Origin of the sequence: Methylobacterium aquaticum (assembly GCF_016804325.1) — a bacterium.
GTDB classification, from domain to species: domain Bacteria; phylum Pseudomonadota; class Alphaproteobacteria; order Rhizobiales; family Beijerinckiaceae; genus Methylobacterium; species Methylobacterium aquaticum_C.
Genome location: NZ_CP043627.1, coordinates 1738410 through 1795272, shown reverse-complemented (window position 1 = coordinate 1795272; position 56863 = coordinate 1738410). Strand labels below are relative to the sequence as shown.

50 protein-coding genes and 2 pseudogenes (2 of these 52 only partly in view) are annotated in these 56863 nt (G+C 69.2%); 29 read left to right on the top strand and 23 right to left on the bottom strand.

Going from position 1 to position 56863, the window contains the following annotated elements; translation table 11 throughout:
* From F1D61_RS07970 to F1D61_RS07960, 3 genes are all read right to left on the bottom strand, one after another.
* Window positions 1–700, bottom strand: partial view of a mandelate racemase/muconate lactonizing enzyme family protein gene (locus F1D61_RS07970; protein WP_203157394.1) — the 5' portion only. It extends 389 nt beyond the left edge of the window; the window shows 700 of its 1089 coding nt (coding positions 1–700); the start codon lies at window positions 698–700; the stop codon falls past the left edge of the window.
* 30 nt (window positions 701–730) lie between these two features.
* Window positions 731–1840 carry a mandelate racemase/muconate lactonizing enzyme family protein gene (locus F1D61_RS07965; protein WP_203157393.1) on the bottom strand — a complete coding sequence of 370 codons (1110 nt, stop codon included), beginning with the start codon at window positions 1838–1840 and terminating at the stop codon, window positions 731–733.
* A 507-nt stretch (window positions 1841–2347) separates the two neighbouring features.
* Entirely contained in the window at window positions 2348–2617 is a 270-nt protein-coding gene (locus tag F1D61_RS07960) for a hypothetical protein (protein WP_048434918.1), read from the bottom strand.
* A 163-nt stretch (window positions 2618–2780) separates the two neighbouring features.
* On the opposite strand from F1D61_RS07960, the gene F1D61_RS07955 reads away from it, so the two are divergent.
* The 5 genes from F1D61_RS07955 (at window position 2781) to F1D61_RS34790 (ending at window position 8252) form a co-directional block, all read left to right on the top strand.
* Window positions 2781–3287 (top strand): (2Fe-2S)-binding protein, encoded by a 507-nt coding sequence (locus F1D61_RS07955; RefSeq protein ID WP_203157392.1) that lies wholly within the window; start codon window positions 2781–2783, stop codon window positions 3285–3287.
* The gene (locus tag F1D61_RS07950; RefSeq protein WP_203157391.1) at window positions 3284–4339 is read left to right on the top strand and encodes an FAD binding domain-containing protein; all 1056 of its coding nucleotides are present in this window, start codon (window positions 3284–3286) and stop codon (window positions 4337–4339) included. The genes F1D61_RS07955 and F1D61_RS07950 overlap by 4 nt, the downstream gene beginning before the upstream one ends.
* Complete coding sequence (locus F1D61_RS07945) at window positions 4332–6557, top strand: xanthine dehydrogenase family protein molybdopterin-binding subunit (RefSeq protein ID WP_203157390.1); 2226 nt, start codon at window positions 4332–4334, stop codon at window positions 6555–6557. Before F1D61_RS07950 ends, F1D61_RS07945 begins: the two co-directional genes overlap by 8 nt.
* A gap of 736 nt (window positions 6558–7293) precedes the next feature.
* Entirely contained in the window at window positions 7294–8133 is an 840-nt protein-coding gene (locus F1D61_RS07940) for a D-2-hydroxyacid dehydrogenase (RefSeq protein ID WP_246775774.1), read from the top strand.
* A complete protein-coding gene (locus F1D61_RS34790; RefSeq protein WP_281437039.1) occupies window positions 8121–8252 on the top strand; it encodes a hypothetical protein in 132 nt (43 codons plus the stop codon). The genes F1D61_RS07940 and F1D61_RS34790 overlap by 13 nt, the downstream gene beginning before the upstream one ends.
* 150 nt (window positions 8253–8402) lie before the next feature.
* On the opposite strand, the gene F1D61_RS07935 is transcribed toward F1D61_RS34790, so the two are convergent.
* The 5 genes from F1D61_RS07935 to F1D61_RS07915 form a co-directional block, all read right to left on the bottom strand.
* Window positions 8403–10016 carry an ABC transporter ATP-binding protein gene (locus tag F1D61_RS07935; protein ID WP_203157389.1) on the bottom strand — a complete coding sequence of 538 codons (1614 nt, stop codon included), beginning with the start codon at window positions 10014–10016 and terminating at the stop codon, window positions 8403–8405.
* A gap of 274 nt (window positions 10017–10290) precedes the next feature.
* On the bottom strand, window positions 10291–11706 hold the full coding sequence (locus F1D61_RS07930; protein ID WP_203157388.1) for a M20 family metallopeptidase: 1416 nt from the start codon (window positions 11704–11706) through the stop codon (window positions 10291–10293).
* A 244-nt stretch (window positions 11707–11950) separates the two neighbouring features.
* Complete coding sequence (locus F1D61_RS07925) at window positions 11951–12871, bottom strand: ABC transporter permease (RefSeq protein ID WP_203157387.1); 921 nt, start codon at window positions 12869–12871, stop codon at window positions 11951–11953.
* The gene (locus tag F1D61_RS07920; protein ID WP_203157386.1) at window positions 12868–13782 is read right to left on the bottom strand and encodes an ABC transporter permease; all 915 of its coding nucleotides are present in this window, start codon (window positions 13780–13782) and stop codon (window positions 12868–12870) included. Before F1D61_RS07920 ends, F1D61_RS07925 begins: the two co-directional genes overlap by 4 nt.
* 10 nt (window positions 13783–13792) lie before the next feature.
* The gene (locus F1D61_RS07915) at window positions 13793–15313 is read right to left on the bottom strand and encodes an ABC transporter substrate-binding protein (protein WP_203158970.1); all 1521 of its coding nucleotides are present in this window, start codon (window positions 15311–15313) and stop codon (window positions 13793–13795) included.
* A gap of 236 nt (window positions 15314–15549) precedes the next feature.
* On the opposite strand from F1D61_RS07915, the gene F1D61_RS07910 reads away from it, so the two are divergent.
* Both F1D61_RS07910 and F1D61_RS07905 read left to right on the top strand, forming a co-directional pair.
* The gene (locus F1D61_RS07910; protein WP_203157385.1) at window positions 15550–16449 is read left to right on the top strand and encodes a LysR family transcriptional regulator; all 900 of its coding nucleotides are present in this window, start codon (window positions 15550–15552) and stop codon (window positions 16447–16449) included.
* Window positions 16450–16670: 221 nt separating this feature from the next.
* Complete coding sequence (locus F1D61_RS07905; protein ID WP_203157384.1) at window positions 16671–17588, top strand: hypothetical protein; 918 nt, start codon at window positions 16671–16673, stop codon at window positions 17586–17588.
* A 622-nt stretch (window positions 17589–18210) separates the two neighbouring features.
* On the opposite strand, the gene fhuF is transcribed toward F1D61_RS07905, so the two are convergent.
* Together fhuF and F1D61_RS07895 are read right to left on the bottom strand one after the other, a co-directional pair.
* Window positions 18211–18909 (bottom strand): siderophore-iron reductase FhuF, encoded by a 699-nt coding sequence (gene fhuF / locus F1D61_RS07900; protein WP_203157383.1) that lies wholly within the window; start codon window positions 18907–18909, stop codon window positions 18211–18213.
* A complete protein-coding gene (locus tag F1D61_RS07895) occupies window positions 18906–20156 on the bottom strand; it encodes an MFS transporter (protein WP_203157382.1) in 1251 nt (416 codons plus the stop codon). The genes fhuF and F1D61_RS07895 overlap by 4 nt, the downstream gene beginning before the upstream one ends.
* Window positions 20157–20400: 244 nt before the next feature.
* On the opposite strand from F1D61_RS07895, the gene minC reads away from it, so the two are divergent.
* The 9 genes and pseudogenes from minC to F1D61_RS33990 all read left to right on the top strand — a co-directional run bounded on the left by minC (window position 20401) and on the right by F1D61_RS33990 (window position 30205).
* The gene (gene minC, locus F1D61_RS07890; protein ID WP_203157381.1) at window positions 20401–21228 is read left to right on the top strand and encodes a septum site-determining protein MinC; all 828 of its coding nucleotides are present in this window, start codon (window positions 20401–20403) and stop codon (window positions 21226–21228) included.
* Window positions 21229–21372: 144 nt separating this feature from the next.
* Entirely contained in the window at window positions 21373–22188 is an 816-nt protein-coding gene (gene minD, locus F1D61_RS07885) for a septum site-determining protein MinD (protein ID WP_203157380.1), read from the top strand.
* A complete protein-coding gene (gene minE / locus F1D61_RS07880; RefSeq protein ID WP_203157379.1) occupies window positions 22185–22445 on the top strand; it encodes a cell division topological specificity factor MinE in 261 nt (86 codons plus the stop codon). Before minD ends, minE begins: the two co-directional genes overlap by 4 nt.
* Before the next feature lie 335 nt (window positions 22446–22780).
* A complete protein-coding gene (locus F1D61_RS07875) occupies window positions 22781–23599 on the top strand; it encodes an SDR family NAD(P)-dependent oxidoreductase (RefSeq protein WP_203157378.1) in 819 nt (272 codons plus the stop codon).
* A 3-nt stretch (window positions 23600–23602) separates the two neighbouring features.
* Window positions 23603–24508 carry an alpha/beta hydrolase gene (locus F1D61_RS07870; RefSeq protein ID WP_203157377.1) on the top strand — a complete coding sequence of 302 codons (906 nt, stop codon included), beginning with the start codon at window positions 23603–23605 and terminating at the stop codon, window positions 24506–24508.
* A complete protein-coding gene (locus F1D61_RS07865; protein WP_246775773.1) occupies window positions 24505–26004 on the top strand; it encodes a flavin-containing monooxygenase in 1500 nt (499 codons plus the stop codon). The genes F1D61_RS07870 and F1D61_RS07865 overlap by 4 nt, the downstream gene beginning before the upstream one ends.
* A 469-nt stretch (window positions 26005–26473) precedes the next feature.
* A pseudogene (gene guaB / locus F1D61_RS07860) lies at window positions 26474–27966 on the top strand (IMP dehydrogenase).
* 326 nt (window positions 27967–28292) lie between these two features.
* The gene (locus F1D61_RS07855; protein ID WP_203157376.1) at window positions 28293–29618 is read left to right on the top strand and encodes a diguanylate cyclase domain-containing protein; all 1326 of its coding nucleotides are present in this window, start codon (window positions 28293–28295) and stop codon (window positions 29616–29618) included.
* On the top strand, window positions 29507–30205 hold the full coding sequence (locus F1D61_RS33990) for an EAL domain-containing protein (protein ID WP_246775943.1): 699 nt from the start codon (window positions 29507–29509) through the stop codon (window positions 30203–30205). The genes F1D61_RS07855 and F1D61_RS33990 overlap by 112 nt, the downstream gene beginning before the upstream one ends.
* Before the next feature lie 27 nt (window positions 30206–30232).
* Here F1D61_RS33990 and F1D61_RS07850 read toward each other — a convergent pair whose 3' ends face one another.
* Window positions 30233–31186, bottom strand: a complete 954-nt coding sequence (locus F1D61_RS07850) for a 3-keto-5-aminohexanoate cleavage protein (RefSeq protein WP_246775772.1) — start codon at window positions 31184–31186, stop codon at window positions 30233–30235.
* A 130-nt stretch (window positions 31187–31316) separates the two neighbouring features.
* Here F1D61_RS07850 and F1D61_RS07845 point away from each other — a divergent pair, with 130 nt between their 5' ends.
* Complete coding sequence (locus F1D61_RS07845; protein WP_203157374.1) at window positions 31317–32264, top strand: acetamidase/formamidase family protein; 948 nt, start codon at window positions 31317–31319, stop codon at window positions 32262–32264.
* A gap of 206 nt (window positions 32265–32470) precedes the next feature.
* Here the strand turns inward: F1D61_RS07845 and F1D61_RS07840 are convergent, their stop codons facing one another.
* Entirely contained in the window at window positions 32471–33451 is a 981-nt protein-coding gene (locus F1D61_RS07840) for a hypothetical protein (protein ID WP_203157373.1), read from the bottom strand.
* A gap of 361 nt (window positions 33452–33812) precedes the next feature.
* Here F1D61_RS07840 and F1D61_RS07835 point away from each other — a divergent pair, with 361 nt between their 5' ends.
* On the top strand, window positions 33813–34457 hold the full coding sequence (locus F1D61_RS07835) for a flavin reductase family protein (protein WP_203157372.1): 645 nt from the start codon (window positions 33813–33815) through the stop codon (window positions 34455–34457).
* Here the strand turns inward: F1D61_RS07835 and F1D61_RS07830 are convergent.
* Window positions 34454–35125, bottom strand: a complete 672-nt coding sequence (locus F1D61_RS07830) for an RraA family protein (RefSeq protein ID WP_203157371.1) — start codon at window positions 35123–35125, stop codon at window positions 34454–34456. The two genes, F1D61_RS07835 and F1D61_RS07830, sit on opposite strands and share 4 nt — an antisense overlap.
* A 157-nt stretch (window positions 35126–35282) precedes the next feature.
* Between F1D61_RS07830 and F1D61_RS07825 the strand changes: the two genes are divergently transcribed.
* The 5 genes from F1D61_RS07825 (at window position 35283) to F1D61_RS07805 (ending at window position 38451) form a co-directional block, all read left to right on the top strand.
* Entirely contained in the window at window positions 35283–36101 is an 819-nt protein-coding gene (locus F1D61_RS07825; protein ID WP_203157370.1) for an SDR family NAD(P)-dependent oxidoreductase, read from the top strand.
* Entirely contained in the window at window positions 36098–36874 is a 777-nt protein-coding gene (locus F1D61_RS07820; protein ID WP_203157369.1) for a 2-keto-4-pentenoate hydratase, read from the top strand. The genes F1D61_RS07825 and F1D61_RS07820 overlap by 4 nt, the downstream gene beginning before the upstream one ends.
* 117 nt (window positions 36875–36991) lie before the next feature.
* Window positions 36992–37885, top strand: coding sequence for an alpha/beta hydrolase family protein (locus F1D61_RS07815; protein WP_203157368.1), 894 nt, complete (start codon window positions 36992–36994; stop codon window positions 37883–37885).
* Entirely contained in the window at window positions 37882–38100 is a 219-nt protein-coding gene (locus F1D61_RS07810) for a hypothetical protein (RefSeq protein WP_203157367.1), read from the top strand. Before F1D61_RS07815 ends, F1D61_RS07810 begins: the two co-directional genes overlap by 4 nt.
* A 36-nt stretch (window positions 38101–38136) precedes the next feature.
* The gene (locus tag F1D61_RS07805) at window positions 38137–38451 is read left to right on the top strand and encodes a hypothetical protein (RefSeq protein WP_203157366.1); all 315 of its coding nucleotides are present in this window, start codon (window positions 38137–38139) and stop codon (window positions 38449–38451) included.
* 62 nt (window positions 38452–38513) lie between these two features.
* Here F1D61_RS07805 and F1D61_RS07800 read toward each other — a convergent pair whose 3' ends face one another.
* Both F1D61_RS07800 and F1D61_RS07795 read right to left on the bottom strand, forming a co-directional pair.
* A complete protein-coding gene (locus F1D61_RS07800; RefSeq protein ID WP_203157365.1) occupies window positions 38514–40895 on the bottom strand; it encodes a methyl-accepting chemotaxis protein in 2382 nt (793 codons plus the stop codon).
* A 118-nt stretch (window positions 40896–41013) separates the two neighbouring features.
* Window positions 41014–42075, bottom strand: a complete 1062-nt coding sequence (locus tag F1D61_RS07795; protein WP_203157364.1) for an SDR family oxidoreductase — start codon at window positions 42073–42075, stop codon at window positions 41014–41016.
* 194 nt (window positions 42076–42269) lie between these two features.
* Here F1D61_RS07795 and F1D61_RS07790 point away from each other — a divergent pair, with 194 nt between their 5' ends.
* From F1D61_RS07790 to F1D61_RS07780, 3 genes are all read left to right on the top strand, one after another.
* Window positions 42270–42533: a hypothetical protein gene (locus F1D61_RS07790; protein ID WP_203157363.1), complete on the top strand. Its 264-nt coding sequence runs from the start codon at window positions 42270–42272 to the stop codon at window positions 42531–42533.
* 13 nt (window positions 42534–42546) lie between these two features.
* On the top strand, window positions 42547–43209 hold the full coding sequence (locus F1D61_RS07785) for a nucleotidyl transferase AbiEii/AbiGii toxin family protein (protein WP_246775771.1): 663 nt from the start codon (window positions 42547–42549) through the stop codon (window positions 43207–43209).
* Between the two features lie 188 nt (window positions 43210–43397).
* Window positions 43398–45308, top strand: coding sequence for a potassium transporter Kup (locus F1D61_RS07780; protein WP_246775942.1), 1911 nt, complete (start codon window positions 43398–43400; stop codon window positions 45306–45308).
* A 267-nt stretch (window positions 45309–45575) separates the two neighbouring features.
* Here the strand turns inward: F1D61_RS07780 and F1D61_RS07775 are convergent, their stop codons facing one another.
* Window positions 45576–46010, bottom strand: coding sequence for a bleomycin resistance protein (locus F1D61_RS07775; protein ID WP_203157359.1), 435 nt, complete (start codon window positions 46008–46010; stop codon window positions 45576–45578).
* Between the two features lie 132 nt (window positions 46011–46142).
* On the opposite strand from F1D61_RS07775, the gene F1D61_RS07770 reads away from it, so the two are divergent.
* Together F1D61_RS07770 and F1D61_RS07765 are read left to right on the top strand one after the other, a co-directional pair.
* On the top strand, window positions 46143–47498 hold the full coding sequence (locus tag F1D61_RS07770) for an NAD(P)H-dependent oxidoreductase (protein WP_203157357.1): 1356 nt from the start codon (window positions 46143–46145) through the stop codon (window positions 47496–47498).
* A gap of 459 nt (window positions 47499–47957) precedes the next feature.
* Entirely contained in the window at window positions 47958–49280 is a 1323-nt protein-coding gene (locus F1D61_RS07765; RefSeq protein WP_203157355.1) for an MFS transporter, read from the top strand.
* 342 nt (window positions 49281–49622) lie between these two features.
* On the opposite strand, the gene F1D61_RS07760 is transcribed toward F1D61_RS07765, so the two are convergent.
* Window positions 49623–50027, bottom strand: a complete 405-nt coding sequence (locus F1D61_RS07760) for a carboxymuconolactone decarboxylase family protein (RefSeq protein ID WP_203157353.1) — start codon at window positions 50025–50027, stop codon at window positions 49623–49625.
* 58 nt (window positions 50028–50085) lie between these two features.
* Entirely contained in the window at window positions 50086–51582 is a 1497-nt protein-coding gene (hydA, locus tag F1D61_RS07755; RefSeq protein ID WP_203157351.1) for a dihydropyrimidinase, read from the bottom strand.
* A gap of 395 nt (window positions 51583–51977) precedes the next feature.
* On the opposite strand from hydA, the gene F1D61_RS07750 reads away from it, so the two are divergent.
* Window positions 51978–52961 carry an MBL fold metallo-hydrolase gene (locus F1D61_RS07750; RefSeq protein ID WP_203157349.1) on the top strand — a complete coding sequence of 328 codons (984 nt, stop codon included), beginning with the start codon at window positions 51978–51980 and terminating at the stop codon, window positions 52959–52961.
* 202 nt (window positions 52962–53163) lie between these two features.
* On the opposite strand, the gene F1D61_RS07745 is transcribed toward F1D61_RS07750, so the two are convergent.
* From F1D61_RS07745 to F1D61_RS07725, 5 genes and pseudogenes are all read right to left on the bottom strand, one after another.
* Window positions 53164–53397 (bottom strand): DUF4926 domain-containing protein, encoded by a 234-nt coding sequence (locus F1D61_RS07745; protein ID WP_203157347.1) that lies wholly within the window; start codon window positions 53395–53397, stop codon window positions 53164–53166.
* A 49-nt stretch (window positions 53398–53446) separates the two neighbouring features.
* A pseudogene (locus F1D61_RS07740) lies at window positions 53447–54099 on the bottom strand (class II aldolase/adducin family protein).
* Entirely contained in the window at window positions 54092–55429 is a 1338-nt protein-coding gene (locus F1D61_RS07735) for an NTP/NDP exchange transporter (protein ID WP_203157345.1), read from the bottom strand. The pseudogene F1D61_RS07740 and the gene F1D61_RS07735 overlap by 8 nt, the downstream one beginning before the upstream one ends.
* On the bottom strand, window positions 55426–56142 hold the full coding sequence (locus F1D61_RS07730; RefSeq protein WP_203157343.1) for an NADPH-dependent F420 reductase: 717 nt from the start codon (window positions 56140–56142) through the stop codon (window positions 55426–55428). Before F1D61_RS07730 ends, F1D61_RS07735 begins: the two co-directional genes overlap by 4 nt.
* Window positions 56132–56863 carry the 3' portion of an aldo/keto reductase gene (locus F1D61_RS07725; RefSeq protein ID WP_203157341.1) on the bottom strand. Its footprint extends 189 nt past the window's final position, so only the last 732 of its 921 coding nucleotides appear in the window; the start codon falls outside the window, past its right edge; the stop codon is at window positions 56132–56134. Before F1D61_RS07725 ends, F1D61_RS07730 begins: the two co-directional genes overlap by 11 nt.

Sequence of the window (56863 nt, the reverse complement as noted above, 5' to 3'; positions counted from 1 at the left end):
GGGCCAGCCCCTCGACGTCCCAGGCCGGTAGCGGCTCCTCGAACCAGGTGAGGTCGAATTCCTCCAGCCGCCGGCCCAGGCGGATGGCGTCGTTCTCGGTGAGCCCCTGGTTGGCATCGGCCATGAGCCGGATCTTCGGGCCGATCGCCGCGCGGACCGCCCGCACCCGGTCGATGTTCCAGTCCGGGTCGCCGGCCGAGAGGCGCATCTTCATCGCCGTGAAGCCCGCCGCCTCGAAGCGCGCGGCTTCCGCGACAAGTTCGTCCGTCGAGCGGTCGAGCCACAACCCGCCGGAATGATAGGCCGGGACCCGCGCGCTCGCCCCGCCGAGCATCCGGTACAGCGGCAGCCCGGCGCGCTTCCCCGCGAGGTCCCACAGGGCGCCGTCGAGGGCCGAGATGCCCATGACCGGCATGCCCTTGTGGCCCATGAAGTTGACGTCGCGCCAGGCCCGCGACCAGAAGCCGGCGATGTGGCCGGCATCCTGGCCGATCACCAGGTCGGCCATCTCGTCGATCAGGCTGCGCAGGACCTTGGTGCGGCGGTCGTTGAGCGTGAACACGATGTTCTCGCCCGTCAGCCCGTCCGCCCGCACCGTGACCAGGATGCAGCCGAAGGCATGCAATTGCCCGAGCGCCGAGCCGATCGGCCGCTCCGGGCGCAAGAGGAGGGGGCGCGTCTCGACGCGTTCGACCTTCATAGCGTGTCCTCCCTGTCTTCTCTCTGTTTTTCAGGCCGTGCGGACGATGTCGCCGACCCGGTAGCGGTCGAGGATGCCGGGATCCGGGTCGCAGCCGAGGCCCGGGCCTTCGGGCAACCGCACGTGGCCGTTCTCGGCCCGGACCCAGGGATCGAACGGGTTCGCCTCCATGTCGAGCCACAGCACCTCGACCAGCGGGTCTTCGACGCGGGCGGCGACGACGTGCATCGTCGCGATGAAGCCGGGGCCGAAATACGGGCTGTGGGGCGCGGGCCGGACCCCGTGCGCCTCGCAGAGCGTGATCACCCGCAGCATCTCGCCGATGCCGCCGATCTTGGTGACGCTCGGCTGGGCGACGTCGATGGCACCCGCCTCGATCAGCGCCTTGAAGCCGAACAGGCCGGCGGTGTTCTCGCCCGCGGCGATCGGGATGCCGCGGGCCCGCACCTGCGCGAGCCCGTGCGTGTCCTCCGGCGGCCAGACCGGCTCCTCGAACCAGAGGAGATCGTGGGGCGCGAAGGCGTCGGCCATCCGGAGGGCCGCCGGCACGCTCCAGGCGCAGTTCACGTCGACCATCAGGGCCGCGCCGTGCGCCCGCGTCACCTCGGCCGCCGCCGCGACCGCCGCTTCCGTCACCTCGTGCAGCTTGATGTGGCGGTAGCCGGCCGCGCACGCCGCCTCGACGTTGCGGCGCACCAAGGCGGGGTCGTGGTAGGCCAGCAGCGAGGCATAGGCCGGAAGCCGCTCGCGGACGCCGCCCAGCAACCGCGCCACGGGTTGGCCCGCCCGCTTGCCGGCGAGGTCCCACAACGCCGTCTCGATCCCCGAGAAGGCGAAGACGAACGCGCCGTTGCGGCCGAGCAGATGCGTGGCGTGGAGCACGCTCCGGCTCAATTCGGCGATGTCGCCCGACGAGCGCCCGAGCACGAGGGGCGCCACGATTCCATCGAGGGCGGCCCGGGTCGCCTCGATGCCGGCATGGCCGAAGGCCTCGCCCCAGCCGACCAGCCCTTCATCGGTCTCGACCCGCACCAGCAGGATGTCGAGATGGGTCCAGGCCTTGCCGGCGAAACGGGCCGGCGGGCCGCCCATGTCGAAGGGCAGCGACACGATCCGGGACTGGATGTCGACGATTCTCACCCGTTCCTCCCTGCACAGAGCCTGTTGGTCGGCTCGTCGGCCGCGGCGCCCGCGAGGTGAATCGGGGCCGCATCGGGAAGTCGATACGAGAAGGGCCCGCTGCGCAATCGGTCAGGGTGGGTGGGAGGTATGACTTGCCGGATGGCGCGTCGGACACACCACCGTACACGACAGGAACTCAAGCGGGTATAAGCTGAGCTTTTCAATCACGATGTCCCACCCGCGACCTCATCCTGAGGTGCGACTGAAAGGAGCCTCGAAGGAGGGCTCCAGGAATCGCGGAGATTTCTGGAGCCCTCCTTCGAGGTCAGTCGATCGTTGATCGACTAACACCTCAGGATGAGGTCGCGGGTGGGATTGCCAGGCACCGTGGCCAAAACCTGAACTACTCCATCTTGTGCCGTTCAGACACACGAAAGCCCGCCCCCGCGTGATGCAGGGACGGGCTTTGCCGGCTCGCGAGAACCTGGGGTCCCGAACGGGGCGAACGGGACCCCGCTGGCTCGATCAGCGGCCGTAGACGTACGGGGCGGCCGGGGCGTAGCCCGGGGGCACCTCACGAACCATCATGCCGCGCGAGTCGCGCGGGTAGACGACGACGCTGCCGGTGCTGTCGACGGCCGGCGCGCCGCCCGGGGCACCGTAGGCGCGCTCCATGCCGGCCAGCGGGCCGCCGGCCTGCGAGCCGGAGCGGTTGTAGGGCGAGCCGCCCTGGGCGAAGGCGGGGGCGGCGGCGACGGTCAGCAGGGCCGCGGCGAGGGCAAGGCGGGTCTTCATCTCAGTACCTGTCAATCAAAGGGGACCGCTGGGCGGTTTCGCAGCGTCAACAGTCGTGCCGGCAAAAGGTTCGCTGCGACATGTGCGCTGCCGCACGCGGCCGCATCTGGGCGATGCCACGACCCGGATTAGTTTGGAGCCCGTCTAGCCTGGAGGCCGACGCATGAGCTTCGACATCGTCCTGACGGTGAACGGCACGAGGCGCACGATTCCGATCCCCGACCCGCGCACGACCCTGCTCGACCTGCTGCGCGAAGGCCTGCACCTCACCGGGACCAAGAAGGGCTGCGACCGCGGCCAGTGCGGCGCCTGCACGGTGCTGGTCGACGGCAGGCGGATCAATGCCTGCCTCGCCCTGGCGGTCAGCCTCGACGGGGCCGAGATCCTGACCATCGAGGGACTGGCGGAGGGCGACCGCCTGCACCCGGTGCAGGAGGCCTTCATCGCCCATGACGGGTTCCAGTGCGGCTTCTGCACCCCGGGCCAGATCATGAGCGCCGTCGGGCTGATCCGCGAGGCGCAGGCCGGCGACGATCCCGAGCGGGTGCGCGAGGCGATGAGCGGCAACCTGTGCCGCTGCGGCGCCTATGCGGGCATCACCGAGGCGGTGCTGGAGGCGCAACGCGCCATGAGCCAAGCCCCGACCACCCGGCAGGGAGAGGCGGCATGATCCCGTTCGAGTACGTCCGCGCCACCGACGTGGCCGGTGCGGTCGCGGCGGGTTCGGTGCCCGGCGCGGCCTATCTCGCTGCCGGCACCAACCTCCTCGACCTGATGAAGGGCGACGTCGCCCGCCCGACCCGCCTCGTCGACATCACCCGCCTGCCCGGCCTTTCCGCCGTCGAGCGGCGGGACGACGGATCGGTCCGCATCGGCGCGCTTTCCCGCAACAGCGACCTCGCCCACGATCCCGCCTTCGCCCGGGCCTATCCGGCGGTGGCCGAAGCGCTGCTGTCGGGTGCCTCGGCGCAGTTGCGCAATGCCGCCACGGCCGCGGGCAACGTGATGCAGCGCACCCGCTGCCCCTACTTCACCGACACGGCGAGCGCCTGCAACAAGCGCGAGCCCGGCAGCGGCTGTGACGCGAAGGATGGCGAGACGCGGCTGCACGCGATCCTCGGCTGGAGCGAGGCCTGCATCGCCACCCATCCGTCGGATTTCTGCGTGCCCCTCGTGGCGCTGGATGCGAGCGTCGAGATCGCAGGCGCCGCCGGCACCCGCATCGTTCCGCTCGACTCCTTCCACCGCCTGCCCGGCGACGCGCCGGAGCGCGAGACGGTGCTGGAGCCGGGCGAGCTGATCACCGCCCTGGTGCTGCCGCCGGAGGCCGCCGCCTTCGCCGGCCACAGCCGCTACCTCAAGGTCCGCGACCGCACGTCCTACGCCTTCGCGGTCGTCTCGGCCGCCGCGGGCCTGCGGCTCGAGGAGGGGCGCATCGCCGAGGCGCGGCTGGCGCTCGGCGGCGTCGCCCTGAAACCCTGGCGCGCCAGGGCAGCGGAAGCGATCCTCGCCGGCCGCGCGCCCGACGAGGCCGCCTTCCGGGCGGCGGCGGATGCCGCGCTCGCCGAGGCCAGGCCCTCCGGCGACAACGCCTTCAAGATCGAGCTCGCCCGCCGCCTGGTGGTGCGGGCGCTGCGCCACGCCGCGGCCGGCACGCCGGAGCGCCTGCCGGCCCTGCCGGCATCCGTCTTCGCCCCCACCCCGGAGGCCGCCCATGTCTGATCGGATCCGCCACGGCTCGAATCTCGGCCAGCCGCTCACCCGCCGGGACGGCATCCTGAAGGTGACCGGCGCCGCCCCTTACGCCGCCGACCGCCACCCGCCCGGGATGCTCTACGCCGTGATGGCGGTCAGCCGCATCGCCCGCGGCCGGGTCAGCCGCCTCGACGTCGCGGCGGCGAAACGCCATCCCGGCGTCGTCGCGGTGATGACGCCGGACAACAAGCCGGCGCTCGCCCAGCACCCGGACGAGAAGCATGACGGCTTCACCTTCCGGCTCGACCTGCTGCAGGACGACCGCGTGCGCTACGCCAACCAGCCGGTCGCGGTGGTGATCGCCGAGACGCTGGAGGCCGCGACCGAGGGCGCCGCCCTGCTGAGCCCCACCTACGAGGCCGAGACGCCGGCGGTCGGGCTCGATGCGGCGGAATCCTTCACCCCGCCGGCGATCGGCGTCGGCGATCCGGCCGACCTGGAGACGGGCGACGTGGCGGCGGGCCTCGCCGCGGCCTCCCGCCGGATCGAGGCGACCTACGAGACGCCCGCGCAATACCACAACGCCATGGAGCCCCACGCCGTCGTCGCCACCTGGGACGGCGACCGGCTCGACCTCGACATGCCCTCGCAGGGCCTCGCCATGGCGCAGGGGCGCATCGCCGGCCTGTTCGGCATCGCTCCGTCGGACATCCACATCCGCAGCCCGTTCCTCGGCGGCGGCTTCGGCTCGAAGGGGATGATCGCCGGGCCGCAGGTGCTCGGCATCATGGCGGCCCGCCTGGTCGGCCGGCCGGTGAAGCTCGTCATGACCCGGCCGCAGATGTTCGGCCCCGTCGGCCACCGCGCCCCGACCCGCCAGACCCTGCGGCTGGGCGCCTCCGAGGATGGCGGCCTCACCGCCCTCGACCACGAGACGCTGACGGCGACCAGCACCTTCGACGACTTCATCGAGCCGAGCGGCGGCGTCTCGCACACGCTCTACGCCACGCCGGCCCTCGCGACGCGCCACAAGGCGGTGCGGCTCGATACCGGGACCCCGCTCTTCATGCGCGCGCCCGGCGAGGCCTCCGGCAGCGTCGCGCTCGAGGGCGCCATCGACGAGATGGCCGAGGCCTGCGGCATGGACCCGCTGGCGTTCCGCCTGCGCAACTACGCCGAGACCGAGCCGGCCTCCGGCAAGCCGTTCTCCTCCAAGGCCCTGCGCGACTGCTACGCGCGCGGCGCGGAGGCCTTCGGCTGGGCGAGGAGACCGCTCGCGCCTCGGCAGATGCGCAATGCCGACGGACTTCTCGTCGGCTGGGGCGTCGGCACCGCGACCTTCCCGGCCCTGATGTTCCAGGCCGAGGCGCGGGCGTCGCTCAAGGCCACCGGCGAGGCGTCGGTGGCGATCGGCGCCATCGACATGGGCCAGGGCGCCTGGACCGCGCTCGCCCAGATCGCCGCGGAGGAACTCGGTCTCGATATCGATGCGATCGATGTCCGCATCGGCTCCTCGGACCTGCCGAATGGCGGCATCGCTGGCGGCTCGGCCCACACCGCCACCGCCGGCACGGCGATCAAGGGCGCGGCGGCCGACGCGATCGCGCAGCTCGCGGCGCTCGCGGCGCAGGATTCGCGCTCGCCCCTCTACGGCGCCGGCAATGCCGGGGTGGTCGCCCGCGGCGGCCGCCTGGTGCGGCGCGACGACGAGAGCCGGTCCGAGGCCTTCACGGACATTCTGGTCCGGGCCGGCCGGGACGCGGTCGAGGGCAAGGGCGCGGCGGGGCCCGACGCGGCGCGGGAGCATTACGCCATGCACGCCCACGGGGCGGTCTTCGCCGAGGTGACGGTCGATCCCGAGCTCGGCCAGATCCGGGCGACCCGCCTCGTCGGCGCCTTCGCGGCCGGGCGGATCATCAACCCGCGCCTGGTGCGCAGCCAGTATTACGGCGGGATGATCTGGGGCGTCTCCTTCGCCCTGCACGAGCAGGCGGTGATGGACCCGCGCACCGGCCGGCCGATGAACGCCAATTTCGCCGAGTACCACGTGCCGGTGAATGCCGACGTACCCTCGCTCGAGGCGATCCTGGTCGAGGAGGAGGATCCGCACGTCAACCCGCTCGGCATCAAGGGCGTGGGCGAGATCGGCGTCACGGGAAGCGCCGGGGCGATCGTCAACGCGATCTGGCACGCGACCGGCCAGCGGGTGCGCCGCCTGCCGGTGACGCTGGACAAGGTGCTGTAGGGGTGGGTTGAGGAGGGGGCGGAGCCTCCTGAGAGGGGCCGGGCTTGGAGGCAGGAGTGACCTGTCTCCTCGCCCCCACGACGCAGGACTGTCCGGGGAAAGAAGAGGCGCGGATTTCCCTCTCCCCGCGGGCGCAGGGCTGTCCGGGGAAAGACGAGGCGCAGGAAATTCCCTCTCCCCGCGGGCGGGGAGAGGCTTTCGTCCCCCTTGCCGGGGACGAAAGGAGCGGAGGCGAAAGCCGCAGCGAGGGTGAGGGGGGGGGTCCGGATGAGGCTCCTTCGGAAACACCCCCTCACCCTCGCCCTTCGGGCTTCCTGAGCCCCTTCGGAGCTCAGGCCTCTCCCCGCCCGCGGGGAGAGGGGAAACCCGCGCTTTTTTTCCTCGGACAGCCCTGCCGCGGGTGGGGAGAGGGCCGAGCCCTCGTTCAGAGGGCGCGGCAAGCCCATAGGGCGAGGGTGAGGGGGGCCGGATATGGCTCATCTGGAAACACCCCCTCACCCTCGCTCCGGCTGCGCCTCCGCTAGCTCCGTCGACGACAGGGTCGCCGGAGCCCTCTCCCCGCCGGCGGGGAGAGGGGGAAACCCGCGCCACATCCTTCCACAGCCCTGCCCGTTGCAGGAGACGAACACGCGCGAGCCCCTCGGCGGACGCCCTCCCGCCGAATCGGCCTAACGGCTTGCCTCGGCCTCGCGCCCGGTGTGAACTCCGGCCCCCGAGAACCCCGAGCCGCCCGCCGATGACCGCTCCCGCCCCTCCCATCGTGCTTGCCCACGCCGCCTACCGCCTCGGCGACGCCTACGCCGCCAGGGGCGCGCCCGAGCCCTTCGTCGAGGTGCGCAGCCTGGAGGCGCTGGAGGCGGCGGTGGCGGAGGCCGAGGTGCTGGTGGTCTCGGGGCTGTGGCGCCATTCCCTTTTGGAGCGGGCGCCGCGCCTGCGCTTCATCCAGTCGGTCAGCGCCGGCACCGACCAGTTCCCGAAGGAGGCGTTGCGCGAGCGCGGCATCCGGCTCGCCAGCGCGCAGGGCGGCAACGAGCGCGCGGTGGCCGAGCACGCCCTCGCGCTGATGCTCGGCCTCACCCGCCGCCTGCCCGAGGCCCTGCGCCACCAGGCCGCCGCGACCTGGCGGCCGATGATCGCCGATCCGGCGCGGCGCGAGCGGGAACTCGGCGGCCGGACGCTGCTGGTGATCGGGCTCGGGCGCATCGGCACCCGCATCGCCCGGCTGGCGCAAGCCTTCGACATGCGGGTGATCGGCCTGCGGCGCCGCCCGCTCCAGGCCGGCGACCCGGTCGAGGCGGTGTTGTCCCCCGACCGGCTGCACGAGGCGCTGGCACAAGCCGACGTGGTGGCGCTCGCCTGCCCGCTGACGCCGGAGACCGAAGGCCTGATCGACGAGGCGGCGCTGGCCGCGATGAAGCCGGAGGCGCTGCTGATCAACGTCGCCCGCGGCCGGGTGGTCGACCAGGACGCCCTGGCCCGCGCCCTGACCGAGGGCCGGATCGCCGGCGCCGGCCTCGACTGCTTTCACGAGGAGCCGCTGCCCCGGGGGCGCCGTTCTGGCGCATGCCGAACGTGATCGTCACGCCCCACAGCGCCGGGGAGACCGGCCTCTACGAGGGCCGGGTGATCGAACTGCTGATCGAGAATCTCGGGCGGCTGCGGCGGGGGGAGGAACTGGTGAACCCGGTGGTGTGAGGCGCCGGCCTCGGGAAGATCTCGTGCCGCGGTCGAGGCTCCTGCCCGCGCGACCGCATCGATGCGGGCAGGCGGGCGTCGGATGCGGCCGTTCGAGCGGGCCCGGCCGTGCAGGGCCGGACCTGCATCGATCGACCCGATCGGCCCCGTTCACGCCGTCTCGGCGAATAGCGCCCCCGGCACCGCCGCCAGCAGGCTGCGGGTGTAGGGATGCTCCGGCGCCCGGAACAGCGCCTCGGTCCGGTTCGTCTCGACGATCTCGCCGCGATGCATCACGGCGATCCGGTCGCAGATCGTCGCCGCGACGCGCAGGTCGTGGGTGATGAACAGCATCGCGATGCCGAGGCGTGCCTTCAGGTCTTCCAGCAGAGCCAGCACCTGGGCCTGGACCGAGACGTCGAGGGCCGAGACCGCCTCGTCGGCGACGAGCACGTCCGGCTCCATCGCGAGTGCCCGGGCGATGCCGATGCGCTGGCGCTGGCCGCCCGAGAAGGCGTTCGGGTAGCGCTCGGCGGCGCTCGGCGGCAGGCCGACGAGATCGAGGAGTTCGCGCGCCCTCGCCCGTGCCTGCCGGGCCGGGGTGCCGTGGGCGATGGGTCCGCCGGCGATGATCTGCTCGACGGTGCGGCGGGGATTGAGCGAGGCGAAGGGGTCCTGGAAGATCATCTGGATCCGCCGGCGCTCGTCGCGGAGCGCGGTGGCTCCGAGCGCCGTGAAGTCGAGGCTGCCGAGGCGCACCGTGCCGTGGTCGGGCTCGATCAAGCGGATCGCCAGCCGCGCCGTGGTCGACTTGCCGGAGCCGGATTCGCCGACGATCCCGAGGGTTTCGCCCCGGCGCAGATCGAAGCTCACCTCCTTCACCGCCGCCACCACCCGGGGCTTGCCGAGGAAACCCGAACGGGTGGCGTAGGTCTTGGCGAGGTTCATCACCGAGAGGGCGACAGGCGCCGCGGTGATCGGCTCGCGCTGGGGCGGGGTCAGGCTCGGCACGGCGGCGAGCAGCGCCTTGGTGTAGGCGGCTTGCGGATGGCGCAGGACCGCCTCGGCCGAGCCGGATTCGACCAGCCGGCCGCGCTGGAGCACCGCGACATGGTCGGCGATGTCGGCGACCACGCCGAAATCGTGGGTGATGAACAGGACCGCCATGTTGCGGCGGCGCTGGATGTCGCGGATCAGCCTCAGGATCTGGGCTTGCGTCGTGACGTCGAGGGCCGTGGTCGGCTCGTCGGCCACCAGCACGGCGGGTTCAAGCGCCAGCGCCATCGCGATCATCGCCCGCTGGCGCTGGCCGCCCGAGAGCTGGTGCGGATAGGCCCGGACGATCTGCTCGGGGTCGGGCAGGCCGACCTCGCCGGCGAGCGCCACCGCGCGGGCGCGGCGCTCCTTGGGGGTGAGCAGGTCGTGCGCCTCGAACATCTCGGCGATCTGGTCGCCGATCCGCATCACCGGGTTCAGGGCCGTCATCGGCTCCTGGAAGATCATGGCGATCCGCCGGCCGCGCAAGGAGCGCCAGGCGCGCTCGTCGAGGCGCAGGAGGTCCCGGCCCTCGAACAGGATCTCGCCGCCGGCCACTCCCAGCGAGCGCGGCAAGAGGCCGGTGAGCGCGTAGGCACTCATCGACTTGCCCGAGCCCGATTCGCCGACGACGCAGAGGATACGCCCCGGAATCAGGTCGAGGTTCAGGCCCTCGACCGCGTGCGGCCGGTCGGCGCCCCGCGGCAGGGCGAGGGTCAGGTTGCGGATCTGGACGATCGGTTCGCTCATCTCTGGCCCTCTATGCGCGGCATCATTCAAGCGACTTGTGCTGCTGTATGTCTCTGCGCGATTGGCTCGACTATGTTCTAATCCCGCCCGCAACCTCATCCTGAAGTGCGAACGAAGTGAGCCTCGAAGGAGGGCTCCAGAAGTCGCCGAGCGAAATGGAGCCCTCCTTCGAGGTCAGTCCATCTTCGATGGGCTGACACCTCAGGATGAGGTCGAGGGTGGGATGACGAGTGTCTCGTCGCGCCTTCGTGTGAGGGGGGGAACGACCGAGCCCTCACCCCACCGCATTCCGCCCGGCCAGCACCGCCGGCCCGGTCTCGCCGAGGTCCCAGAACAAGCCGGCCATCAGCCCCAGGGCCTCGCGGGTCGGGCCGCCGAGCAGGTGCTCGTCGGGCGCGTGCTGCGAGCAGGCCGGGTAGGAATGCGGCACCCACAAAGTCGGGAGCCCGAGGATTTCCGAGAAGGCGTCGTTCGGCAGCGAGCCGCCGAGATTCGGCAGCAGCGCCGGGCGCTTGCCCGTGCTGGCCTCGATCGAGGCGAGCGCCCAGCCCACCCACGGATCCTCGACCGGCAGGCGGGTGGCGCGAAACACCTCGCCGCGGGTCGCCCGCACCTCGACCATCGGGAAGCCCTTGGCGTCGAGATGGGCGCGGATCGCCGGCAGCAGCCCCTCCCAGTCGGTGCCGACGACGAAGCGCAGCTGCATCGTCGCCTTGGCGGAGGGCGGCACGGCGTTCTGCGGCCCGTCGGGATCGCCGCACTTGAAGGCGAGGACTTCCAGCGTGTTCCAGCCGAAGACCCGCTCGGCCGGCGTCAGCCCCGGCTCGCCCCAGCCCTCGTCGATCGAAGGCGCGTTCGGATCGCCCCCGACGGTGATGTCGGACAAAGCCGCGCGCACGCCCGCGGGGATCGGCGGCGGGAGCAGGGCGTCGAGGAGGATTTGTCCGCGCCCGTCGACGAGGCTCGCGATGGCGCTCGCCAGCACGGTGCCGGGATTGCGCAGGAGCCCGCCCCAATTGCCCGAATGGTGGCCGCCCTCGCGCAGGTTCACGATCAGCTCGAAGGTGTAGCCGCCGCGCGACCCCAGGAACATCGTCGGCCGGCTCGCCTCGATCCGCGGCCCGTCGGAGGCGATGAGGAGGTCGGAGGCCAGCGCCTCGGCCTCGTCCCGGCAGACCTCGCGCAGGCCCGGCGAGCCGGCCTCCTCGCCCATCTCGATCAGGAACTTGACGTTGAAGCCGAGCGTGCCGCCCCGGGCCTGCATCACCGCCTCGAGGGCGCCGAGATTGATCAGGTGCTGGCCCTTGTTGTCGGCGGTGCCGCGCCCGTACCAGCGCTCGCCCTCGACCGTCACCGCGAGCGGGTGCAGGCCCTCGCGCCACTGCTCGGGGTAGTTCCGCACCGTGTCGCCGTGGCCGTAGGTCAGTACCGTCGGCAGGTCGTCGCCCTCGTGCCGCGTGGCGATCAGGAACGGCCCGCGGCCTTCTTGCGGGTTCTCGACGAGGCGGGTCGCAAAGCCGAGCCGCGACAGGGCCGGGATCATGAACTGCGTGAGGTAGGCGGCGAGCGCCGGCCCCTGGTCCGGGGCCTGGCTCTCGGTCGGCAGGGCGACCGCCTCGCGGAGCACGGCAAGGAAGCGGCCGTCGTCGTAGTGCCGGTGGGCCAGCGCGATGGCGTCGCGTCGCGACATGGGGGGACTTTCTGTGTGGGTGTGAAAAGAGGACGATTGTTAGATCTTGAACGTCGCTGATTGAAAACCCGGTCGGCCTCGCTCCCTCCCTCCCGCAACCTCAGCCTGAGGTGCGACCGAAGGGAGCCTCGAAGGAGGGCTCCAGGGATCTCGGAGACTTCTGGAGCCCTCCTTCGAGGCTGCTTCGCAGCACCTCAGGATGAGGTCGCAGGTGGGACAAAAGAAGCGGTCGATGGACAGGTTCTCAATGCCGTCCCTCGGGAGCGGTGATGTCGCGCACCCCGTCGCCGAGCAGGTTGATGCCCAGCACCAGGACCAGCAAGGCCACGCCCGGGATGGTGATGACCCAGGGCTGGAAGAACATGTACTGCTTGCCCTCGGCGATCATCAGTCCCCAGGACGGCAGCGGCGGCTGCACGCCGAGCCCGAGGAAGGAGAGCGCCGCCTCGAGCAGGATCGCGTGCGCCATCTCCAGGGTCGCCACCACGATCAGCGCGTTGAGGATGTTGGGCAGGATTTCCTGGGCGAGGATCCGCACCGGGCCGAAACCCGCGGCCCTGGCGGCGGCGACGAAGTCCTGGCCCCGCACCTGCCGGGTCGCCGCGCGGGTGACCACCGCGAAGCGGTCCCAGAGCAGGAATCCGAGCACCAGTACCACCACCTTCAGCGAGCCGCCGACCAGCGAGGCCATGGCGAGCGCCACCAGCACCACCGGCATGGCGAGCCGGGTGGTGACGACGTAGCTCACCACCGCGTCGACCCGGCCGCCGTAATAGCCGGCGAGCACGCCGAGCGTCGTACCGATGATCCCCGAGATCAGGGCCGCGGAGAGCCCGATCAGCAGCGAGATCTGGCTGCCGTAGATCAGGCGGCTGAGGTAGTCGCGCCCGAGCTTGTCGGTGCCGAGCCAGTGCTCGGCGCTGCCCTTGACGTGCCAGAACGGCGGGATCAGCCGGCGCGACACGTCCTGGGCGTAGGGGTCGTGCGGCGCGACGAGGGGGGCGGCGAGCGCCACGAGCACCACGAATCCGACGAGGCCGGCCCCGATCAGGAAGCCGCCATGGGACAGGCCGCGCCGCAGCGCGATCATGGCCGGCGAGCGGGCGGGCGGCAGGACGGTCTCGGCGGGAACCGGGACGGCGGGGGAGGCGGGCCGGGTGGTCATGCGCGCAGCCTCGGATCCAGGAGGGCGTTGAGGAGGTCGGCGGCGAGCGTCAGCGCGATGTAGATCATCGCCAGGACCAGCACGATCGCCTGGACGACGGGGAAGTCGTTGCGGGCGATCGATTCCCAGGCGAGCTGGCCGAGGCCCTGGAGCGAAAAGACCGCCTCGATCACGATCGAGCCGCCGAGCATGAAGCCGAACTGCACCGCGGCGAGCGCGATCACCGGGATCACGGCGTTGCGGAGCGCGTGCCGGATCAGGATCTTGCGCGGCGCCAGACCCTTGGCCCGGGCGGTGCGGACATAGTCCGAGGACAGCACCTCCAGCATCCCGTTGCGGGTGAGCCGCATCACCGCCGGCATGGCGTAGTAGCCGAGCGCCACCGCCGGCAGGATGAAGTTCTTCCATGACCCGTTGCCGGAGGCCGGCAGCCAGCGCAGGTTGACGGAGAAGATCATGATCAGGGTGAGGCCGAACCAGAAGCTCGGCATCGCCTGGCCCAGCACCGAGACGGCGAGCGCCGTCCGGTCGATCCAGGTGTCGCGGTAGAACGCCGCCAGCACCCCGAGCGGGATCGCCACCAGCAGGGCGACGGCCAGCGCGATGACCCCGAGGGTCAGGGTCACGGGCATCCGGGAGGCGAGCAGGTCGGTCACCGGCTCGGGGAAGTAGAACGAGCGCCCGAAATCGAAATGGAGCGCGTTCCAGGCCCAGGTGCCGAACTGGACCACGAGCGGCTGGTCGAGCCCGTGCTGGGCGCGCACCGCGGCGATCTGCTCGCCGGTCGCCTCCGGGCCGGCGATGGCGGTGGCCAGATCGCCCGAGAGGTGGAGGAGCAGGAAGCTCGCCACCGAGACGGTCAGCGCGACGCAGATCGCGACGAGGATGCGCCGCAGCGCGAAGCCCAGCATGGCGCGTCCCCTACTTCTTCCACGAGGCCGCGAAGAAGCGCGGTACCTCGTCGGTCTGCGCGGTGAAGTTCAGGTCGGCCGTGAAGGCGTAGTTCGACGGATAGGAGAACATCGGCAGGGCGTAGGCCTGCCCGGCGATGCGCTTGAGCGCCTCGGCGTATTTCGTCTTGCGGATCGCCGGATCGGTGCTGGTGTCGCCGGCCTGGAGATCGGCGATGACGGCGGGATCGCGGGCCAGGTCCTCCTCGCCGCCACGGAAGTAGGTGCCGGTGAAGGCCGAGACGTCGTTGATCGAGAACGAGCCCCAGGTCTGGTAGCCGATCGAGGTCTTGCCGGCCCGCATCGCGTCGCGCATGGCGGCGTAGCGCAGGTAGTTGAGCCTCGCCCGGATGCCGACGGCGCGCAGGTAGCCGACCACGGCCTCGGCATAGTCGCGCTCGCGATAGGCCGAGAGGTCAATGTCGATGCCGTTGCCGTAGCCGGCCTCCTTGAGGAGCGCCCGCGCCTTGGCGGGATCGTAGGCGTAAGTGGGTACGCCCTCCTCGGTGCAGCCGAACTGCTCGATGAAGCAGAGCGCATTCATCACCCGGGAGCCGCCGCGCACCAGGTTGTCGACCATCGCCTTGCGGTCGATGGCATGCGCGATCGCCTGGCGCACCCGCACGTCCTTGAGCGGCGAGTTCTCCATCGCCCGGCCGAGCACGTCGAATTGCAGGAAGCCGACCCGCATCGTCTCGGCGGAGACCACCGTCAGGGTCGGATCCGCCTTCAGCTGCTCGGCCTGGTCGGTCGGCACGCGCCAGATCCAGTCGACGCCGCCGGTCATCAACTCGGCCATCCGACTGTCGCCGTCGGGGATGATGCGGAATTCGAGCTTGCCGATCTTGGCCTGCCCGATCGGGCTGCCCGGCCAGTATTTCTCGTTGCGCACCATCTTCACGCCCTTGCCGCTCTCGGTCGAGACGATGCGGTAGGGGCCGGTGCCGACCGGCGCCTTGCTGAAGCCGGCCAGGCCGACCTTCTTGAAGTAGGCGGCGGGCAGGATCGGGGTCGGGCCGGCGAGGTATTCGAGGGCGGCCGGGAACGGCGCCTTGAGGTGGATGCGCACGCCGTGCGGGCCGGTCACCTCGGTCGACTTCATCCAGTCGACGTTGCCCTTGGTGACGACCTTGGCCTCGGGCGTCAGCACATAGTTGAACGTGAAGGCGATGTCCTCGGGCGTCAGCGGATCGCCGTTGTGGAAGGTCACGCCGTCGCGGATCGTCAGATCCAGCGTCACCGGATCGATCCAGGTCCAGGCGGTGGCGAGCATCGGCTGGTGCTGGCCGGTCTTGGGATCGCGGTAGAGAAGAGTGTCCCAGACGTTGCGCGCCAGGATCACGCCCTCGCGCAGGTTGTTGTGGTAGGGGCTCAGGTTCTCCGGCTCGCTGTCGGAGGCGTAGACCAGGGTGTCGTTGGCCTTGCCCGCCAGCGCAGGTCCCGCGATCCCGGCAAGCAGGAGGCCGCCCAGGAGGGCACCGGCCCTGCGCATCCGCCCGGCCCGCTTCACGCCCGCCCTGCCGTTGCCCGCTTCGATCCGTGTCGACATGTCGGCTCCGCCTCGTCGGGGGCAGCGCGGGCGTTGCACCCGTCATGTTGCACTGCCGCAAAAATCACCCTGCCAGGATGTTGCGCAGAACCGATCGCAGCAAGTCGAATTTTTCGATAGGATCGTTGCCGGAACGGCAAGGCACGAATCCGGCAAGGCGGCGAGGCGCGAAGCGGGCGATGCAGATCACGGCGTTGCGCTACTTCCTGGCGGTCGCCCGCGACGGCACGATCGCGGCGGCCTCCGCCCGGCTCAACGTCGCGCCCTCGGCGATCAGCCGGCAGATCGCCAACCTGGAGGCGGAGCTGGCCTGCCCGCTATTCGAGCGCCGGCCGCGCGGCATGGTGCTGAGCCAGGCGGGCGAGTTGCTGGCCCGCCACGCCCATCAGGTGCTGGCGAGCGCCGAGCAGGTCGTCACCGAGATCCAGGAGCTGGAGGGCCTGCAGCGCGGCCTCGTGCGCATCGCCACGACGGAAGCCTTCGCCATCGACCTCGTGCCGGGCGTGATCGCGGCGTTCCATGCCCGCCATCCGGGCATCCGCTTCGAACTGAGCGCCCTGCCGCCGGGCCAGGCGACCCAGCGGGTGGTGCAGGGCGAGGCCGACATCGCCCTCACCTTCAGCCTGGAGCCCTCCACCGAGACGGCGGTGGCCTACCGCAACAGCCTCGACATGGTCGCCCTGTGCGCGCCCGACCATCCGCTCGCCGGGCGCCGTCTGATCGGGCTTGCCGACCTCGCCGCCTATCCGGTCGCGCTGCTGCCCCGGGACACCACGCTGCGCGCCACCCTCGACGCGGCCTGCGCGGCGGAGGGCATCGCCATCGAGCCGGTGCTCAGCGCGAACGTGCTCTCGGCCATCCTGCCCTTCGTGCGCGTCACGCGCGGGCTGACCCTGATGTCGTCGATCGCGCTCCAGGGCCAGGTCGGGCGCGGCGAGTTCCGGGTGCTGCCGATCCAGTCCCGCCGCAGCCTGGCCCGCGGCATCGAGGTCCAGACGATGCGCGACCGGCGCCTGCCGCGGGCGGTGGAGGCATTCCTGGCCGCCCTGGTGGCGGCATTGCCGCCGCAGCGGGGCTGAATTATTCTTGATAAAATTATTATTTATTGAATAAGACAAGCAGAACAATATTTTTAATTAATGAAAATAAAAAATTTGTACTGATTCTATTGGCGGTGCAGCTGTGATGACGTCTTTCTGAAATCTTTGCATTTCGTGTCTGAGCGGATTATTCTATGATTCTATCTACGCTGGACTCCTGGAAAGAAACAATTTAAAAATAGATATCTGAGGAGGGATGAATGGGCGCAGCTATTGGCATTCGAGTATATCGGGTCGATTTTCTTACGAAAAGTTCGAGAGAGGCTTTGCCATTCGATTCGGACAAGTTGGCGCGGCATCCGCAGGAGTTTATCAAGGATTTTGTAGATCGCCATTCGACCCACATCAAAGACGATCAGACGGAGAGAAGTTGGTATTTCGAAAACAAAACTAATCAGTTTGAATCCAATATCAAAGGATATGTTCGCTATGGCACATTCGGATTTGAGAGTAATATCGTTGACTCAAATACAAAAAGAAGTAATTACAAACGAAAAATAACAGATGTCGAAGAGATACCGCTTTTTTTTGATTTTTGGACTCCCAAGCAATCGAAATTCGGTCTCGTAGCGTTCCAGTCTTTTCAGGGCAGGTCGTGTATAGGACTTGTTATGGCAAAAATGAGAAAAGATTTCGAGCAAGAAAATCCTAGATGCCTGCTTAATTTTCGTAAATTAATGCCAGTAGACTTGGAAAAAAGTGAGTTTTTTAATGCCCCAATAAAGCGTTTTAAGCTAATTAAAAGGAAAAAATCAGTCGATGTTGCGGATTCATATCTAAAAGATCGCGCTGGAGACAATATAGACATGGAATTATCTATAATTGCACGACGTCAGAAAAACTTGGGAGATCTAATTTCTTTGAAAAATAAAATGCCTAAAAATGGAACCGGCGTGATTGAATACGAAGGAATGGAATTTAACGAGGCCATCGCTGAAGTTAAATTTGGAAAAAAGACGCGGCGTGTAGGAATTTTTGGCTACAATAGCGATGCTGGAGTTATCGATATTACAGATAGTTTGACAAAAGGGGCTGACGGACATCCTACATTCGATTCTATTCAGCGAGAAACAACGATGCTTTTAACAGATTTTTTCAAATCTATGAAAGGAGATTAGTTGTGAAAATAGGCGTGCTCCATATAATAAAGGATCATTACTGCACATTAAAAACTGTAGATAATGATAATTTTTCGCCGATAGATTTTATAACATTTTTAGGAGTTCCTATTTTTTTTGGATTCGCATCTACATTCTTAGACGTAAAAACCGGGAAGGATTTCTATAATTTATCCATAACCTTTTTTGGTATATTTATAGCACTTCTTTTAAATATACAAGTCGCGATATTTAGCGTATTTCAACGTAATTGGGCAAAGATCGGCGATGAAATATTAGATAATATTCAGGAGGAAAAAATTGCCGAAAGGAAATTACTATTGAGTCAGCTAAATACAAACATTTCGTACCTAATTGTTGTATCATGTATTTATTTGACTACTTATATAATTATGTTCGTTTTTGATATTAACGAATGCGTAAGCAAAATAATATCATTTGTTTGCTATACTCATTTTATGCTCACACTTATGATGATTATCAAAAGAACTCATGCGCTGTTTCAGAGCGAATACGATATAGGATGAATTGGCGTCAGCCACCAAGAGAATTGAATCGAAATAAAAAATTGACATTAATACGGCAGCTGGAGAAATAATTAACGTCCGCAAGTAAAATTGCTTTAAAAAATGGATATTTTTTGTTGTGCGATAGGACACAGTTCCCCGCATGACGGCACCCCCGGCAGGCGCTGGCGCAGGCAGCAGGTGCGCCGCCGCCGGTCGCACAGGGCCCGGGCGAGCGGGCTCAACGCGCAAGCCGGCCCGCCGCACCAGCCGAGGCAGGTCGCCACCTCCGGGCGGGCCAGGGTCTCGGGCTCGCCGAGCTCGCGCGCGACGTAGTCGAGGATCACCGCCGCGTTGCCCCAGATCACCCGGGGGGCGATGCCGCATTGCGCCCGGCACAACTCGACGAAGGGCCGCAGATGGTCCTCGATCAGGCCCGCGAGCCCGGGGGAACCGCCCTCCGGCGCCCCGGGCTGCACCAGGAAGCGGGCCGGGCGGCCCGCCCCGTCGAGTTCGAGGCGCGTCGTCGCGAAGGTGAGCGGCAGCGGCTGGCCGAGGCGCACGAGCGCCGTCATCGCCGGGGTGGCGAGCGGCGCGAGGTAGAACTGGCTCCAGTACGAGACCAGCGCCCGCCGGTCGACCGCACCGGCGCTTGAGCCGAGCCCGGCCTCGAAGGCGGAGAGCGTGGCGTCGAACACCGCGGGATCGCTCAAGGAGGAGAGCGGCGTCGCCGCGCGGCCCGCGCAATCGGCCGCCACCCCGTCGCGGTAGGTGCCGAGGGAGGCCGGGATGTGGCGGGCGAGGTCGGGGATCATCGCGCGGTCCCCCGTCCCGCCGTCCGGTCGGCCCGCAGGGTGCGGGCGATCGTCAGCGCCAGCCAGGCCAGGGCGGCGGCGTAGAGCGGCAGCGTGGCGGCAAAGTAGCCCGGCCAGCCGGCCCAGCCGGCGAGCGCCGGGGCGGCGACGCGCAGCGGCATCGCGGCGAAGAAGGCGGCGCCGAACAGGAGCGCGTAATCGGTGGCGGGCCGCGGCCCCTGCGACCAGCGATAGATCATGTTGAACACCGGCACCCCGAGGAAGCCGCCGAAGACGAAGTTCAGGATCGTGGCGGTGACGGCGAGGTCCGCCGAGCGCAGCGCGCAGGAAGCCGCCATCAGCCCGCCGGCGGCGAGTACGCCGACCCCGCCGACCGCGACCAGCCGCACGGTGCCGAACCGGGCGGCGAGGCCGCCGGCCATCACCGCCATCACCAGGTTGACCGCCGGCAGGACCGTGCCGGTGAGGAAGCCGACCCGGGCGAGCGGCACCCCGAGATCGAGCAGCGCCAGGGTGTTGGGCCCGCCGATGAGGTAGGCGGCGGCGAAATAGGCCCCGAGCGCCGCGATGCGGCCGGTGAGCACGCGCAGGCGCGCGAACCCGCCCGACCGGCGCTCCGACGGCCCCCCTTGCCCCTGCAGCCGCGCCTCCGGATAGGCGAGGATCGGCAGGAGGCAGAGCGCGTCGAGGGCCGCGCAGGCGAGCAGCGCCGCCGGCCAGCCCAGGACATCGTAGGAGCCGACCAGCACGCCGACGCCCAGGATGCCCCCGAGCGATCCGCCGCAGAGCTTGGCCGAGGCGACGAAGGCCCGGCGCTCGGCCGGCACGGTCTCGACCACCAGGGCTTCGAGCGCGATGTCCATGGTGGCGACGCAGGCGCAGGCTGCGACGGCGAGCGCCAGCAGGGCCGGCAGCGGCCAATGCTCGCCGAAGCTCAGACCCATGAGCAGCGCCACCGTGGCCCCCTGCGCCGCGACGATCCAGCCGAGGCGGCGGCCGAGAAACGGCAGGCGCACCCGGTCGAGCAGAGCCGCCCACAGGAAGGTCAGCCCGACCGGCAGGTTGATGAGCTGCAACAGCCCGACGCCGCCGAGGTCGAGCCCCCGCGCCCGCAGGATCAGCGGCGCCCCGCCCGACAGGAAGCCGAGCGTGGCCCCGAAGGTCACGTACAGGCAGAAGAACGGGGCGAGCGGGCGCCACCCGGCGAGGAGGCCGTGGGCGTGGCGGATCGCGGCGGCCTGGCTCACCGCGGGGGGAGCCCGCGTGCCGAGGGAACCGGGCGGTACTTTGGAATCACACTAATTCTTCTTTTCGTACAGTGGCTTGCAGATTACGGGGGCGCTCCCCGGTCCGCAAGGGCGGCCGCGCGGCGCGGCCGGTGGCCGGTCTCCCGCCAGGCTTGCGCCCCCCTGTGCCCCGACGGCCCGTCCCCGGATGAATTCTCGGGCGCGCCGGCGTCATTAACGATCCGGTAACCACGCTGCGCGCTTCATGGCGTCCGGTAACAACTCGTCAACCGCCGTGACCAGCATCAGCCTCACTCGCCCCTCCCTCCCGCTGCGCGGCCGCTCCTTCCGGGCGCTCGTGCTCGCGCCGGAGACGCCGCTCGGCGACTGGTTCTCGCACCTGGATGCCCTGGTGCAGCGCTCGCCGACGCTCTTCTCCGAGCGTGCCGTGATCCTGGACGTCTCGGGCCTGGCCAAGGATCCCCTCCGGGGAGACGCGGCCGGTCCCGAGGCGCCCGAGCCCGCCGAGGGCGACGCGCCTGCCGCGGCGGCGACGCCCGACATCGCCGGCCTCGTCGACGAGCTCAAGCAGCGCGGCATCCGCATCATGGGTGTCGAGAAGGCCGAGCCGGCCTGGCTCGACCCGGCGCTGCCGCCGCTCCTCAGCGGCGGCCGGCCGGCCGAGATGGCGGAGCCGCAAGCCCTCGAGGTCAAGGCCCCCGAGGTCAAGGCCGAGCCCGTCAAGCCGCCGGAGCCGCGCAAGCCGAACTCCCTCGTCCTCGAGACCCCGCTGCGCTCCGGCCAGTCGGTCTATCACCCGGAAGGGGACGTGACGGTGATGGGCTCGGTCGCCTCCGGCGCCGAGATCCTGGCCGGCGGCTCGATCCACATCTACGGGGCCCTGCGCGGCCGCGCCATCGCGGGTGCGGGCGGCAATCCCCGGGCCCGCATCTGCTGCCGCAAGTTCGAGCCCGAGCTGATCGGCATCGACGGCCTGTTCCGCACCGCCGACACCACCGATCCGAAGCTGCGCAAGAAGGCGGTCCAGGTCTGGCTCGACGGGGACACCCTCCGCATGGCCGCCCTCGACTGACCCTGACGACACCGCGGCCGGGCAGGCCGTCGCGGGCGCTTCGCGCCCCGGCCCGCCCGGCGAGACGATCCTAAAAATCCCGTGAGCGCGCGGCCCGGATCCCGGGACGCCGCCCCAGCCCGATGATTCGGGGGAGCACTCTCGATGGCCAAGATCATAGTGGTGACGTCCGGCAAGGGCGGGGTGGGCAAGACCACCACGACCGCGGCCTTGGGGGCCGCCCTCGCCCAGGCCGGTCAGAACGTCTGCGTCGTCGATTTCGACGTGGGCCTGCGCAACCTCGACCTCATCATGGGCGCCGAGCGCCGGGTCGTCTACGATCTCATCAACGTCGTCCAGGGCGACGCCAAGCTGCCCCAGGCGCTGATCCGCGACAAGCGCCTCGACACCCTCTCGCTGCTGCCCGCCTCGCAGACCCGCGACAAGGACGCGCTCACCGACGAGGGCGTCGCCCGCGTCATCGGCGAGCTTCGTGAAAAATTCGACTGGGTGATCTGCGACAGCCCGGCCGGCATCGAGCGCGGGGCGACGCTCGCCATGCGCCACGCCGACATCGCGGTCGTCGTGACCAACCCCGAGGTCTCCTCGGTGCGCGATTCCGACCGCATCATCGGGCTGCTCGATTCCAAGACCGAGCGCGCGAAGAACGGCGAGCGGCTCGACAAGCACCTGATCCTCACCCGCTACGACCCCAGCCGGGCCGAGCGCGGCGAGATGCTGAAGATCGACGACGTCCTGGAGATCCTGTCGATCCCGCTGCTCGCCGTGATCCCGGAGAGCGAGGAGGTGCTGAAGGCCTCGAACCTCGGCAGCCCCGTGACGCTCAACGCGCCCCAGAGCGCACCGGCCCGGGCCTATGCCGACGCCGTGCGCCGCCTGAAGGGCGAGACGGTCGAGATGATCGTCCCGAGCGAGAAGCGCTCGCTCCTGGGCAAACTCTTCCCCCGGAGGGCGGCATGAACCTGCTGAGTTTCCTGTCGCGGCGCGGGACGGCGCCGGTGGCGCGCGAGCGCCTTCAGATCCTGCTGGCCCACGAGCGCACCGCCTTCGGCAATTCCGACCTGGTGGCGGTCCTGCGCGAGGAGATCCTGGCGGTGATCGCCAAGCACGTCGCCATCGACCAGGACAAGGTGAAGATCACCATGGAGCGGGGCAACTCGGTCTCGACCCTGGAGATCGACGTCGAGCTGCCGAAGGCGATCCACCGGGCGGCGTGACGCGCCTGTTCGATCGGATTTCACTCCGGAGATCTGACGGAAGCTGCGGAATATCCCACCCTTGCACCTCATCCTGAGGTGTCAGTCGATCAAAGATCGACTGACCTCGAAGGAGGGCTCCAGGAGTCGCAGAGGCTTCTGGAGCCCTCCTTCGAGGCCGCTACGCGGCACCTCAGGATGAGGTACAAGGGTAGGATTTCCCAGTATTCCCAATCATTTGAGATCCTGTCGCGCTGAAATGGGCTCCGAGGTCGGAGGGTCCCGTTTCCACCGCCCCTTGCGCTCACGGCCGGTCCGGGCGATTCCATCGCGACGGGGCCGGACGGAGCGAGCTGTTGGCGGACGCCTTCCCACTGCACGACAGGCTGGCCCTGGTCACCGGGGCCGGCAGCGGCATCGGTGCGGCCCTCGCCGTGGGCCTTGCCCGCGAAGGGGCCCGCCTCGTCCTCGTCGACCGCGATCCCGACGGCCTTTCCCGCAGCGCGGCCGCCGTGCGGGCGCTCGGGCGCGAGGTCGATGCCCATTGCTTCGACCTCACGGAGGCCGACCGCATCGCCGCCCTGCCCGACGCGGTCTCAGGCCGGCACGGGCCCCTCGATCTCCTGATCAACAATGCCGGCGTGGCGCTCGCCGGCCGCTTCGCCGATGTCGAGCTCGCCGATTTCGACTGGCTGATGGACGTGAACTTCCGCGCCGTGGTGCGGATGACCCACGCCTTCCTGCCCCAGCTGGAGAGCCGGCCGGCGGCGCAGATCGTCAACCTGTCGAGCCTCTACGGCATCGTCGCCCCGCCGGGCCAGACGGCCTACGCGGCGAGCAAGTTCGCGGTGCGCGGCTTCTCCGAGGCCCTGCGGCACGAATATGCCGGCACAGCCCTCGGAATCAGCGTGGTGCATCCGGGCGGGGTCGCGACCGCGATCGCCCGCAACGCCCGCGCCGGCCCGCGCCTCGATCCCGCCGAGGTCGAGAGTGGCAAAGCCGCCGCCGAGCGCTACCTGCGCTCGAGCCCCGAGGCGGCGGCCGCGCGCATCCTGCGCGGCATCGCCCGGCGGGAACCCCGCATCATCGTCGGGCGCGACGCCGCCCAGGTCACGCTGATCCAGCGCCTGATGCCGGTGCGCTACTGGTCGCTGATCGCCCGTGCCATGGAGTAGAGCATGCCGAGCCTGCGCGCCCACGTCTTCGACTGGATCGTCCGCTTCCAGGTGAAGCCGAAATTCGCCCGCACCGGCGGCGACGTGGCGGCGGTGCGGCGGCTCATGAACCAGGCGAAGTTCCCTGAGCCGCCCGGCATCGTGTTCCGCGAGGGCAGCGTCGGCGGCATCCCGGGCGAGTGGGCGGAGCGCCCCGACCTCGCGGCGGATGCCCCGCGCCTGTTCTACCTGCATGGCGGCGGCTTCATCGCCTGCTCGCCCCGCACCCACCGGTCGGTCACCGGCGGCTTCGCGCTGCGGGGCTTCCGGGTGTTCTGCCCCGATTACCGTCTCGCTCCCGAGCACCCGTTCCCGGCCGCCCTCGACGACGCGGCGGCGGCCTGGTCGGCCTTCGCGGCCGCCGGGCCCGCCGGCATCGCGGGGGATTCCGCCGGCGGCAACCTCTCCCTCGCGCTGATGCTGCGGGCGCGCCGGGACGGGCTGCCGCTGCCGAGCGCCGCCGTGCTGTTCTCGCCCTCGACAGACATGCTGGGCGAGGGCGCGTCGATGCTCGCCAATGCCCGCCGCGACGCGATGTTCGATCCCACGAAGCTCCAGGGCCTGGTCGACGCCTATCTCGCCGGGCACGATCCCACCGACCCGCTCGCCTCGCCCTTGCGCGGCGATCTCGCCGGGCTGCCGCCGCTGCTGTTCCATGTCGGCGCCCGCGAGGTTCTGCGCGACGATTCGGTGCGCTTTGCCGAGAAGGCGAAGGCCGCGGGCGTCTCCGCCACCGTGACGGTCTGGCCGGTGGTGCCGCATGTCTGGCAGCTCGCCCAGACCTTCCTGCCCGAGGCCCGCCGCTCCCTCTCCGAGGCCGCGACCTTCCTGAAGAGCCACGACGCGCGAGTGCCGGAGACGGTCAGGTGACCGAGGCGCCGCCCCGTCCCGCCCCGCCCTGGCCGAAGAAGCCCCTCGCCGTGCTGGTGATCGGGGCCGGCTTCTCCGGTCTCGCCATGGCGATCCGCTGCCGGCAATCCGGCATCGACGACCTGCTGGTGGTCGAGAAGGCGGATGCGGTCGGCGGCACCTGGCACGAGAACACCTATCCGGGCGCGGCCTGCGACATCCCCGCCCATCTCTACGCCCTGTCCTTCGCCCCCAAGCCCGACTGGTCCCGCACCTATGCCGGCCAGCCCGAGATCGCCGCCTATCTGCGCGACCTGGTCGCGCGGTTCGACTTGGAGAAGCACATCGCCCTCTCCACCGCCGTCACCGGCGCGGTCTGGGACGGGACGCGCTCCCTGTGGCGGGTCGAGACGGAGCGCGGCCCGCTGGAGGCCCGGGTGCTGGTCTCCGGCATGGGGGCTTTGCATCACCCGGCGATTCCCGCGATTCCCGGCCTGCACACCTTCCTCGGCCCGCTCTTCCACACCTCCGGCTGGGACCACGGCGTCTCGCTGAAGGGCAGGCGCGTCGGGGTGATCGGCACGGGGGCGAGCGCGATCCAGGTCGTGCCGGCCATCGCCCCCGAGGCGGGACATCTCACCCTGTTCCAGCGCACTCCGCCCTGGGTGATGCCGCGCAACGACCGGCCAATCGGCCGGGTCCTCCAGTCCCTGTTCCGTCGCCTGCCCGCCGCGGGCCGGCTCTTGCGGGGGATCCAGTTCTGGACGCGGGAGGCGCGGGCGGCCCTGGGCTTCACCCGGGTCTCCGGCCTCACGCGGCTGGCCGAGGCGGCGAGCCGGCACCACCTGCGCAAGCAGGTCGCCGATCCCGCCCTGCGCGCCAAGCTCATCCCGTCCTATCGCCTCGGCTGCAAGCGGGTGCTGATCTCGGACGAGTACTACCCGGCCCTGACCCGGCCGACCGTGACGCTGGAGACCGACCCGATCCGCACGGTCACCCCGGACGGCGTGACGATGCGGGACGGCCGCCACCACCCCCTCGACGTGCTGGTGCTGGCCACCGGCTTCGACGTCACCGCCTCGCTCGCCCGGGTGCCGGTGGTCGGCCGCGACGGGCTGATCCTGGCCCGGGCCTGGGGCGAGCGGGTGGCGGCGCATCGCGGCCTGACGGTCGCGGGCTTTCCCAACTTCTTCATGCTGCTCGGGCCGAATACGGGCCTCGGCCACAACTCCGTGGTGCTGATGATCGAGGCGCAGGTGGAGTACGTGCTCGCCTGCCTCGCCGAGATGAAGGCGCGCACCCTCGCGGCGATCGAGCCGACGCCGGAGGCGCAGGCGCGCGACCTCGCCGAGGTCGAGGCGCGGCTGTCGGCCAGCATCTGGCAGCAGGGCGGCTGCGCCAGCTGGTACCAGGATGCGCAAGGGCGCAACGTCGCGCTCTGGCCCGGCACGGTGGTGGCCTACCGGCGGGCGATGCGGACGCCGGACTGGTCCGAGTTCGTTCTGACGCCGGCGTGAGCAGGGCTGTCCGGATCAAGGGAAAGGCGCAGGAAATCCCCTCTCCCCGCGGGCGGGGGAGAGGCTTTCGCCCCCCCCTTGCCGGGGGCGAAAGGAGCGCAGGCGAAAGCCGGAGCGAGGGTGAGGGGGTATTTCCGGAAGAGGCTCCTCCGGAAGCACCCCCTCACCCTCGCGGCGAACCTGCGGTTCGCAGCTCGCTGCATCTCCTGAACGCAGACGCAGCCCTCTCCCCGCCCGCGGGGAGAGGGGAAGCCCGCGCCTTTCCCTTGATCCGGACATCCCTGCGCCATGTGCGGACCGCTCCGCCGCAAGAGTCGTGGGACGCATGCTTGCGCTGCAGCGATAGCGCTTTGCGCCCGTCACGGACGCGTGCTATCGGCCGGTGCCAACTCGACACGGGTGGATCGCCTCGCGCGATGCCGATCCCGCGGTCGCCCTTGAGGGTGCTGCACGCACCAGGAGTTGGTTCATGGCCCGCATCAGCACCGATTCGATCATCGAGGGCCTGACCTTCGACGACGTCCTGCTCCGTCCCGCCGCATCCTCGGTGATGCCGGCGGAGGTCAATCTCGGCACCCGCCTCACCCGCACGATCCGGCTCAACATGCCGATCATCGCCTCGGCGATGGACACGGTGACCGAGGCGCGGATGGCCATCGCGATGGCGCAGAACGGCGGCCTCGGGGTGATCCACCGCAACCTCGAGCCGCCGGAGCAGGCCGAGCAGGTCCGCCTCGTCAAGAAGTACGAGTCCGGCATGGTGCTCAACCCGATCACCATCCATCCGGACGAGACCCTGGCCGACGCCTACGGGCTGATGCGCCATCACGGCATCTCGGGCATTCCGGTGGTCGAGCGCGGCCCCAACGGCTCGCGCGGCAAGCTCGTCGGCATCCTGACCAACCGCGACACGCGGTTCGCCACCAACCAGAGCCAGCCCGTCGCCGAGCTGATGACCCGCGACCGGCTGATCACCGTGCGCGAGGGCGTGACCCAGGACGAGGCCAAGCGCCTGCTGCACCAGTTCCGCATCGAGAAGCTGCTCGTCGTCGACGACCACTACCGCTGCATCGGGCTCATCACCGTCAAGGACATCGAGAAGCAGGTCGCCTACCCCCACGCCATCAAGGACGAGCAGGGCCGCCTGCGGGTGGCGGCCGCCACCACCACCGGCGACGGCGGGTTCGAGCGGGCCGAGCGCCTGATCGATGCCGGCTGCGACGTGATCGTGGTCGATACCGCCCACGGCCACTCGGCCAAGGTGCTGGAGAGCGTGCGCCGGGTGAAGACCCTGTCGAACGCCGTGCAGGTCATCGCCGGCAACGTCGCGACCCGCGAGGGCGCCCAGGCGCTGATCGATGCCGGCGCCGACGCCATCAAGGTCGGCATCGGCCCGGGCTCGATCTGCACCACCCGCATCGTCGCCGGCGTCGGCGTGCCCCAGCTCACCGCCATCATGGAGGCGGTCGAGGCCGGCAACGAGGCCGACGTGCCGGTGATCGCGGACGGCGGCATCAAGTATTCGGGCGACCTCGCCAAGGCGATCGCCGCCGGCGCCTCGGTGGCGATGCTCGGCTCGCTGCTCGCCGGCACCGACGAGGCCCCGGGCGAGGTGTTCCTGTACCAGGGCCGCTCGTACAAGAGCTACCGCGGCATGGGCTCGGTCGGCGCCATGGCGCGCGGCTCGGCCGACCGCTACTTCCAGGCCGAGGTCAGCGACACCCACAAGCTCGTGCCCGAGGGCATCGAGGGCCAGGTCCCCTACAAGGGCCCGGTCGCGGCGGTGCTGCACCAGCTCTCGGGGGCTTGCGCGCCGCCATGGGCTATGTCGGCGCCCCGACGATCCCGGAGATGCAGGAGAAGGCGCAGTTCATCCGCATCACCAATGCGGGCCTGCGCGAGAGCCACGTCCACGACGTGACGATCACCCGCGAGAGCCCGAACTATCCGGGCCGGGTGTGAGGACAAGGCCGCCTCCCATGGGGGAGGCGGCCGTTCCATCGCCAGGGAGACGGCGATACGAAGTCCGGAGGTCGCGTCCGGGAGTCGCATCGCGAGCCCGCCCGGGGGAGCCTGCGGCTCCCCATCCGTGGGCAAAGCCGATCTCCGCGTCGCGAGGCGACCAGTCGGCAATCGGAAGGGCGGCGCGGTTTCCGTCATGGAAGCGGGACAGCCGTTCGCCGTTCCCGTCCGGCAGACCCGCCGCGTTTTGCGGTCGCGAGGCAAGGAATCCTTGATGACCTTGGGGTAGGCGTGAGGTCCTGCGCCTGTGCGCGAGGGACATCGTCATGATTTTCGAGCGTCGCGCCACCCCCGATCTGGTGCTCCCGCGATACGACGCCTTCGTCACGATGATGCCGCTGCTCTACGGTTTCCTGGCCGCGGTGATGCTCGCCGTCATGGTCGTGTTCCGCGGACGGGAGCCGCTTCTCGCCTCCTTCTTCCTGCCGGCCTTCCTGATGGCGACGGCCTGCATGCGGGGCGTGTGGTGGCATCGCCGCCGCAACGAGCCGGTCACGATCGCGCTGGCGCAGACGCGCCTGAACCAGGCCCTCGCGATGCTCGTCGCCGGATCCCTCCTGGCGGGCGTGATGGTCTGGAGCCTGTTCTCCGTCGCGAGCCCGGAGGAGAGGCGGTTCCTGACCACGGCCTACGTCCTGACCAGCCTGGTCGGCCTGTGCTGCTTCAGCCACCTGCGCTACATGGCCGTCCTGTGCGTCGTCCTGATCCTGCTCCCGGCGGCCGTGCAGGAAGTCTCGGCCGGGACGGAGCCCGCGATCCTGTCGGGACTCATCCTGCTGTTCACCGTCGCCGGCATGGCGCGGTTCCTGATCGTCTCCTACGACCAGTTCACGCTGCTCGTGCGGTCGAAGATGGAGATTCAGCAGCTTCACGAGCAGAACGTCCGCCTGTTGAGCGTCGACATGGTCACGGGCATCCCCAACCGCCGGTACTTTTTCGATGCTCTGTCGGCGGCCCTGTCGGCGAGCGAGGGCACGGGCACGGTCTCGGTCGGCGTCGTCGATCTCGACGGGTTCAAGCCGATCAACGATTCCTACGGGCACCGGGTGGGTGATGCCGTGCTGCGGGAGGTGGCGCGGCGGCTGTCGGAGGCCCTGCCGGAGGTGAGGGGCATGTCGCGGATCGGCGGCGACGAATTCGCCTTCTTCGTCGAGAACGCGACGGGCTCGCCCGACCTGATGCGGATCGGCCAGGCGCTCATCGAGGCGACGCAGCGTCCGCTGGTGGTCGGGGACCTGACCCTGTCGGTCAGCTGCTCGATCGGGTTCGCCACCTACCCGGACGCCGCCCGCGAGGCGGACATCCTGTTCGAGTTCGCCGATTTCGCGCTCTACCACGCCAAGCGGGCGGGCCGCTCCCGCTCGGAGATCTTCTCCGCCGAGCACCGGGCGCTGATGAGCGCCGAGGATTCGATCGAGCAGGCGCTGCGGGGGCCGACCTGGAGACCGAGCTCACGGCCGTGTTCCAGCCCGTGGTCGACATGGTCGAGGGCCGCATCCTCGCCCTGGAGTGCCTGGCGCGCTGGACCAGCCCGGCCCTCGGCAGCGTGTCGCCCGCCATCTTCATCCCGACGGCGGAGCGGACCGGGCTGATCACGCCGATCACCCTCGTGATGCTGGACAAGGCGCTCGCCGCCATGCGGGCATGGCCGCCGTCGATCAGGCTGTCGTTCAACCTCTCGTCCAACGACATCACCAGCCAGGTCGCCGTCCTGCGCATCGTCGCGCTGCTGACGACGAGCGGCGTGTCCCCGTCCCGGGTGATCTTCGAGCTGACCGAGACGGCCCTGCTCCACGATTTCGGCACCGCCCGCGCGAACATCGCGCTGATCAAGGCGACCGGCGCGCAGATCGCCCTCGACGATTTCGGGACCGGCTATTCCAGCCTCAGCCACATCCAGAACCTGCCCCTCAACAAGCTCAAGATCGACCGCCGCTTCGTCGTCGACATCGAGACGAACGAGACGAGCCGGATGATCGTGCGTTCGCTCGTCGCGCTCTGCCACGGGATCGGCGTCGATTGCATCGTCGAGGGCGTCGAGACCGAGGGCCAGGCCCGCGCGCTCGGCAGCCTCGGCTGCAGCGCCGTCCAGGGCTACCTCTACGCGCGTCCCGTCGCCGTGGAGGGCATACCGGGCCTCCTCGATCGGTTCGCGCCGGAGGAGGCCTTGTCGGCCTGAGCGGCCGGTCGCGGACGCGCGCGCGCCTCAGCCTTCCCGCGCGCCGCCCGGCACCGGGCCGGGCGACCGCGCCGCCGCCCCATCCCGCCCTGCAAGATCCCGCTCTGCAAGATCCCGCCCTGCAAGATCCCGCCGCACCGCCTCGGCCCCCGCCACCGTCCCGCCGGCCGCCTCGATCGCCCGCCGCGCCGCCGCGACCCAGGCCCGGTTGCCCCGCGCCGACCCCCACGGCGCGTCCTCCAGCCCGACCCGGACATGGCCGCCGCGGGCGACCGCCGCCGGCACCAGCGGCAGGATGTCGACGCCGAGGCCCGCCACCATCCAGGGCGCGCCCGGCGCGCATTCGGCGAGCAGCGCCAGATGGGCGTCGAGGTAGGCCGGCCGCGGCGGGAAGCCCCAGGCGAACTCGTCCGAGAACATGAAGCGGTAGACCGGCACCGGCGGGCGCGGCTCGAGCGCCGCGAGGGCGGCGCCGAGGCGCGTGAAGCCCGGTTCGTAGATGGCGTAGCCCGGCCGGATGCGGTGGGTGCGGGCGATGCGCAGGCCCTGGCGGATATCGGCCATCGGGTTCTGGTAGAGGAAGCCGCTCGCCTCGTCCGACACCTCGTCGTGGCGCAGGAAGGTGGTCGAGCCCGGATCGCACACCGTCCATTCGATCAGGCCGCGCCGGGCGAGCTCCTCGGTATGGGCGTAGCGGATCGCCGCGCTCGCGGCATAATCGGAGCCGGCGAGGGGAATCGTCGGGTAGACGATCGCATCGGCCTTCGCCCGGATGCCCTCGATGATGCGGGCATAGGTCTCCCAGGCATCGTTCTGGCGCCCGGTTCCGGGATCGTAGGCGTGGACGTGGACGATCGCCGCCCCTTCCGCCACCGCGGCGAGCCCGTCGGCCACCACCTCGTCGACGGTGATCGGGATGCCGGGCTGGCGCTCGCGCCCCCACGGCCCGTTCAGGGCCGCCTCGATCCAGGTCTCCGCCAACGCCGCCTCCCATGATTTTGGACGCATCATGCGCCACGAGCGCGCCGCTGTCTTCCGGCTCGGCTCCTGCGGATCGGCTCGGCTCTTGCAAGCGCTGCAGGGACTGACAGACTCCGCCCGGGAGGCTCCCTTGCCCAAGCATCACGAGATCCCCGCCACGCCCGACACGATGGTGCTGGGCTATTTCGACGCCGCCCTGCCGCCGGTGCTGACGGTGGAATCCGGCGACACCGTCACGCTGCATTCCCACCCGGCCGGCGGCCGGAGCTCGCTCCATCCCGACCCCGCCCGCCACCCGGCCGATTACCTCGACGCCCTCGACGCGCTCTCGCCGGGCTTAGGCCCGCACTTCGTGACCGGGCCGGTCCATGTCCGCGGCGCGATGCCGGGCGACGTGCTCCAGATCGACATCCTCGACCTGACATTCCGGATGGATTGGGGTTTCGTCGCGATCCTGCCGCTGCTCGGCACGCTTCCCGACGAGTTCGAGGATTACGAGACGATCCACCCGGACATCGACGCCGCGCGCGGCGTCGCGATCCTGCCCTGGGGCACGGAGCTGCCGCTCGATCCGTTCTTCGGCATCCTCGCGACGTCTCCGCCGCCGGCCTGGGGCAAGGTGACCTCGCCGGTGCCGCGCCGCTTCGGCGGCAACATGGACAACAAGGAATTGAAGACCGGCACCACCCTCTACCTGCCGGTCTTCACCGAGGGAGCGGGGTTCTATGCCGGCGACGGCCACGGCGTGCAGGGCGACGGCGAGGTCTGCATCACCGCGCTCGAGACCGGGCTCACCGGCACGTTCCGGCTGACGGTCCGCAAGGACCTGTCCTTCGACTGGCCCTTCGCCGAGACGCCGACCGACCTCCTTTCGATCGGCCTGCACGAGAGCCTGGACGAGGCGATGCGCCAGGCGGTCCGCGAGATGATCCGCCACGTCTGCGCCCGCACGCGCCTCACCCGCAACCAAGCCTACATGCTGTGCTCGCTGGCGGGCAACCTGCGCATCACCCAGACGGTGGACGGCAACAAGGGGGTGCACATGCTGCTGCCGAAAAGCGCGTTGCCGCTCTCATGATGCGTGATCTTGAGTGGAGGGTGCTTTCAGCGATTTCTTAAGTCGTTTTCCACATACGGAGATGCGCCCCGACTTCATTGCCGGGGTGGTCTCGTCCATCATCTCCTTGACGAAAGGCGCATTCGTGGCCATAATAGACAGGCCTGGTTGAGGTTGTCTCTACGATGAAAGGAGGCGGCAATGCGGATGCTCGATAGAATCGGAGTTTAGCTTGAGGGAGGCGGAGTGAATACTCTGACAATCGCAATAAACTCGTCTGTCTTGACAAGTTCAGATAAATCTTCGTCGCCTCGCATTTGATCGACCTCAAATGCGGGGTCTTTCGCGTGAATAAGGCACGCGCGTGCATCTGCTAGCGCTAATTTCCGATCCGAGGCGTTGCGGGTGTCTAGAAAGCGGAGTTCATGGTAGCAAGCTCTGTTGAAATAGGCGGCTATAAAGTTATGATCTTTTACTAATTCGTTATCTTCGCATTTCTTGAGCATCATGTCGAGCGTGACGATCGCGGTATCGAGAGATAATTTAAATCTTTGCAATCTTGCGATGTTAATCCAGAGCGCACTTGAAGCAGCGCCTTTTCTTGCCAAATCTTCGGCGCGTTTGAGTTGAATCCCCCAATGCTGAGGGTCGGTGTCTTTTGCGCACGCCTTGATTAATTCATTGTTCAGAGTGATCGTATCTCGAAGCTCATTATACTGTCTCTCGGCCTCGATCCTGGCGCTCGTGGCTTGCGTGATCGCCTCCTGAGCGCTTATGGCAGCGGATTGCGCCTGGTCCCGGATTTCTTCGACTTGGCTTCCGACCTGTGTCACCTTCGTATCCACCTCGGACAATTGTTTTTCTAGATTTCCGACCATGCGGGGAAGGAGGCTTCGTGCACCGAATCCGGCGATGACGCTGACCGAGGTCAGCCGGAGATACTCGTTGAGCGTGTTGAAATTGTTCAATCCGCCGATCGCTGCGATGAAGAACAGGAATGCAATCGAACCGCCCGCGCCGATCAGGCAGCTCTGAAGTCTCGAAGGATATGCGAACCAAGCCTTGTCTGGATTGTCAGATCTCAAGGCTTCGGATTTCTCATTGTTGATCAAGTGACCAACCAGGCCGCCGAAGCATCCGCAGAAGAAGCTCGTCAGAATGATCTTGACGAGTGCCGGATTGAAAAATGCGTCCATCGCGCCCTGCATGAGAGACCCACCGCCGAGGGGCGCTGAACTTGCATGTCTTGATCTGTTGATCAATGATTTTTTAAGGAGTGGCCGTCATCATGATATAACAGAAATATAAAGCGAAAAATAGTATATCTTTATATCATCATATACAATATTATGTTCCTCTATCACTATGACGAAATATGGGTTCGCAGTTTGATATTGATCGAAATGTAATGAAGTAAGAATTTTGCCGCTCTTTAATCGAGAAGGCGCGTGCGATGCGTCTCTCCAGCGATTCAAGCGTGCGACGCAAAAATGTCACGCATGGCCTCGGAAGCGCGGCCTGCGACTTGCCCGCGTCTTCCCTGAGTTGCCTCAACCCCAACGGAATCCGATGGACCTGCGCTTCGACGACCTGCCCTCCCGCGACCGCTACCGCCTGCTCACCGCCCTGGTGACCCCGCGGCCGATCGCGCTGGTGACCACGCGCTCGGGCGCCGGCACCGACAACGCCGCGCCGATCAGCTTCTTCCAGGTGCTGGCCGAGGAGCCGCCGATCGTCGCCTTGAGCTTCAACCTGCGCTCCGACGGGACTCTGAAGGACACCGCCCGCGCCATCGCCGATACCGGCGAGTTCGTGGTCAACCTCGTCGACGAGGGGCTGGTCACTGCGATGAACATCTGCGCCGCCGAGTTCCCGCCCGGCGAGAGCGAGATTCCGGCGGCGGGGCTGACGCTCCTCCCCTGCACCGGCGTGGCGCCGGGGCGGATCGCCGAGGCGCCGGCGAGCCTCGGCTGCCGCACCCACACGGTGCTCGACCTCTCGCCGGAGCGCCGGATCGTGCTCGGGCAGGTCGTGTCGCTGCACGCGCGGGACGACCTCTTCACCCCGGACGGTCGCCACCTGCGCGAGGGCGCCTTCCTGCCGGTGGGCCGGCTCTACGGCGACCTCTATGCCCGCACCGGGGACCGCTTCGCGGTGCCCCGGGTCACGGTCGAGGAGGCCAAGGCCAACGGCAAGGGAGGGGAGGGGCGTTAGCCCCTGACCGCGTCCGGCACCCCGAACACCGCGAGCGTCGTCTCCCCGGCCGAGAGCCGCTTCTCCCAGCCGATCTCGGCCTGCGCCCGCTCCTCGGCCTTGGCGATCAGCTCTTCGGCGGCCTCGCGCGGGATCACCACGACGCCGTCGTCGTCGCCGAGGATCAGGTCGCGGGGGTGGATCGTCGCGCCGCCGATCGTCGCCGGGGCGTCGACGGTGCCGCCGTCCTTCGAGGCCGGGCCGCGGGCGGTGACGTGGCGGGTGAACACCGCGAAATCGTCCCAGCCGCCGAGGATGCCGGTGTCGCGCACCGCGCTGTCGGCGACGAGGCCGACGATGCCCTTGCGCCGCGCCGCCGTCGAGAGCAGGTCGCCGATCATCGCGACGTCGCTGCGCCCGCCGCCATCGATCACCACCACGTCGCCGGCCTGCGCCACCGCGATCGCGTGATGCACGGCGCCGTAATCCTTCGGGTCGCAAACGGCGGTGACGGCGCTGCCCAGAAGCGTCGGGCCCCCGGCGATGCGCCGCAGCGGCCGGATCGCCGGATCGACCTGGGTGCGGCCCTCCAGGAGATCGACCAAAACCGCCACCGGCACGGCGGCAAAGCGCGCGATCAGGTCGGCGGACAGGCGGGGCGGGGTCTCGGCGATGATGCGGGTCGGCATGGCGTCTCCTCCTCGGGCCGTCTTGATGTTCGGCCGTCTTGGGTTCGGCCGTCTTGGGTCTGGCCGTCTTGGCTTTGCGGCCGGTGGCCGATCTCTATAGGGTGCCGGGCAACGCGCCGACAGGCGCGAACGACAAATGACGGTGGGAGGATCCGGCATGGCGGAGGGCGGGAGCGCCCCGGGCTCGCGGCGGCTCGAGGGCAAGGTGGCGCTGCTGTTCGGCGCCGGCTCGGCGGGACCGGGCTGGGGCAACGGCAAGGCTGCGGCGGTGACCTTCGCGCGCCACGGCGCCCGGGTGGTCTGCGTCGATGTCCGGCGCGAGGCGGCGGACGAGACCGTCGAGATCATCCGCCGAGAGGACGGCGCCGCCACGGCGGCCTCCTGCGACGCCACCGATTCGGGCGCGGTGGCCGCCCTCGTCGCCGAGGTGATGGCCGCGCAAGGCCGCATCGACGTGCTGCACAACAATGTCGGCTACGCGCAGATGGGCGGTCCGGTCGAGCTGAGCGAGGCGGACTGGCACCGCGCCCTCGACCTCAACCTCACCACCTGCTTCCTCACCTGCAAGCACGTGCTGCCGCACATGCTGGCGCAGCGCGCGGGCAGCATCATCAACATCTCGTCGGCGGCGGCGATCCGCTATACCGGCTATCCTTACGCCGCCTACTACGCCGCCAAGGCCGCGGTGAATAACTTCACCTTGGGCCTGGCGCTGCAATACGCCCGTGACGGCATCCGGGCGAACGCGATCATGCCCGGGCTGATGAACACGCCGCTGATCCACCAGCAGATTTCCGGCCAGTACCAGGACCCGGACGAGATGGTGCGGGCCCGCGACGCCGCCTGCCCGATGGGCCGGATGGGCACCGCCTGGGACGTCGCCAACGCCGCCCTGTTCCTGGCCTCCGACGAGGCCGCCTACATCACCGGCGTGGCGCTCCCCGTCGATGGCGGCCTGACCGGGAGGATCGCGTGAGCCTCCAGGACACGTCCGACCTGCTCTGGCGCCACTGGCGCGAAGGGCGCCTGCTCGCCGCCCTGCCGCCGGACCTCGCGCCCGCCGACCGCGACGAGGCTTACCGGATCCAGGCGCTGCTGGAGCCGCGCAGCGCCTCAGCCCTCTACGGCTGGAAGATCGCCGCGACGAGCGTCGCCGGCCAGCGCCATATCGGCGCCGACGGGCCGCTCGCCGGGCGGCTGCTCGCCGAGCAGGTCCTGTCGGCGGAGGATGTCGTGCCGCTCGCCGGCAACCAGATGCGGGTGGCCGAGCCCGAGGTGGCGTTCCGGATGGGCGCCGACCTGCCGCCGCGCCCCGAGCCCTACACGGTCGAGGAGGTAATGGCGGCGGTGGCCGACGCGCATCCGGCGATCGAGTTCCCGGATTCGCGGCTCGAGGCCTTCGAGAGGGCAGGGGAGGCGGCGCTCATCGCCGACAATGCCTGCGCCCACCTCTTCGTCCTCGGCCCCCCGGCGCCGGAGGGCTGGCGTGCCCTCGATCTCGCCGCGATGCCGACCCGGATCACGGCCGAGGGGCGCGAGCCGCACCAGGGCCGCGGCGGCAACGCCCTCGACGACCCGCGGCTCGCGCTCACCTGGCTCGCCAACGCCCTGTCGGGGCAGGGGATCACCCTGCGCAAGGGCGAGGTCGTCACCACCGGCACCACCACGGTGCCGCTGCCAGTCGAGCCGGGGGATGTGGTGCGGGCGGAGTTGGGAGGCCTCGGCGCGCTGACGGTGCGGGTCGCGTAGCCGTCGGCACTCATGGGGGATTGCAACCCTCGATCGCTTAAGCGGAGGGACGATCTCGCGCTAAGCAGGTGCAGCCGTCCTTCCAATGCCGGGGGCGCCCGCGCGAAAGTCCTCCCCATGCTGCTGCGCCTCGCCCTCTGCGCTGTCCTCGTGTTCGGCGCCGGTCCGGCGGGGAGTGCCGCGCGGGCGGTGGAACCGGTGCAGGAACCCCGATCAGGGGAGCCCAGCGTGCCGTGGTTTCCGGCCCCGCTCCAGCGGCGCGACGCGATGCTGCCCGACGATCCGGCGCGGCCGGTCGAACTCGACGTCGTGCTGACCACTCCGCTGGGCCCGGGCCCGTTTCCCGTCGTCGTCTGGAATCACGGTTCCGCCGAGGTCGCGTCCCGTCCCCGCATGCGGGGCGAGACCGACACCGTGGCGACCTACTACTTCCTCTCACGCGGCTATGCCGTGGCGGCGCCATTGATGCGCGGCTACGGTCGCTCGGGAGGCAAGACCTTGGGGACGCCCTGCACGCTCGGCGCGCTCGCCGAGCACGGAGCCGACAACGCCGCCGACATCCTGGCGATCCTCGACGGCCTCGCCCGCGATCCCGCCCTCGATACGCGTCGCGCCATCGTGGCGGGCGCGAGCTTCGGCGGCTTCAACGCCCTCGCTACCGGTGCCTGGGGCGATCCGCGCATTCGGGCAGTGGTCGATTTCCACGGCGGCCTGAGATCGACGGGATGCCACAACTGGGAACGGCTGCTGATCGACACCATGCGCCGCTTCGGCGCCCGGAGCCGCGTGCCCGCACTCTGGATCTACGGCGACAACGACCGGTTCTTCCCGGCAGCGACGTGGCGGGCGATGCGGGCCGCCTACGCGGCCCGCCGGTGCCCGACCGACATCATCCCTATGGCCGCTTCCGGGACGATTCGCACCGGCTCCTCGCGTTTTCCGAGAGCCTGCCGCTCTTCGCGCCCCGCCTCGACGCGTTCCTGGCCGGCCGCGGCCTGCCGACGGCCGTGACCCATCCGGAGTACTTGCCGCTCACCCCACCCCCACCCAGCGGGTACGCGGCTATCGGCGATGTCGAGTCCGTCCCGCATCTGAGCCCGTCGAACCGCGACCTCTACCGGACCTTCCTCAGCCGGCCCTATCCCCGCGCCTTCATGATCGCACCCGGGCGGCGCGTGGAGGAGAGCTCCGGCGGGTTCGATCCCCTGGCGCGGGCCCTGCAGTGATGCCGCGCGGCGAGCGAGGCGTGCAAGGTCTGCGCCGTGAATGGCGATGTGGTCTGGACGCGCCCCGCACCGATCCCGGCCGCAAGCGGCTTCGCGGCGATCGACGACGTCGGTGCGGTTCCCCATCTCGATGAGGCCGGTAGCGCGGGCTATCGCCAGTTCCTGGCAAGCCGCCGCCCCCGCGCCTTCGTGGTCGCCCCGAACGGCACTTGGGCCTTCTCCAATGTCGGCGAGGACCCTTTGCCGGGGTTGCTGGCCGGCTGCCGTGCCAAGCAGCCGGATTGCCGCCCCTATGCCGTCGACGGCGACGTCGTCTGGACGGGGCCGAAGACCGGCGCGCCGTCGCAATGAGAAAGGGGGATGCGGGCGAGCCCGCATCCCCCTGTTGCTTTACATCCGTCGCAGGACAGGCGTCAGGCCGCCTTCACCCCCTCGAGGAACACCGCCACCTCGCGCTCCAATTCGCCAGCATAGCGCCCGAGCCGATCCGCCGCCCCGAGCACCTCGGCAGCCGCCGCCCCCGTGCTGCCGGCCTCGCGCTGCACCGCCACGATGCCGGTCGTCACGGCCTGCGTGCCCTGCGCGGCATGCTGGACGTTGCGGGCGATCTCCTGGGTCGCCGAACCCTGCTGGTCGACCGCGCCGGCGACACCCTCGGCGATCTCCGACATCCGCTCGATCACCCCCGAGATGTCCCGGATCGCCTGCACGACGCCGCCGGTGGTCTCCTGGATGTGGCCGATCTGCTGGGCGATCTCGGCGGTGGCGCGGCTGGTCTGGCTCGCCAGGTCCTTGACCTCCGCCGCGACGACCGCGAAGCCCCGGCCCGCCTCGCCGGCCCGGGCCGCCTCGATGGTTGCGTTGAGGGCGAGCAGGTTGGTCTGCCCGGCGATCGACGAGATCAGGTTGACGATGTCGCCGATCTGGTCGGCGGATTGCACCAGGCGCTGCACCGTCTCGTCGGTGCGCCGCGCCTGGTCGACCGCGTCGCGGGCGATGTCCGAGGACTGGGCCACCTGGGCGGCGATGCCGCCGATCGAGACCGACAGCTCCTCGCTCGCCGCCGCCACCATCTGGACGTTGGCGAGCGTCTGCTCGGCGGCGCCCGCCACCTCGGCCGAGCGGCCGTTGGTGGTCTCGGCGGCCTGGGTCATGGTGCGGGCGGTCGCCTCCATGCCGGCGGCGGCCTCGGCCAACGTCCCGGTCATCGCCACCACGTTGGCCTCGAAGCTGCGGGTCACGGCGTCGAGGCGCGCGGCGCGCTCGGCCTTGGCGGCGGCTTCCGCCCCGGCGGCCCGATCGGCCTCGGCCTTGGCGATGAGCGCCTCGCGGAACACCCGCACGGTGCCCGCCATGGCGCCGATCTCGTCGCGGCGGCCTTGCGCCGGGACCTCGGTGGCGAGGTCGCCGCCGGCGAGCCGCCGCATGGCGCCCGAGAGCCGGTCGATCGGCCGGGTGATGCCGCGCCCGATCAGCAGGGCGAGCGCCGCCCCGATGGCGCAGGCGAGCGCCACGCCGCCGGCGAGCAGCCACTGCGCCCGGTCGCGCTCGGCGCCGAGCTGGGCGAGCTCGCTCGCGCCGATGCCCTGCGCCGCCGAGACCAGCTCGGCCGAGCGCCGGTCGAGATCGGCGAAGATCGTCGCCTGAGCCTCGTTGGCCTTCACGATGTCCGGAATGCTGTCCTTGAACTCGCGCACCTTGGCGTTCAGGCCGCGCAGCACGCCTTGCGTGGCGGCGTCGATGTCGCCGTAGAGGATCGTCTCGCCCTGCTCGATCAGCGCGGCGGCGGTGGCGTCGAGGGTCGGGGCGGCGTCGGCATCGCGCGTCAGGATCAGGCGCTGCTCCAGCCTCTCGGCCTCCTTGGCGCTCGCGATCGCCTTGCCGCTGGCGACGAGCAGGCCGGTGGCCGCGGCGACCTTGTCCTGCTGCTGGCGCAAGGTCACCTGGGCGGCGGTCTGGGCGTTGTTCTGCGCCTGCTCGACCTGGCGCAGGCCGACGATCAGGCTGCCGAAGACCGGCGCGAGCTCGTCCCGGAGCGCCGCCTTGCCGCCGGCCGCGACCGGCTCGTCGATCTTGGCGCCGTAGGCATTGAGGGCCGTGAGCGCCGGCTCGACGGTCTCGACCGAGGTCATCGCGCCCAGGCGGCGCAGCAGCACGGCGACGGAATTGACCTTCGACTGCCACTCAAGCTTGCCGTCCTCGTCGTCACCCGCGAGATAGCCGGCCTGCAGCACCTGCATCTCGAGGGCCGAGCGGATCGCGAAGGCGACGACGACGGCGGTGTTGGTGGCGGTCTTCTGGTCGGCCAGCGCCTTGTCGAGGGCCTTGCCGGCCTCGGCGAGCTGGCGCTCCTGCGCCGCGCCGATGCCGGTCACGGTGGTCTGCAAATCGGTGATCAGGGCGGCGTGGCGGCTCTGGAGCGCCCGCGCCGCCGCCTTCTGGCCACTGAGGGCCTTCACGGCGGTCTCGAACCCGTCGAGGGCGCCCGCGATGCCGGAAGCCGCGGCCGCCGCCTGCGGGTCGTCGGCGAGGCGGCCCGAGAAGGCGCCGGCACTGGCCCGCACCCGGCCGATCGCCGCCGTCAGCGCCTCGTCCCGGCGCGCATCGTCGCTCTTCAGGGCGCGGTCGGTGGCGAGTGCCAGTTCCCCGATCTCGCCCGCCAGCATCTGCGCCGCGTTGGCCGTGTCGACCCGCCGGGCGAAACCCGTCAGGCTGTGCCATCCGATCGCCGCTACCGCGACCGTCAGCAGGAGGATCAGCCCGAACCCCCCGAATACGCGCGCCCTGATGGACATTCTTCCGTATCTCCTCACCGCCGGGAGCATAGCGGTGAGGTCTGAAGCAATTCCTACTCTACGGCCGCGTCTTGCGGTCGAGCTGTCAGGCCTGTGCTTTGTCAGCGCCAGCGGATCGTCAGGGGATCAGCCGGTCGGCGCGCAGTCGCGCGAACAGGTCGAGGAAGGCATCCTCGGTTGGCTGGTAGTCGAGGAAGCCGAGGCGGCGGCTCTTGCTCATGTCGGTGACGACCTCCATCGGCCGGCCGAGATCCGCATCCGTGTGCCAGGGCGAGGCGAGGCGGTCGAGCTCCGGCTCGGCGAGGTCGTACTTCTTCGCGATCCCGGCCCAGAGCGGCGCATCGCCGGCCATCTGCTGTTCGAGCGGCCGGATCGTGCCGTCGAAGGGCGCCGGCTCGAGCCCGAACCAGGCGGCGATCCGCTCCCACATCCAGCTCCAGCGGAAGACGTCGCCGTTCACCACGTTGAAGTCCTGGTTTGCCGCCTGGGGCACGGTCGAGGCCCAGAGCAGGTGGCGGGCCAGCAACCGCGCGTCGGTCATGTCCGTGAGCCCGTTCCACTGCATCGGCGAACCGGGGAAGCGGAACGGCCGGCCGGTCTCGCGGCAGAGCGTGGCATAGACGGCGAGCGTCGTGCCCATGTTCATCGCGTTGCCGACCGCCTTGCCGATGATCGTGTGCGGGCGATGCACGCTCCACGAGAAGCCGTCGCGCCTGGCCGCCGCGAAGACCTCGTCTTCCTGGGCGTAATAAAAGTTCTCGACCGGCAGCCGGCCCTGCTCCTCGCGGAACGGGGTCTGGGGCACCGCGCCCTTCCCGTAGGCCTCGAACGGCCCGAGATAGTGCTTGAGCCCCGTCACCAGCGCGACGTGGCGCACGCTCCCGGCCGGCCGCAGCGCGTCGAGGAGGTTGCGCACCATCGCGCCGTTGACCCGGATCATCTCGGCCTCGGTCGGCCGGCGCATCCAGGTCGAGAGCACCACCCGGGTCGGGCGGTGCGGCGCCAAGGCCGCCTTCAGCCCATCCGGATCCTGCAGGTCGGCGGCGACCGGCAAGACCCCCTCTTGTGCCGTCGGGTTGCGGGCGAGTCCCAGCACCGTCCAGCCGGCCTTCCCCATCACCGTTGCGGCAGCGCTGCCAACGATTCCGCTGGCGCCGACGATCAGCACGGTCTCCGTCATGTCCGGTCCCTTTGTTCGCACTTGGTCGGCGGGACAACGCGTGCGGGCGTGTCGGGTCCCATGCGAGGTTGTCCGATGCGAGGTTGTCCGATGCGGTGGCTTCCCGTCCCGATCTGGCCGTCTGCGAGTTCTTGTTCGAGACATTGCAAACGACTAGATAAATCGACGGTTATCCGACCGATCGGGAGGTGGTCATGGTTGGGGTGGCGACGAAAGTGCTGTCGACGGTGAACGCGCCCTATGGGGCCGACCTCTCGGCGCATCAGCTCGCCGCCAAGATCTCGGATCCGGCCAGCGTCAATGCCGATGATGCCTCGGTTTTTGCGTTCTTCTCCGAGGTAAGCGAAGAGCTTCAAAAGCAGTTTATCGCTTTCATGGGTATCGACGAGGGGCGGGTACGAAGCGTCGCCGCTCAGTTCGCGGTCAAGGCTGGATATCCGTTGCCTCTGTCGGCTTGAGAGTATGCCTCGCGTGCGGCCGAGCCAATGGTCACGACTGTTCGATCTGTCGCTGAGCATCATCGACCAGGCCAGAGACATTGCCTACGACTTCGATTGGACGTTCGGCGGTGGAACGGCCCTGATGTTGCAGATCGATCATCGCGAAAGTCACGATATCGATCTCTTCCTGGATGATCCGCAGCTGCTGCCTTTCCTCAACCCGGCTGCACAAGATCTGGTGCTGGAACGATGGCCGGATGAGTATGAGAGTGACGGCGCGCGGGTGTTGAAGTTGATCTTCGACGGTTTGGGTGAGATCGATTTCATATGTTGTGGTTCGATCACCGATGCCTCCGCGAAAGCATCCGAGGTCCGTGGTCGGAGCGTCCGCGTCGAAACTCCGGCTGAGATCGTTGCCAAGAAGGTCTATTACCGAGGCTCGCGGCTTCAACCGCGAGACATGTTCGACATTGCGGCTGTCGCACGAGAATGCGGCCAGAGCTACGTCGTCGATGCGTTGAAGGCGTGCGGGGCGGATCGATGCACCGAGGCGCTGGCCGTTGCCGAGGCCATGGACCCGGCATTCGCATCCAACCTCATGGGGCAACTCATGCTTCGGCCGCATAACAGGCATCTGCCGGTCGAGGCGCAATCGACGACTCAAACAATGCTTCGTGTCGCCCTCGGCCTGTGAGTTCGGCGCGCCGGCCGAGATCGCCGGCCGCGCCGCGAACCGGCCATGCCGCTGAAATATGGCTTCCTCGCCTAGGCCATGCTCCCGACGGAGCCGGAAGCGAGACTCCGCGTTCCTGATCGCGGCAGCGGGGCCTTCGACGGCGCCCCGGCGTGCCGGCGGAGGCGCCCGTGGGTCAGCTCGCGACGGTGGACGAGGATCCGTCGAAGACGGAGGCGCGGGAGCCGGAGCGGCGGCTGAAGCCGGCCCTGCTGCTCGGTGCCCTCGGGGTCGTCTACGGCGATATCGGCACGAGCCCGCTCTATGCCTTCAAGGAGGCGGTCAAGGCCGCCGGCCACGGCCAGGCCGAGCCCGCCGCGGTGATCGGCGCGGTGTCGCTGATCCTGTGGGCGCTCATCGTCGTGGTGTCGTTCAAGTACGCGGTGCTGATCCTGCGGGCCGACAACCACGGCGAGGGCGGCATCGTGGCGATGCTGGCCCTGCTCGGCGCCCGCCAGGCCGAGCCGCGCAGCTGGGCCGGCCTCCTCCTGGTGGTCGGGCTGATCGGCGCCGCGCTCCTCTACGGCGACGGGGCGATCACGCCGGCGATCTCGGTGCTCAGCGCCGTCGAGGGCCTGAAGGTCGAGGCGCCGGGCCTTGCCCGCGCGGTGGTGCCGATCACCCTCGTCATCCTGGTCGGGCTCTTTCTGATCCAAAGCAAGGGTGCGGCATTCATCGGGCGGATCTTCGGGCCGGTGATGCTGGCATGGTTCGTGGTGATCGCCGTGCTGGGCCTAGGGGGCATCCTGCACGCGCCGCAGATCCTGGCGGCGCTCAACCCGCTGAAGGCGGTCGACTTCCTGACCCATGCCGGGTGGGGCGTCAGCTTCGCGATGCTGGGTGCCGCCTTCCTGGCGGTGACCGGCGGCGAGGCGATGTATGCCGATCTCGGCCATTTCGGCGCCCGGCCGATCCGGCTCGCCTGGTTCGGGCTGGTGCTGCCGGCCCTCGTCATCAATTATTTCGGGCAGGGCGCCGTGCTGCTCGCCGAGCCCGGCGCGATCGAGAACCCGTTCTATCATCTGAGCCCCGACTGGGCGCATTACCCGCTGATCGGGCTCGCCACGCTCGCCACCGTCATCGCCTCGCAGGCGATCATCTCGGGCGTGTTCTCGCTGACCCAGCAGGCGATGCAACTCGGCTTCCTGCCCTTCGTGCGCATCGTCCACACGGCGCGGGACGCGCAAGGCCAGATTTACGTGCCGGCGGTGAACTGGCTTCTGGCCATCGCCACTTTAAGCGCCGTGCTGATCTTCGAGACCTCGGATGCGCTGGCCGGCGCCTACGGCATCGCGGTCTCGCTCCTGATGGCGATCACGACGCTGCTCGCGGGCCTCATCGCCCGGCGCTGGGGCTACAGCCTGCTCCTCGTCCTCCTGGTCAACGGCGCTTTCCTGACGATCGACCTCGTGTTCCTGGGCGCCAACAGCGTAAAGGTGTTCGAGGGCGGCTGGTATCCCCTCGTGCTCACGGCGATCGTCGCCGTGACGATGCTGACCTGGCTCAAAGGCACGCGGCTCACCGAGGCCACCCGGGTCGGCGCCCGCCAGGACGAGGACGCCTTCCTGGCGCGTCTGCACGCCGATCCGCCGATCCGCCTGCCGGGGGCCGGCGCCTTCCTGTCCTCGGCCACCAGGGGCATCCCGCTCCACATGAGCCGGCTCCTCGAGCGCAGCCGTGCCCTGCCGTCCCGCTGCACCATCGTCACCGCGCTCTACGAGGAGAAGCCGGTGGTGCCGGCGACCGAGCGCGCCGAGGTGACCCGGATCGCCCCCGACCTCTACCGGGTGACGCTCCGCTACGGCTACATGGAGGAAGCCTCGATCCCGGACGGGCTCGCCTGCGCGGTGGCGCATCGCGGGCTGCCGGCCGATTTCGTCGAGGACGTCACGGTCTTCATCGGCCACGAGACGATCATCCCCAAGCGCAACCACCGCGGCATGGCGGCGTGGCGCGAGACGCTGTTCGCCTTCATGATGCGCAACGGCGAGCGCACCGGCGCCTTCTTCTGCGTGCCGACCCGGCAGGTGGTGGAGGTGGGGACGGAGATCGAGATTTGAGGATTTTTCGGGGACCGGCTCGTCTCTCGCGGCAGTTTTGCCATCCTCTCCGTCATTCCGGGGCCGCGAAGCGGAGCCCGGAATCCAGAACCGCGGATGGTTCAGAACAGAGCGGCCCTCGTTCCGCTTCATTCTCTACCATCTGAGCGTCTGGATTCCGGGCTCCGCTTCGCGGCCCCGGAATGACGAGGAGGGCACCAGGACTGTGGATCAGGTCAAACAAGTCCGAGGGTTTTAGCTCGATTCTTCGAACGGAGCGTGGTTCATCTATCTCGCGCCCACCGGCCGCGACCCCAGGCTCGCGGCCGGACGCAGCAGGTACCCATCCGGGTCCTGGACCAGGAACTGCCGCTGGCCCATCTCGACCTCGCCGGCCCGGTACCACTTGTCCTCGACCGCCATGAAGAGCGGCCACCCGGCCGCCTCCAGCCGGGCCAGGATCGGCTCCACGGCCGAGACGGCGATCTCGAAATTGATGCCGCGTCCCAGCGGCGCCTCCAGCGGGCCGGTCAGCCATTGCCGCGAGGCGGGGTGGCGCGTCTCCAGCATCACCTGCGCCCCGTCGAGGTCGAGATAGGCGAAGCCCTCCTCCGGCCGGTCGTAGGCGACCCGGAATCCGATCATGTCGACCCAGAAATACAGGCTTCGGGTCAGGTCGGTGATCAGGAGTTCCGGGGTCAGCCGCGCGAAGGTGAAGGCCATGTCCGTATCCCATCCCCGCCCGGCGATCCGCGCCGGTTGACCGCATGCTGCCGATCCGTGACGCTTGCCGCAACGGCGCCCGCCACGCGCGCCGACAGGAAACACGAAGGGCGGCTGCCCGGGGGAGGGGACATGAGCCTGTACCACACGCTCGCCGCGCGGGCGGCGGCCGGCCATCCGGTGCGGATCGGGGTGATCGGGGCCGGCAAGTTCGGCTCGATGTTCCTGTCGCAGGCGCCGCGCACGCCGGGCCTGCACGTCGTCGGCATCGCCGATCTCGATCCGCAGCGGGCCCGCGCGGCGCTCGCCCGGGTCGGCTGGCCGGCGGAGCAGTATGAGGCCAAGAGCGCCGCCGAGGCGATGCGCAACGGCACGACCTTCCTCACCGACGACGCGGACGGGCTGATCGGTGCGGACGGGATCGAGGTGATCGTCGAGGCGACGGGCCATCCGGGCGCCGGCATCCGCCATGCGCTGGCCTGCTGCCGTCACAAGCGTCACATCGTGATGGTCAATGTCGAGGCCGACGCGCTGGCCGGGCCCCTGATCGCCCGCCGGGCGGCGGAGGCCGGCATCGTCTATTCCTTCGCCTATGGCGACCAGCCGGCGCTGATCGCCGAACTCGTCGACTGGGCCCGCACCGCGGGGTTCCGCGTGGTCTGTGCCGGCAAGGGCACCAAGTACCTGCCGGTCTACCACGCCTCGACCCCCGACACGGTCTGGGGCCATTACGGCTTCACCGAGGAACAGGTCGCCGGCGGCGACTTCAACCGGCAGATGTTCAACTCCTTCCTCGACGGCACCAAGTCGGCGCTGGAGATGGCCGCCGTCGCCAATGCCTGCGACCTGACGCCCCCGCCCGCCGGCCTCGCCTTCCCGGCTTGCGGCGTCGACGACCTGCCGACCCTGCTGCGTCCGCAATCGGCCGGCGGCATCCTGCCGGTGGACGGCACGGTCGAGGTGGTGTCGTCCCTCGAGCGCGACGGCCGCCCGGTGTTTCGCGACCTGCGCTGGGGCGTCTACGTCACCTTCGAGGCACCGTCCGACTACGTCCGCAAGTGCTTCGCGGAGTACGGTCTGAAGACCGATCCGAGCGGCACCTACAGCGCGATGTACAAGCCCTATCACCTGATCGGGTTGGAGCTCGGCCTGTCCGTCGCCAGCATCGCGGTGCGGGGCGAACCCACCGGGACCACGCGGGGCTTCTCCGGCGACGTGGTGGCGACCGCCAAGCGCGATCTGAAGGCCGGCGAGCGCCTGGACGGGGAGGGCGGCTACACGGTCTACGGCCGCCTGATGCCGGCGCGGGACTCGCTCAAGGCCGGCGGCCTGCCGATCGGGCTGGCTCACGGCCTCACCCTCACCCGGCCCGTCGCCGCCGGCAAGCCGGTGAGCTGGGACGACGTGGCGTTCGCGGCCGACGATCCGGCGATCCGGTTCCGGCGCGAGATGGAAGACGTGTTTCGCGGGGAGGCGGGCGGGGCCTGATCCCGGAGCATTCTCTGAGAGCCTGTTTGAGCAGGACTTCGACCCAAGACTTGAGGCGGGCGGGATCATCCTACCCTCTAACCTCATCCTGAGGTGCGAACGAAGCGAGCCTCGAAGGAGGGCTCCAGGGATCGCCGAGGCTTCTGGAGCCCTCCTTCGAGGTCAGCCGATTTTCAATCGGCTGACACCTCAGGATGAGGTCGCGGGCGGGAAGGGTCGGCGACTCTCCGAGCAGTGTCTGTCGCGTACCGTGTGCGATGCGATCGTGACGCTCTCTCGCGTCATTCCTCCCCGGAATGGTTCCGTTCCCGAACGGTCTTGGACACGGGCCCGTCCCGCCTCCAGGGTCGGCGAAACGACGACAGGCCGGAGGACGGCCGGGGCTTAGGTCCTGGCCCGACGCGCACCGGGGGCGCCCCGCCCCCGCGTGAGGCCTGCGGAGCGCCCGGAGGAGCGACCATGACCGCCATCACTTATCTCGGCGAGGCCCGAGCCGAAGCACCCGTCGCTGCCGCGGACGAGGCGGCGCGCCGGCGCGGCGTCGTCGCCGCGGTGATCGGCAACACCCTCGAATTCTACGACTTCACCACCTACGCCTTCTTCGCCGTCACGATCGGCCGGACCTTCTTCCCGGCCGGAGACCCGTGGGTCAGCCTGCTCGCCTCGGTCGCCACCTTCGGCATCGGCTTCGTCACGCGGCCGATCGGCGGCGTGGTCATCGGCGCCTATGCCGACCGGGCCGGGCGCAAGCCGGCGATGATGCTGACCATCGCCCTGATGGCCGTCGGCATGCTGATGCTGGCGCTCACCCCCGGCTACGCCACGATCGGCATGGCCGCGCCGATCCTGGTGGTGATCGGGCGCCTGATCCAGGGCTTCGCGCTCGGCGGCGAGGTCGGTCCGTCCACCGCCTACCTCATCGAGAGCGCGCCGCCGGGCAAGCGCGGCCTCTATGCCAGCTGGCAGATCGCCAGCCAGGGCCTCGCGACGCTCTGCGCCGGCACGATCGGCGTGGTCCTGGCGCTGGGGCTGTCGCCCGACCAGATGCAGGCCTGGGGCTGGCGCATCCCGTTCCTGCTCGGCCTGCTCATCATCCCGGTCGGGATCTATATCCGCCGCGTGATGCCCGAGACCGCCGGCGAGAGCACCGGCCACGCCGAGGCCTCCACCGGCGCCGTGCTCGCCCGGCTGCTGCGGGACCACGGCCGCACCCTGGCGCTGGTCGTGCCGATCCTGCTCTGCGGCACGGTCTCGACCTATGTCGGCAACTACATGACCACCTACGCGATCACGACCCTGAAGCTGCCGGCGGGCCTCTCGATCGCCGCGACGGCGGTGGTCGGCGCCTGCATCCTGGTGTTCTCGGTGCTGGCCGGCCGGCTCGCCGACCGGTACGGCCGGCGCCTGGTGATGATCGTGCCGCGGGTGCTGCTGCTGCTGTCCGCCTATCCGGCCTTCCTGCTGATGACGCAGGCACCCGGCCCGGCGACGCTGCTCGGCATGTCGGCGCTCCTGGCGACCTTCAGCGCCATGAGCGCCGCCGCGAGCCTGGTGGTGATCCCGGAACTGCTGCCGCGCAGCGTGCGCAGCGCCGGCCTCTCGGTGGCCTACGCCTTCGTCGTCACGGTGTTCGGCGGCACGACGCAGCTGGTGGTGACCTGGCTCATCGGCGTCACCGGTGATCCCCTCGCGCCGGCCTGGTACGTCATCGCGACGAGCGTGGTGGGCGTCGCCGCGATGCTCGCCACGCCGGAGACGAAGGCGATGGCGCTCGCCGCGTAAGCAGACTCGCGTTAGCAAGCCACACGGTACACGGCAGCAGTCTGAAGCTCGCCGCCCATCGGGCTCTCCCACTCTCGACCTCATCCTGAGGTGTCAGTCGATCGAAGATCGGCTGACCTCGAAGGAGGGATCCGGAAGTCTCTGCGATTACTGGAGCCCTCCTTCGAGGCTCCCGTTGGTCGCACCTCAGGATGAGGTTGCGAGTGGGAACGGTCCTGCACGTGAGCCGTTCTGTCGTGTGCCGTGGGTGGGGTATCGCAAATCTGATAGTCTTAGTGTTTCAACGCAGATTTTTCGCAAAACCGACTTTCGATTTTGCGAAACGTGCTTAAGGCGGTCGCCTTAAATCTCGAACTCTCGGTCCACCGGCACCTGCATCCCGGTGACCAGCGCGTTGGTGGTGTTCGCCATGCCGATCACCGCCAGCAACTCCCCGTACTGCGCCTCGGTCATGCCCTTGGCCCGCGCCGCGGCGGTGTGGGAGTGGATGCAGTAGCTGCAGCCGTTGGCGGTCGAGACCGCGATGTAGATGAGTTCCTTGGTCAGCGGGTCGAGGGCGCCGTCGGCGGCCATCACCTGCTTCAGGTCGGCCCAGGTCCGTTCCAGCAAAGCCGGCTGGTTGGCGAGCGCGCGCCAGAAATTGTTGATGAAGTCCGAGCGGCGGACCGCCCGGATGTCGTCGAACACCGCCTTGACGCGGGGATCGGCATCCGCCTCCGCGTCGTTCCACACTCTCACGGTCGCCATGCCGGTTCTCCCGAGGAAACCGGCATGGTCGGCCAGGGCGTGCCCTCCGTCGAGGGGGTCAGCGCCGGGAAGCGGCGTCGAACCCGTCCGGCACCCGGCCCGACGGGGTGGCGAGGGCGTAGGGCCCGCGGGCGAGGAAGCGGCCGGAGCCCGGCTCGGCCAGAACCTGGCCGTCCCGCACCGCGACCTCGCCGCGCCGGATCGTCGTCACCGGCAGGCCCTTGAGCCGCATCCCCTCCCACGGCGTGTAGTCGATGGCGTGGTGCAGGTCCGCGTTCGTCAGGACCCGCTCGGCCTCGGGGTTCCACAGCACCAGGTCGGCGTCTGCCCCGGGCGCCAGGGTGCCTTTCCGCCCGGCGAGGCCGAACAGCCGGGCGGCGTTGGTCGAGGTGAGGCGCACGAAGGTCGGCAGGTCGATGCGCCCGGCCGAGACGCCCTCGGAGAACAGCACCGGCAGCCGGGTCTCGATGCCCGGCACGCCGTTCGGGATCGCGTTGAAGGCCGGCATCCCGTCGGGCCGCGCCTTGGCCCCGCCCTGGCCGTAGCCGCTGCTGCCCGGGTCGCGCTTGGCGGTGGAAAAGGAGAAGCCGCAATGGTCGGAGGAGACCACGTCGAGCGTGCCTTCGCGGATGCGGGCCCAGATCCGCTCGGATTCGCCGGGCGCCCGGAGGGCGGGCGAGCACACCACCTTGGCGCCCTCGAAATTCGGCTTCGCCAGATCGTCGGTCGAAAGGGTCAGGTATTGCGGGCAGGTCTCGCCCCAGACCTTGATGCCCCGCGCCCGCGCCCGGGCGATCTCTTCCGCCGCCTCGTCGCAGGAGACGTGGAAGACCTGGATCGGCTGGTCGACGAGTTCGGCGAGCGCGATGGCCCGGTGCGTCGCCTCGCGCTCGACCACCGGCGGGCGGGCCCAGGCGTGCTGGAGCGGATCGGTGAGGCCGGCCTCGAGCAGCGCGCGGATGCGCCAGCCGATGGCGTCGTAATTCTCGCAATGCACGGTCACGAAGGCGCCGAGGCGCCGGGCGGTCGCCAGCACCTCGAGGAACTGCCCGTCGGTGAGCCGTAAGGGATCGTAGGTCAGGAAGACCTTGAGGCTGCGGATGCCGCGGGCGACCAGCGCCGGCACCTCCCGCTCCAGCACGTCGGGCGTCGGGTCGGTGATGATCTGGTGGAAGCTGTAATCGGCCCGCGAGGCCCGGGCGCTGGCCTCATAGCCCTCCGCGGTCGCGGCGATCGGGTGCCCTTTCCATTGCGGCACGAAGCAGATGAACGAGGTGGTGCCGCCGGCGAGCGCCGCGGCCGAGCCGCTCGAAAAGCTCTCCTCCTGCACGCCGCCGCCCTCGGACGGCTCCTCGATGTGGCAATGCGGATCGAGGCCGCCGGGCGTGACGATCATCCCCTTGGCGTCGATCTCCTCGCGCCCGCGCCGCAAGCCTCGGCCCACGGCAGCGATCACCCCGTCGCGGATGCCGAGATCGGCCTCGAACACCTCTGCCGGGCCGGCGAGCGTGCCGCCGCGCACTACCAGGTCGTAGTCGAAATCGTGGCTCGTCATGGCAGGCCCTCCCCCGGTGCCAGCGCATTTTCCGACGAAGTGGACACCGGTTCGTCGCAGAAAATGCGGCAAAATCAAAGACCTAGAGCACCTCACGATCGCAGCGCGACCGTGAGGTGCTCTGGCGGTGTAGGAAGCGCCTCGAAACGCTGTCAATTCGGGGCCGGCCGCGATCGGCGCGGGTGCCGGGGGTTTGGGCAGGCGGCCCGCAATTCGGGCAGGGCGCTCCGGATCGTGCCCAAGCGGGCGGCGCCTGCCCCAAGGGCCGGTTTGACAACGTTTTCGGGCCGACGGACAAAGACGATGCCGCAGAGGTTCCGGCCGCGCTCGCCCCGGGGACGCCCCGCCGTTCGAGTGCGCATAAGGGCGCCCGCGGCACATGTGGAGGAGCCCCAATGACGATTCGGTTGGATCATCCGAGCCGGCGCGGCCTGATGCTCGGCGCGGCGGCCGCCGCCGTGACGGCCGGTCTGCCGGGTGCGGCGAGCGCCAAGGCGCCGCCGCTGCGCAGCCAGAGCCCCTACTTCTACCGCTTCACCCTCGGCGACGCCGAGGCCACCATGGTGTCGGACGGCACCCTGCCGCTCGGCGACCCCCATGCCAACTTCCTCGGCCTCACCCCGGCCGAGATGGACGCGCAGCTCAACAACAACTTCCTGCCGCTGACGAACGCGGTGCTGGAGCAGAACATCCTGATCCTCAACACCGGCAGCAAGCTGGTGCTGTTCGATACCGGGATGGGCTCGCTCAAGCTGTTCGGGCCGACCACCGGCAAGCTGCTCGCCACGATGCGCCAGGCCGGCATCGACCCGAAGGACATCGACGCCGTGGTGATGAGCCACGCCCATGTCGACCATTGCGGCGGCTGCGTCGCCGACGACGGCACGCCGCACTTCCCCAACGCCCAGTACTACATCTCGCAGGCCGATTTCGACTACTGGACCGATCCCGCCAAGGTGCCGGCCTCGTTCAGCGCCTTCCTCGACACGGCGCGCAAGAACCTGCTGCCGATCCGCGACCGCCTCGTCTTCGTCAAGGACGGCCAGGAATTCCTGCCCGGCATCCAGGCGATCGCAGCTCCCGGCCACAGCATCGGCCACACGATGTTCATGATCACCTCGGGCAAGCAGAACCTCTGCTACCTCGGCGACCTGACGCACCACCCGGTGCTGCTGATGGAAAAGCCGCTGACTGAGTTCGCCTACGACACCGACCCGAAGCAATCGGCCCAGACCCGGCTCAAGATGCTGACGATGCTGGCCAAGAACCGCATCCCGGTGCTCGCCTACCACTTCGCCTGGCCGGGCATCGGCCACGTCGCGGAGAACGGGCAGGGCGGGTTCCGGTACTATCCGCAGGCGATGAAGATGGAGCTGTAGGGCAGAGATCGCCTATCTTCGACCTTTCCGCCGCACTGTGTCATCCCGGGGCTCGTCGAAGACGAGAACCCGGGATCCATAACCGCTGACGCTGCAGGACGAAGCGGAACGCGATCCTGTTTCTTGATGACCCTCGTCGGTTATGGATCCCGGGCTCCGCTACGCGGCCCCGGGATGACGATGGAGAATCTTGAGAGAGTCGTTAGATGATCCCGCCGACGAGTTGCCCGGCCGCGACCGTGGCCAAGGCCTCGAAAGGTGTCACGAACTCCACCTCGTAGGCCTCGCCCTGGTTCCACACCCCGACCACCGTACCGACCGAACCGGCCGGGACTTCGCGGCCGTCATCCGCCGTGACCGGCACGAGCAGTCGTGCCGTGTCCAGTTCCCGGATCGCCGAGGGGATATCGGGCGTCAGCACGAAGGTCGTGGACATGTGGCTCATGTCTACCAGGATATGCCGAGCATGGAGGCCCGGCAATGCCTCACCCCGCCTTCGGCCGCGGCCCATACGACTTGAACCGCTCCATCGCCTCCGCCACCTCGGCCTCGCTCAGGATGTGCGGCCGGCCGACCTGGAGCGCCACGGCGTATTGCCGGCACAGGGTTTCCAATTCGACGGCGAGCCACAGGGCCTTGGCGAGATTGGGCCCGGTGGCGATCATGCCGTGATTGGCGAGGAGGCAGCAGGTCCGGTCCTGAAGCGCCTCCAGGGCCCGCTGCGACAGTTCCTCGGTGCCGAACAGGGCGTAGCCGCCGCAGCGCACGGTGGGCCCCCGGCGGCGGCGATCATGTAATGGGCCGCCGGGATGTCCTTGCGGCACATCGCGAAGGCGGTGCAGTAGGTCGGGTGGGCGTGGACGATGGCCGAGACGTCGGGGCGGGCCCGCAGGATGTCGCGGTGGAAGCGCCACTCGGAGGAGGGCGCGAGGGCATGGTCGGCCCGGCCGTCCATCGTCATCGGCACGATGTCGTCGGGCGTCATCTCCTCGTAGGGCAGGCCCGAGGGGGTGATGAGCAGGCCGTCGCCGAACCGCGCCGAGACGTTGCCGGCGGTGCCCTGGTTCAGGCCCTGGTCGGCCATGCTGCGGCAGGTCGCGACGATGCCCGCGCGCAAGCTCGCTTCGGTCTCAGCCATTCCTCGCCTCCGCCGGTGCTTCTGCCCTCTCGCGAGCCATAACCTCCTGCCGGCGCCCGAGCCAGAGGCCGTTGAAGAGCCAGGCGACCGACAAGGGCACGGCCAGGACCGACAGGGCGGCGGCGCTCATGCCGAGCCACCCGACGAGGCCGTAGGACCAGGCGCCGACCTGGTCGCCGAGCCGATAGACCACCGTGTCGATGAAGGCCTTAGCCTTGTAGCGGTCCTCCCGCGGCAGCACGGTGAACAGCACCTCGCGCACCGGCCGGGCGATGGCGAAGTTGCCGGCCCGGCGCAGGACCCCGAACACCACCACGCTGGCGATGGTGGGCGCCACCGCGAGCAGCCCGAAGCCGAGCGCGCTGACGAGCGGCAGGATCGCCAGGGTGAGCCCGACGCCGAGCCGCTTGACGATCCGCCCGGTGAGGAAGAGCTGGATGCCGAGCGTCAGCACGTTCACCGCGAGATCGACCGAGGCGAAGAACGCCGTCTGCGATCCGCGATCCGGGAAGCTTCGCTTCGCGATGCCGGCCTGCTCGAAATAGAGGAAGGTCGAGGTGATCGAGAACAGCAGCAGGAACAGGCAGATGCCGAGCAGGTAGGGCGAGGCGAGCACCCGGCTGATGCCGGCGAACGGGCTGCCGCCGATGGCCTGCGTCGCCTCTCCCGGCTCGCGCGAGAGCGCGTCGGAGATCCGCGACAGGCCCCGCATGCTGATGACCGCGACTTCGAGGAGGGCGGCCGCCGCGAGCAGCAGGAAGGGGATGGGCATGTCCCGCGCCAGCACCGCGGTGACGGCCGAGCCGGTGATGGCCCCGAGCGTCGCGCCGGCCGCGATGAAGCCGAACAGCCTTTTGCCCTGCTCGGTGTCGAACACGTCGACGATCGTCGCCCAGAAGATCGAGACCACGAACAGGTTGAAGATCGACAGCCAGACAAAGAACACCCGGCCGATCCACACCGATTCCGCCGGCCCGCTGCGATAGAGCACCACCGCGAAGACCAGGATGTTGGCGGCAAAGAACCGGTAGGTGATCGGGATGAAGCGGGAGCGCGGCAGCTTGCGCACCAGCCAGCCGAACGGCACGTTGAGGACCAGCATGCCCACCAGCGTCGCGGTGAACAGCCAGGGCAGGTTCTCGAGCCCGCCGGCCAGCCCCATCTGGTCGCGGATCGGCCGCATCACGTAGTAGGACGAGAGCAGGGCGAAGATGTAGAGCCAGGCCCAGCCGAGAGCCGGCACCTCCTCCGGCCGTACGTCGGTGAGGCGCCGGAGCCAGGCCGGCACCGTCAGGCCGGCCCGGGCCGCCTGCGCGGTATCAGGGGTCATTCGGCGATCCCGAAGGCCTTGCGGGCCTCCTGCGCCGTCGCATCGTGGCCGAAGCCGGCGCTGCCCATCTGGAATTTCTTGGCCGCGTCGAGGCCGCCGACCTCCACCGGCTCGAAGCCGGCATCGCGCACCAGGGCCGCGGCGACCTCCAAGGCCTGCTTGTCGTCGCCCGCGATCGGCACCGCCATCGCGGGCCCGCTGCGATGGGCGTTCTGGGCGAAGAGCCGGTAATTCGCGGCGTTGAAGGCCCGCACCAGCCGCGCGCCGGGCAGATACTTCGCCGAGGTGGCGCCGATGCCGGCGCTCTCGGCCTCGGCCGCGAGGTCGCCGTCGCGGGCCTTGGTGGCGTTGCCGGCATCCAGCACGACCTTGCCCTTCAGGGCCGCGCCGTAGGTCTTGCCGAGCTCCGGATAGGCCTTGTACGGCACCGCGATCAGCACCGCATCGCCGAAGGCGAGGGCCTGCTCGACCGTGCCGGCCTTGGCCAGCGGCCCGAGCTTCTCGACCAGCGGCTTCAGGTCTTCCGGATGGCGCGAGGCGAACATCACGGGGTGGCCGGCCTTGACCCACAGGCCCCCGATCGTCCCGCCGATATTGCCGCCGCCGATCACCGCGACCGGGATCTTTTTCGAATCCTGCGCCAAGGCAGGCGTGACCGGCGAGGCCAGGGCGAGCGCCCCGGCGAGCAGAATCGTGCGGCGATCACAGGCCATCGATGAACTCCTCCATCTTGCGGCGTTGGGCGGCGTCCGGCAGGCGGCCGCGGGCGGCGCCGAGATTGTCCTCGACGTAGCGCACCTGCGCCGTGCCGGGCACCGGGCAGGTCACCGCCTCGTGCGACAGGACGTATTTGAGAAAGAATTGCGGCCAGCTCTTGCAGTCGAACTCGGCAGCGAAAGCAGGCAATTCTCGGCCCCGCACCAGGTTGAACAGCCGCTCGCGCCCGAACGGCACGTTGACCATCACGGCGGTGCCGCGCTCGCGCGCGAGCGGCAGGATGCGCTCGGCGGCTTTTCTGGCATCGACCGCGTAGTTGACCTGGACCACGTCGAGCGTCTCGGCCTTCATCAGGGTTTCGAGGTCGCCGTACTGGGTCTCGGCCCAGGTGGTGGCGCCGAGATAGCGGATGCGCTTCCTGTCCTTGAGTTCGCGCAGGAGCGGCAGCTGCGCCTGCGGGTCGATCAGGTTGTGGACCGCGATCAGGTCGATCCGGTCGGTGCCCAGCCGCCGGAACGACTGCTCGATCTGCGCCTGACCCGCCTCGCGCCCCCGTGCCGCCACCTTGCTGCACAGGAAGACCTTTTCGCGAAGATCCGTCTCCCTGAGGATCCGGCCCAGCACCTCCTCGGCCCGGCCGTAATCCGGCGCGGTGTCGATCACCGTGCCGCCGAGCGCCACGAACCGCGCCACCGTCTCGCGCAGCGGCACGATCGC

Coding starts and splice junctions, on each gene's coding strand:
- F1D61_RS07960 (WP_048434918.1), bottom strand. CDS start 2,617: ATGAAGACCCGCCTTGCCCTCGCCGCGGCCCTGCTGACCGTCGCCGCC.
- F1D61_RS07955 (WP_203157392.1), top strand. CDS start 2,781: ATGAGCTTCGACATCGTCCTGACGGTGAACGGCACGAGGCGCACGATT.
- F1D61_RS07950 (WP_203157391.1), top strand. CDS start 3,284: ATGATCCCGTTCGAGTACGTCCGCGCCACCGACGTGGCCGGTGCGGTC.
- F1D61_RS07945 (WP_203157390.1), top strand. CDS start 4,332: ATGTCTGATCGGATCCGCCACGGCTCGAATCTCGGCCAGCCGCTCACC.
- F1D61_RS07940 (WP_246775774.1), top strand. CDS start 7,294: ATGACCGCTCCCGCCCCTCCCATCGTGCTTGCCCACGCCGCCTACCGC.
- F1D61_RS34790 (WP_281437039.1), top strand. CDS start 8,121: ATGCCGAACGTGATCGTCACGCCCCACAGCGCCGGGGAGACCGGCCTC.
- F1D61_RS07935 (WP_203157389.1), bottom strand. CDS start 10,016: ATGAGCGAACCGATCGTCCAGATCCGCAACCTGACCCTCGCCCTGCCG.
- F1D61_RS07930 (WP_203157388.1), bottom strand. CDS start 11,706: ATGTCGCGACGCGACGCCATCGCGCTGGCCCACCGGCACTACGACGAC.
- F1D61_RS07925 (WP_203157387.1), bottom strand. CDS start 12,871: ATGACCACCCGGCCCGCCTCCCCCGCCGTCCCGGTTCCCGCCGAGACC.
- F1D61_RS07920 (WP_203157386.1), bottom strand. CDS start 13,782: ATGCTGGGCTTCGCGCTGCGGCGCATCCTCGTCGCGATCTGCGTCGCG.
- F1D61_RS07915 (WP_203158970.1), bottom strand. CDS start 15,313: ATGCGCAGGGCCGGTGCCCTCCTGGGCGGCCTCCTGCTTGCCGGGATC.
- F1D61_RS07910 (WP_203157385.1), top strand. CDS start 15,550: ATGCAGATCACGGCGTTGCGCTACTTCCTGGCGGTCGCCCGCGACGGC.
- F1D61_RS07905 (WP_203157384.1), top strand. CDS start 16,671: ATGGGCGCAGCTATTGGCATTCGAGTATATCGGGTCGATTTTCTTACG.
- fhuF (WP_203157383.1), bottom strand. CDS start 18,909: ATGATCCCCGACCTCGCCCGCCACATCCCGGCCTCCCTCGGCACCTAC.
- minC (WP_203157381.1), top strand. CDS start 20,401: ATGGCGTCCGGTAACAACTCGTCAACCGCCGTGACCAGCATCAGCCTC.
- minD (WP_203157380.1), top strand. CDS start 21,373: ATGGCCAAGATCATAGTGGTGACGTCCGGCAAGGGCGGGGTGGGCAAG.
- minE (WP_203157379.1), top strand. CDS start 22,185: ATGAACCTGCTGAGTTTCCTGTCGCGGCGCGGGACGGCGCCGGTGGCG.
- F1D61_RS07870 (WP_203157377.1), top strand. CDS start 23,603: ATGCCGAGCCTGCGCGCCCACGTCTTCGACTGGATCGTCCGCTTCCAG.
- F1D61_RS07855 (WP_203157376.1), top strand. CDS start 28,293: ATGATTTTCGAGCGTCGCGCCACCCCCGATCTGGTGCTCCCGCGATAC.
- F1D61_RS33990 (WP_246775943.1), top strand. CDS start 29,507: ATGGTCGAGGGCCGCATCCTCGCCCTGGAGTGCCTGGCGCGCTGGACC.
- F1D61_RS07840 (WP_203157373.1), bottom strand. CDS start 33,451: ATGCAGGGCGCGATGGACGCATTTTTCAATCCGGCACTCGTCAAGATC.
- F1D61_RS07835 (WP_203157372.1), top strand. CDS start 33,813: ATGGACCTGCGCTTCGACGACCTGCCCTCCCGCGACCGCTACCGCCTG.
- F1D61_RS07830 (WP_203157371.1), bottom strand. CDS start 35,125: ATGCCGACCCGCATCATCGCCGAGACCCCGCCCCGCCTGTCCGCCGAC.
- F1D61_RS07825 (WP_203157370.1), top strand. CDS start 35,283: ATGGCGGAGGGCGGGAGCGCCCCGGGCTCGCGGCGGCTCGAGGGCAAG.
- F1D61_RS07815 (WP_203157368.1), top strand. CDS start 36,992: ATGCTGCTGCGCCTCGCCCTCTGCGCTGTCCTCGTGTTCGGCGCCGGT.
- F1D61_RS07800 (WP_203157365.1), bottom strand. CDS start 40,895: ATGTCCATCAGGGCGCGCGTATTCGGGGGGTTCGGGCTGATCCTCCTG.
- F1D61_RS07795 (WP_203157364.1), bottom strand. CDS start 42,075: ATGACGGAGACCGTGCTGATCGTCGGCGCCAGCGGAATCGTTGGCAGC.
- F1D61_RS07790 (WP_203157363.1), top strand. CDS start 42,270: ATGGTTGGGGTGGCGACGAAAGTGCTGTCGACGGTGAACGCGCCCTAT.
- F1D61_RS07775 (WP_203157359.1), bottom strand. CDS start 46,010: ATGGCCTTCACCTTCGCGCGGCTGACCCCGGAACTCCTGATCACCGAC.
- F1D61_RS07770 (WP_203157357.1), top strand. CDS start 46,143: ATGAGCCTGTACCACACGCTCGCCGCGCGGGCGGCGGCCGGCCATCCG.
- F1D61_RS07765 (WP_203157355.1), top strand. CDS start 47,958: ATGACCGCCATCACTTATCTCGGCGAGGCCCGAGCCGAAGCACCCGTC.
- F1D61_RS07760 (WP_203157353.1), bottom strand. CDS start 50,027: ATGGCGACCGTGAGAGTGTGGAACGACGCGGAGGCGGATGCCGATCCC.
- hydA (WP_203157351.1), bottom strand. CDS start 51,582: ATGACGAGCCACGATTTCGACTACGACCTGGTAGTGCGCGGCGGCACG.
- F1D61_RS07750 (WP_203157349.1), top strand. CDS start 51,978: ATGACGATTCGGTTGGATCATCCGAGCCGGCGCGGCCTGATGCTCGGC.
- F1D61_RS07745 (WP_203157347.1), bottom strand. CDS start 53,397: ATGTCCACGACCTTCGTGCTGACGCCCGATATCCCCTCGGCGATCCGG.
- F1D61_RS07735 (WP_203157345.1), bottom strand. CDS start 55,429: ATGACCCCTGATACCGCGCAGGCGGCCCGGGCCGGCCTGACGGTGCCG.
- F1D61_RS07730 (WP_203157343.1), bottom strand. CDS start 56,142: ATGGCCTGTGATCGCCGCACGATTCTGCTCGCCGGGGCGCTCGCCCTG.